This is a genomic window from Streptomyces sp. a15, from assembly GCF_059026085.1.
On sequence record NZ_JBWLKM010000036.1, the window covers coordinates 6,153 to 62,401 of the forward strand.

Below are 56,249 nucleotides of genomic sequence, written 5' to 3' on the forward strand. Positions count from 1 at the left end.
GGCGCGTTACCGAACAGCCGTCCTGCGGTCACGGCGCGCCGTCGGCCCACCCGCCCTCCCGGCCCAGCGCGCCGGCGACGAGAAAGCGCCCGACCTGTTCGCAGCGCAAGTGCCAGCCGCCTGCTGTTCGGTCCAGCCGCCAGCCCCCGCCCCGCGGCTCGGGCCGCAGGCGCAGGCGGGAGAAGTCGTGCGCCAGGCCGACGCCGAGTGCCTTCGTGTAGGCCTCCTTCAGCGTCCACAGGCGGACCAGTCTCGGGTTCCGCTCGGCCGGCGGCAGCCCGCTCAGTTCCGCCAGTTCCTCCGGATGACAGAACTTCTCGGCGAGTCCGGGTGCCAGCAAAGAGCGGTCCGACGCCTCCACGTCCACTCCGATCCGGCGACCGCGGGCCACCCCGACCACCAGCATCCCGGCCGTGTGACTGATGCCCACGTCCAGTCCGGCGGGCCGGTGCAGGACCGGCCGCCCGCGGCCGTCGCGGCCCACGGCCACCCGGCCCGGCTCGGTGCCGGCCACGGCCGCCACCACGTGCCGCAGCAGCAGCCGGGAGCCCAACAGCCGTGCTCGTACGAGTGGTTCGCGTGCGGTGCGGTAGCGCGGCCAGTCCGGGCCGAGCACCTCACGCGCTGCCGAGACCGTCTCCCCTCCCCCTTCTCCCCACTCGTCCAGGCGGCCGTGGCAGACCGCGTAACCGTGCCGCACCACGGCCTCACGGACCGCGCGCCGGCCCGCCGCGGGCCCGGGCCCCACAGGCAGGGACCTTCCGGGGACCGACTCCCCCTCGGTTCGGGCGTCCGGATCCACCATCGGTCTCCTTCACGTCTTCGCCAGGCACTGCGTGCCAGCACCGAATGTGCCGCTCCGTGTACCCACCGTTGTATCCGCTCGGGCGACGGCCGTCCGGGGAACCTCGAACCCGTGACGTGCGCACCAATTTTCGCTTTACGTCTCCTTTTCACGGCACCCCAAGGCTGAGGTCACCGGGTGGCACTCGGTGCCTCCCGAAAGGTTCCATGCCGCACCGGTCACCGACCGCGGAAAGGACAGCCTGTGCCGCACCAGCCTGACCCCCGAACGTTGACGGACGCCGTACGAACCGGCGTGGACCGCCATCCCGACCGTGCCGCCTTCGTGTACCTGCACGAGGACGGCCTGGGGATGCGGCCCGAGGAGCTCAGTTACGCCGAACTGGACCGGCGGGCCCGCGTCGTGGCCGCCCGGCTGCGCCACGCGACCAAGGGCGACCCTTCTCGCCCGGTCCTGCTGCTCTACCCACCGACGCTGGACTTCGTCACCGCCTTCCTGGGCTGCTTCTACGCCGGGCGTACGGCCATTCCGGCCCCGCTGCCCGACGAACCCGGCGAACGACTGGCCCGGGTCAGCAGCATCCTGCAGGACGCCAAGGTGGGCGCCGTACTGACCCTCCCCGCATACCGGCAGGCGATCGGCGCCTGGCTGGCCGCCTCCGGGGAGCAGGACGTGATGTGCCTGTCGACCGGCGCGGACGAGGACGGCGAGGCCGACGGGGCCGACGCCGACCTGTGGACCCCGCCCCGGGTGCGCGACACCGACGTGGCCTTCCTCCAGTACAGCTCCGGCTCCACCAGCGAACCCAAGGGCGTGATGATCACGCACGCCAACCTCGCCGCCAACCAGAAGGCCATCCGCTCCGCCATGAAGACGCCACAGGGTGTCGTGGCGGGCAGCTGGCTGCCGCTCTACCACGACATGGGGCTCATCGGCATGACGCTGCACCCGCTATGGGTGGGCGGCACCAGTGTGCAGATGTCACCGATCTCGTTCGTCAAACAGCCGGCCCGCTGGCTGCGCATGATCCACGACTACCGGGTGGAGGGCACCGCCTCGCCCAACTTCGGCTACGAGCTGTGCGTCCGGCGGGTCTCCGAGGAGCAGTCGGCCGGCCTGGACCTGTCCAGCCTGCGGGTGGCGCTCAACGGGGCCGAGCCGGTGCGCGCCGACACCCTGCGCGCCTTCGTCCGGCGCTTCGCCGGCAACGGACTGCGCCCCGAGGCCCTGCTGCCCTGCTACGGCCTGGCCGAGAACACCCTGCTGGTCTCCGGCAACAACCCCGACGCGCCGCCCGTGGAACTCACCGTCGACGCCCAGTCCCTGGAACAGGACGAGCTGCGGCCCGCCCGCACCGACCACCCGAGCCGCACCCTGGTCGGCTGCGGCCGCCCGAAGGACACCGAGGTCCTGATCGTGGACCCGATGACCCTGCGGGTACTGCCCGACGGGCAGGTCGGCGAGATCTGGCTGCGCGGACCGTCGGTGGCCGTCGGCTACTGGAACCGGCGCGAACTCACCGCCCGCACCTTCCAGGCGGCGACGGCGGACGGCCGGGCCGGATACTTCCGCACCGGCGACCTCGGGGCCCTGCTCGACGAAGAGCTCTATGTCACCGGGCGGATCAAGGAGATGCTCATCCAGCACGGCCGCAACCTCTACCCGCAGGACATCGAGCAGGCCGTCCAGGAGTCGGGGGACGCGTTCCGGCGCGGCGGCGGCGCGGTGTTCGGCGTCACCGACGAGGCGTCCGACCGCACCCACGTCGTCGTGGTGCAGGAGCTCAGGCCCCAGGCGACCGGTGACGAGGAGACCCTCGCTCCCCTTGCCGCCTCCGTGCAGGCGCTGCTCAGCCGCCAGTTCCAGCTGCCCGCGGTGAACGTGGTACTCGTCCGGCCCGGGGTGATCCGCAAGACCACCAGCGGCAAGACGCAGCGCACGCTCATGCGGCGGCTCTTCCTCGACGGCGGCCTGCCCGTGCTGCACCAGCGCCTGGAACCCGCGGTCGCCGCCCTGCTGCCCGCCACGGACGCGGCGCCCCGGCCCACCGCCGCTGTCGCGCCCCGCCACTGACAACTGCCGTCCGAGTCCGAGTCCGAGTTCGAGTTCGAGTTCGAGTTCGAGTTCCGAGAGAGAAGTAGGCCATGAGCATCGCCCCCACCACGCACACCGCCCCGGCCCGCCGGCCCGTGGAGCGTTCCGTGCCGCACGGGAACGCTCCCGACCTCGACCTGTGGCTGACCGAACGGGTGGCCTTCCACCTGCACCGGGCGCCCGACGAGGTCGACCCCGACACCCCGCTCGCCGACTACGGCATCGACTCGGTCGCGGCCATCAGCATCTGCGGCGAGATCGAGGAGCGCTACCGGCTCCCGGTCGCTCCCACCATCGCGTACGACTTCCCGACCGTCCACGCGATCACCGGTCACCTCGCCGAACGCCTGGCCGACAAGGCGAAGCACGATGAGGCCCCCTCATGACCGAGCGTGAACCCATCGCGGTCGTCGGCCTCGACTGCCGCTTCCCCGGCGCCCGCGACGCCCAGGAGTACTGGTCGCTCCTCATGGACGGACGCGACGGCACGGACCGCGTGCCCGAACAGCGCTGGGACGCCGACCGCTACCACGCCGTTTCACCGCACAACGCCCAGGAGGCCCGGCCGCCGGGCCGCAGCAACACGGTGCGCGGCGGCTTCATCGCCGACCCCGACGCCTTCGACCCCGGCTTCTTCGGGATCGCGCCGCGCGAGGCCGCCGCCATGGACCCGCAGCAACGGCTGCTGCTGCAGTGCGCGTGGCGGGCCGTCGAGGACGCCGCGCTCGCCCCGCAGGACCTGGCCGGCACCGACACCGGCGTGTTCGTGGGTGTGATGGCCAACGAGTGGGCGTTCCTGCAACTCGCCGACTACGACCGGATCACCGCCCGCCACGGCTTGGGCAACGGCTACTTCATGGGCGCCAACCGCGTCTCGTACCACCTCGACCTCAAGGGCCCCAGCCTCGCGGTGGACACGGCCTGCTCCTCCTCGCTCGTCGCCGTCCACCTCGCGGTGAACGCGCTGCGCGCCGGAGAGTGCGACCACGCCCTCGCGGCCGGCACGAACCTGATCATGACGCCGGTCATCAACATCTTCTACAACCAGGCCGGCCTGTCGGCGCCGGACGGCCGCTGCAAACCGTTCAGCGCCTCGGCCGACGGGATCGGCCGGGCCGAGGGCGTGGCGGTGCTGGTGCTGCGCAGGCTGAGCGACGCCCTGGCGGACCGTCAGCCGGTGTACGCCGTGCTGAAGGAGACCGGGATCAACCAGGACGGGCGCAGCAACGGCATCACGGCGCCCAACCGCTGGGCGCAGCAGCAGCTGATCGAGTCCGTGTGGGGGCGGGCCGGCGTCACCGCCGACGACGTCCGCTTCGTGGAGGCACACGGCACCGGGACCCTGCTCGGCGACTTCATCGAGGCCCAGGCGCTCGGTGAGCTGACCAGTGGCCGCAGCGGCGGCAGCGTCGCGCTGGGCTCGGTCAAGAGCAACTTCGGGCACGCGGAGGGCGCGGCCGGGATCGCCGGGCTCATCAAGGCCGTTCTCGCGCTGCACCACCGCACGGTGCCGCCGAGCCGGTTCGCGGACGACGAGAACCCGAGGCTGGACCTGTCCGGGCGGCGGCTGTCCCTGCTGAGGTCGCCGCTCAAGCTGCCGTCCGGGACCGTGCACGCCGCGGTGAGCAGTTTCGGCATGGGCGGCAGCAACGCGCACGCGGTACTGGCCTCCGCGCCCCGCGCGGTCCACCGCGGCAGGTCCGCGGCGCCGGGCGTGTTCACGGTCTCCGCCCGCACCCCGCAGCGGCTGCGGGCGAACCTGCTGGCGCAGGCCGATGCCCTGGCCCGCCGTCCCGGGAACCAGCTGGCGCAAGCGTGCTGGACCAGCAACCGCGTCAAGTCCCGGCTGCCGCACCGGGCGTCCGTGGCCGCGGGCGATCTGCCCACGCTGGTCGCCGGGTTGCGCAAGGCCGCGGAGCACGCCGAGGAGACCGCGCGGGAGGACGGCGGGCGGCGTGGCGTGCCGTCGGTGGCGTTCGCCTTCACGGGGCAGGGCGCCCAGCACCCTCGTATGACCGCGTCCTGGTACCGGTCGTGCCCGGCCTACGCGCGCCACCTCGACGAGATCGACCAGCTGATCGCCCGGCACACCGGAGTGTCCGTGCGCGACCTGGTACTGGACGGCGACGCGGAGGTCCAGCGTGCGCGGCTGGCGCAGCCGGCGCTGTTCGCCGTCGGGTACGCGATGGCCGCCACCCTGATCGAGGCCGGGATCAGGCCGTCGTACGTGATCGGGCACAGCATCGGCGAGTTCGCCGCCGCGTGTGCGGCCGGGGCGCTGGACGTGGCGGACGCGGCGCGGCTGGTCGCCCGGCGCGGGGCGCTGATGGAGAAGCTCCCCGAGGACGGCGGGATGCTCGCGGTGGGCCTGGCCGTGGCGGAGGTGGAGCCGCTGCTGGTGGGGCGGGAACGCCTCGGTGTGGCCGCGGTCAACGGCCCGCGCAGCACGGTGATCTCCGGGGACTTGGGCGAACTGACGGCAGTGGAAGCGGAGTTGGCCGAGCGCAAGGCGCCCGTGCGGCGGCTCACCGTCTCCCATGCCTTCCACTCGCCGCTGATGCGGCCCGTGGTCGAGGAGTTCCGCCGGGAGTGCGTGGACGTGTCCGACCGGCGGCCGGCCCTTCCGGTGTTCTCGACGGTCCACGGCCGTGAGCTGAGCGGCGAGGAGACCATGGACGCCGACTACTGGGCGCGGCAGATCACCGACCCGGTCCGGTTCGCCGAGGCCGCGGACGCGCTCCTCGCCGCGGGTGTCACCCATGTGGTGGAGATCGGTCCGCGCGCGGTGCTCACCCCGCTGCTGTCGCGGCTGCGGGCGGACGGGGACCATGCCGTGAGCCTGCACAGCGCGCACCCGGGCGAGCACGCCCCGGGACACCGCCCCCAGGAGTTGTTCGGGGAGCTGTGGTGCGCCGGTCTCACCCCGGACTGGGACCTGCTGTACGCCGATGCGGACCGGGTGCCCCGTCGGCTGCCGCCGTACCTGTTCGACGAGTCGTTCCGGTCCTGGCGCTCGGGCGCCGCCCCGAGGCTTGTGGAACCGTCCGCGTTGTCCGTCCCCCCTGGCGCGGACACCACGGCGGTACCGAGTGGCGCGGACCGCGGGGAATCGTCCCCGTCGGCAGCGGCGGGGGACCTGCCCGACTCCCTCGCCGCCCTGACCCGGCGTCTGGTGTGCCGGGTCGGCGGGCACGACCCGGCACAGGTGCACGACCACGACCGGCTCCACGAAGACCTGGGCTTCGACTCGATCCGGGTCATGGAGCTGAAGACCCGGATCGAGGACGCTCTGCCGCAGCTCGGACCGCTCCCGATCGAGGACCTGCTCGCCAGCCTGCGCACCGTGTCCGACCTCGTCGGCTACCTGCGCGGCCAACTCGACGACAGCTCCGCCACCCCCGTACCCGTGACTCCGGAAGGAACACGCTGATGGCGCCTCCCACCGCGTACCTGGCCTCGGTCGGCACCTGCCTGCCCGGCGACCCGGTGGACAACGCGACGCTGGCCAAGCTCGTCGGCGTCGACGAGACCTGGGCCGAGATGTTCATCGGCAACACCAGCCGGTACTTCGCCGTCGACCTGGCGACCGGCCAGGTCCGGCACAGCCTGGCCGACATCGCGACGACCGCCGCCGACCGGGCGCTGGCGGAGGCCGGCCTGGAGCCTGGCGACGTTGACGGCATCGTCATGGGCACCGCCACCCCGGACCATCTGATGCCCGCCACGGTGAACCTGGTCGCGGACCGGCTCGGCATCGACAACGTGCCCACGTACCAGCTCCAGTCCGGCTGCGCCGGTGCCGTACAGGCCCTGGACGTGGCCCGCACCCTGCTGCTGGCCGGGCGCTGCGCCACCGTGCTGGTGATCGGCGGCGACGTGTGCGCCAAGCATCTGGAGACGGACTTCGACCCGGGCAGCCGTACCTCCGCCGAACTCGTCAACTACGTGCTGTTCGGCGACGGGGCCGGCGCGGCCGTGCTCAGCACCGAGGCCATGGGCGAGGGCATCGAGATCCGGCAGGTGCTCAACCGGCTGGTGGGCCTGGGCCGGGCACCCGGCCAGGTCATCGACTGGTTCGGGCTCGGCGACCGGCACAGCGACCGCACGGCGGTCTTCGAGGACTACAAGGCGATCGAGGAGGCGGTGCCGGTCATGGCCGGGCAGATGTTCTGGGAGCTCCTGGACGACCTCGGCTGGGGCGCCGGCGCGGTGGACTTCCTGCTGCCCCCGCAGCTCTCCGGCCGGATGAGCGACCGCATCTCCGCGGGCATGCCCGCCCCGGACGCCCGCCGCGTCAACGTGGTGCGCACCGTCGGCAACAACGGCAACGCCCTGCCGTTCCTCCAGCTCGCCGAGCTGCTGCGGCAGTGGGACGGTCCCGGGCGCGCGATCGCGGTCGCCATCGAGTCCAGCAAGTGGATCAAGTCCGGTATCGCGCTGGAGCGGTCATGACCGACACCGAGAACCCCACCCTCGGCGCGTCCGGCGCCTGGCACGACCCGCAGGCTCTCGGCGCCCTGCGCGCCCTGCGCCGGGCGGGCACGCTCGCCGCCGAGTACGCGCGGGTACCGGCCCTGCTGGCGCGCATGCCCGCGGCCGACCTGCCGGCCGCCGGCCAGCTGCTGGCCCGGCTCGACCCCAAGGAGGTGTGCCGCCACGCCGACGTGCCGGTGGTCACCGTCGGCGTCACCGGCCACTCCACGGTGGCCCCGGTGGTCGCCCCCCTGACCGCAGAACTGGCCCGCCAGGGACTGCTGTTGGAGGCGAAGGTCGCGCCGTACGGCTCGTATCTGCAGGATCTGATGCGGCCCGCGGCGGCCGGCGACGACCAGCCCCAGCTCACGCTCTGCCTGCTCGACGCGCACATGGTGTTCGACGACGTCACCGTGCCCTGGCGGGTCGAGGACGTCGAGGCCGCGGCACGGGCCCGGCTCTCGCTCGTCGCCGGTGCCGTGCGCACCCACCAGGAGGCCCGGCGGGGCCTGCTCGTCCTCAACACCGTGCCGCTGCACCGCCGTCACACCCACCAGCTGGTCGACCTGCGTTCCCGCGCCCGGCTCGGCGCCGTGTGGCGGGACTTCAACCACGGGCTGCTGTCCCTCGCCGAGCAGTACCCCTCAGTGGTCACCGTGGACCTCGATCCGCTGCTGGCCGAAGGAGTTCCCGCGTGGGATCCCCGCACCGCGCAGTACGCCCGGGCCCGGCTGTCCGACGCGCTGCTGGCCGCCTACGCCCGGGAAGCCGCCCACGTCGTCCGCGCCCGCCTGGGACGCACCCGCAAGTGCCTGGTGCTGGATCTGGACGGGACGCTGTGGGGCGGGGTCCTCGGCGAGGACGGAGCCGGCGGCGTCGAACTCGGTGCCGGTCTCAGAGGCGATGCCTTCCAGGAGTTCCAGCGGGTGATCGGGCAACTCGGCGCGCAGGGCGTGCTGCTGGCGGTCAGCAGCAAGAACGACACGGACACGGTGCGCGAGACGCTGCGCACCCATCCGGCCATGATGCTGCGCGAGGACGACTTCGTCCGCGTCAACGCCAACTGGAAGGCCAAGCACGACAATCTCCGCGACATCGCCGAGCGGCTCGGGCTCGGCCTGGACAGCTTCGTCTTCGTCGACGACAGCCTCTTCGAGTGCGGGCTGGTCGCCGAGCAGTTGCCCGAGGTCGCCGTGGTGAGGGTGGACGAGGAGCCCGCCCTGCACCCCTCGGCGCTGCTCGCCGACGGCTGGTTCGACCTGTTCGAGCTCACCGAGGCCGACCTGGAGCGGGCCGGCCGCTACCGCACCGAGGCCCTGCGGCAGGAGTTCCGCGAGGACGTCGGCTCGTACCAGGACTATCTCGAAGGACTCGGACTCGAGGTCGTCCTGCGCCCGCCCGAGGAGTCGGAGCTCGCCCGGGTCTCCCAGCTGACGCTGCGCACCAACCAGTTCCACCTGGCCACCGAACGCCTGCAGGTCCCCCAGGTGGCGGAGCGGATGGAGCGTCCCGGAGAGTACGTGCTGGCGGTGCGGGCGCGCGACCGGTTCGGCGACCACGGCCTGGTCGGCGCCCTGTTCCTGCGGCGCGACAAAGAGGTGCTGCGCATCGACAACCTCGTCCTCAGCTGCCGGGTGTTCTCCCGGGGCATCGAGAGCGCCTGCGTCGCGGCGGTGCTGGAGTTCGCCCGGGACATCGGCGCGAGCGCCGTGACCGGCCGCTTCGTGCCCTCGCCCCGCAACTCCGCCTTCGCCTCGTTCTACGCCGAGCACGGCTTCGCCATCACCGGCACCGGCACCGACCATCCCGACGCCGTCGCCTTCCGGCACGACCTCGGCGACATCGCCCCCGCCCCCGCCCATCTGCGGCTGCAGGCCGCGTTCGGGCCGTTCGACGGAGACCTCACATGACCACCGCCCTCGCCGACGCCGAAGAGTTCCGCACCCTCCTGGAGGAGGAACTCGGCCTGCCCATCCGGGCCGAGGACCTCGACCGGCCCCTGGACGACTTCCCCGACTGGGACTCGGTGCTCCTGCTGCGGCTGGTGACCGTAGTGGAGAACCTCGTCGGCCGGCCCATCCCGGTGGTCGACCTGCTGGAGACCCGGACGTTCCGGCAGATGTACGACGTGGTGGTGGGCCGGTGACCACGCCCCAGGCCGATCCCGCATCCGTATCCGCCGAACCCGAGGCCTGCCTGCACTTCCACGCCCTGTTCCTCGACACCCGGCTGGACATCGTCCTCTCCCCCGGCCTCGGCAGGCGGATGCGGGCCGGGCTCGCCCGCCTCGTCACCGGCGGTGGGGACGGGCCGAAGGCCGACGGCGCATCCGTTGTCCCGGAAGAGGCCGCCGTCTTCGAAGAGAAGGGAACGGCCCGATGATCCCCATGACCGAGTTGCGGAGGTTCGCCCTCCCCCACGCGTACGCCCAGGGCATCCCCGGGGATGTCGTCCACCGGGTGCTGCGGAACGTCACTGAGGACGCCGAGGGCGAAGACCCCGGCGGCTGGACCCGCGAGTGGTCGTCGCTCGCCAAGGCGGCCGAGGCGCGCGGCCGCGATCTGGACGCGGTCCGCTACTACACGATGGCCCGCTTCCCGTACGTCGACGGGCCCGCCCGGCAGGCGGCACAGACCGGCGGTGTGGAGGCCTTCGACCGCTGGCGCAAACGAGTCCGCGGCATCTCCCGGCTCGATCTGCCCTTCGACGGGGCGGGCTTCGCCTGCTGGGCCGCCGGGCTGTCCCAGCGCAGCAGGCTCCCGCTCATCCTCGTCCTGGGCGGCGTCACCAGTACGAAGGAGCAGTGGGCCCCGGTGCTCGCCGGAGCCGACCGGCTCGGCGCGGCCGTCGTGGTCACGGAACTGCCCGGCGTCGGCGAGAACACCCTCACCTACGGAACGGACAGCACGCGCATGCTCATCCATCTCGTCGACCTGCTCGGCCGCGCCGCCGACGCCTCCCGCACCTGTGTCGTGGGCCTGAGCTTCGGCGGGCACCTCGCCCTGCGGCACGCGCTGGAGGACGACCGCATCCGCGGACTGGCCACCGCCGGGGCCCCGGTGCGCGACGTCTTCCTCCGCGCCGCCAACCACACGCCGCTGCCCCGCCTGCTGACGCTGGCCCTGTCGCATGTGATGCGGACGCCGGTGGACCGGCTCCCGGCCGCCCTCGCCGACTGGGGCATGGACGAGGCGGAGCTCGCCCGGCTGCGTACCCCGGTGGCATACGCCGCGAGCCGTGACGACGAGGTCGCGCCGCCGTCCGACGTCCGGTTGCTGGAGCGGACCGTGCCGCACCTGCGCCTGGTGGAGAACGACGCCCTCGGCACCCGGCCCGAGCAGGCGGCCGAGACCCGGCTGTGGCTGCTGTCGCAGGCGCTGCGCATGGCCGGCACGGCGAACGGCGTACGCCGGGCCGCCTCGGCCCGGGTACGGGTCCTGCGCGCCCGCCGCCGCCTCGCCGGTACGTCGGCCGGAGCCCCTGCATGACCACCACGGCCGCGGTGTCCTGCCTCGGCCGGGCGCCCCGCGAGGACGCCCGGCTCAGGCTGTTCTGCTTCCATCACGCGGGCGGCGGCGCCTCGTTCTACAACGCGTGGCCCGGGCGCCTGCCGTCGGATGTCGACGTGCTGCCGGTGCAGTTGCCGGGCCGCGAGGCACGCTACCGCGAGCCCCGCTTCCAGGACGCGGGCGAGGCCGTCCAGGCTCTCGGACGCGAGCTCGGGCCCCGGCTCGACGAGGGGCCCTGGGCCGCCTACGGCCACAGCATGGGCGCGATGGTGGCCTTCGCGCTGACGGCGGCCCGGCTGCGGGAGGGCGGCCGCCCTCCCGAGGCCTTGTTCCTCGGGGCGTACGCGGCGCCGCACGTGTCGTCGACGCTGCCGTCGGCCGACCGGTACGACGACCGTGAACTGGCGCGTCTGCTGGTGGACTTCGGCGGTCTGAGTCCGCAGTTCCTCGGACGGGACGACTGGCTGCGGGTGTTGCTGCCCATCCTCCGCGACGACCTGCGCATCTGCGCGACCCACCGGCGCGCCGGGCTGCCGGACCCGGACGACGAGGGGGCCCGGCTGCCGCTCCAGGTCGAGGCCTTCGCGGGCGTCGACGACCCGCTCGTCGCCCCGGACGCGATGCGGGCCTGGGGGCGGTACGCGCACAGCTTCCGCATGACGACCGTCCCCGGCGGTCACTTCTTTCCACGCCAGGAGCCCGACCCGTTCTTCGACCGGCTCAGCTCTTCGCTGGCCCGGCTTCTCGCGGAACGGGGCGCACCACCTTCGGCACCCGGCTGATGCGGCGTTGGATCTCGTCGGCGTTCTTCTCGTAGCGCGGGCGCTGCTCCTGGACTCCCGGCATGACCCACAGCGGCCGTGACGAGGCGTCGGCGAAGCGGAGTCCCCGGGTGTGGGGCCGCAGTCCGGTCAGGGTGAGCGCGAAGGGTTCCAGGTAGTCGATGTCGTCGTCCGAGGTGAGCCGGAACGGCCGGTCGTGGCCCGGGTAGATGACGTCGGACACGGTCAGGACCCGCTCGATGCTGCGGGCGGCCTGATCGGCGTCCCAGAAGACCAGGGGGTTGCGTTTGGTGCGGGCGACGTACGCGAAGTGCAGGGCGTCGCCGGTGATGGTGGCCCGTCCCGGCTCGGTCTGCACGATCACGCCGATGCTGCCGGGCGAGTGGCCGGGAAGTGCGATGACGTCCACTCCCGGGATGATCTCCTCCCCGTCCGTGACCTCGCGGACGGGGAGTTGTTCGAGGAGCAGCCCCGTCCAGGCGGGCGTGGCCCAGTCGTTGGCGTGCGGGGTGTGCGCGTACCGGCGCTCGTCGGGGTGGAGGACCAGGGTGGCCTGTGGGAACAGGTCGATGTTCTGGACGTGGTCCCAGTGGGCGTGGGTGAGGACGACGGTGTCGATGTCCTCGGCGTCGAGGCCGTGTACGGCGAGCGCGTTCCACAGGAAGGGGCGGCGGCCGACGTGGGCGGCGTCGACCAGGATGTTCCGGTCCCGTCCGGCGGCGTCCGGGCCGCGTACCAGGAACACCCCGCAGAAGGCGGGATAGCCCTGGTCGGTGTCGATGGCGAAGCCGGGCAGGAGGATGTCGATCGTCGGCATGGAACTCCCTTGGTCCGTGGGCGGGTTGCCCGCTGTCACTGGTCCTGCAGGGCGGTACGGATCGCGTCGAGGCACGCCGGGTTGACGAGCGTGGACAGGTCGCCGGGTGCCTCGCCGGTGACGAGGCTGCGGATGAGCCGCCGTATCACCTTGCCGTTGCGGGTCCTGGGCAGCTCCGGTACGGCGACCACCCGGCCGGGCCGGAACGCGGCGCCGAGCGCGTCGGCGACCCGTGCGCGGATCCGCTCGGCCTCCGGTGCGCCGAGGGTGCGTCCGGCGGCCGGGACCGCGAAGCACCACAGTGCCTCGCCCTTGACGGGGTGCGGTATGCCGACGGCGGCCGCCTCGGCGACGGCGGGGTCGCCGACGACGGCGTCCTCGGCCTCGGCGGGCCCGAGGCGTTTGCCGGCCACCTTGATGACGTCGTCGAGGCGGCCGTGGACGAACCACTCCTCGCCGGTCCGGGAGACGAGGTCGCCGTGGGACCAGCGGCCCGGCCTGCGGCCGAAGTAGGTGTGGGCGAAGCGTTCACGCGCCCGCCACAGCCCCCGGGTCATGCCCGGCCAGGAACGCCGTACGACGAGTTCGCCGACCTGTCCTTCGGGCGGCTCGGCGCCCTGGTCGTCCTCGATCGCCGCGTCGATGCCCAGGCAGGGGCCCGAGAAGCTGCACGGCGACTGGGGCAGGGTGGGCGCGGAGGCGAGCAGGGATCCGCCGACCTCGGTGCCACCGCAGATGTTGATCACCGGGCAGCGTTTGCCGCCGAAGTCGGCGAAGTACCAGCGCCATGCCTCCTCGGTCCACGGTTCGCCGGTGGAAGCGAGGAGGCGCAGCCGGGACGGCGCGGCCGGGTGTTCCGGGTCGCGGCCCATCAGCATGCGGGACAGGCTGGGCGAGCTGCCGAAGACGGTGACCCGATGGTCGTCGAGCAGCCGCCACAGGCGGGTGACGTCCGGGTGGTCGACGGCTCCCTCGTACGCCAGGACGCTCGCGCCGGCGAGGGTGGCGCCCACGGCGACGAGCGGGAACATGATCCAGCCGGGGTCGGTGACCCAGCAGGCCACGTCGTCCGGCCGCAGGTCGAGGTTGTACCTGGTCTCGCTGCCGACCTGGGCCGGGAAGCCGCCGTGGGTGTGGATCGCGCCCTTGGGGCGGCCGGTGGTGCCCGAGGTGTGCAGCAGGAGGAAGGGGGCGTCGGCGGGGAGGGAGACGGCCTCGGCGGGCTCGGCGTCGGCGAGCCGGTGCCAGGTCGTCGTCGTGGGACCCGACGGGGCGGCCGGCTCGTCCTGCGACACGTCGGCTGCCCGGGAGGGCCATGACTCCGAGGCGTCCCGTGGCGTGCCCTGCTCCTCGGGAACGACGACGAGTCGACGGACGCACGTGGCCTTCTCCAGGGCCGTACGGGCCAGCGTCTGCATGTCGTGCCGGCGTCCGTGCCGGGTGACGGCCGCCGCGGTGACCAGGACTTTCGCCCCGGCGTCGACGAGCCGTACGGCGATCGCCTCGGGGCCGAAGCCGGAGAACAGCGGCACCAGCACGGCGCCGATGTGCGCGCAGGCGAAGAGCAGGACGAAGGCCTCGGGGCCGGGCGGCAGGTACCCGGCCACCCGGTCGCCCTCCACGACCCCGAGGGCGCGCAGTCCGCCCGCCACCCGGGCGCTGCGGGCGGCGACCTCGTCGTAGGAGAGGACCCCCCTGCTGGCGTCCTCCCGTTCCCAGCGCAGTGCGGGAGCCTGCCCGCGCCCCTGCCGCCGATGGCGGTGGAGACAGGAGTCCACGAGGTTGGTGCGTCCGCCCGGGAACCAGCGGGTGAAGGCGATGCCTCCGGTGTCGTCGCACACGCGCGTCGGCAGTGTGTGCCAGACGATGCCGATGTCCGGCAGGGCGCGCTCCCAGAACCACGGGGGGTCGGCGGCGGACCTGGCCTGCAGCGCGCGGTAGCCGCCGTCGATGCCGTACCTGCGGCAGAAGGCGGCGATGTTGCCGTGTTCGGTGAACTCCGGCGTGGGGTCCCAGACGTACGGGTTCATGGGGTCCCGCCCGGGTTCTCGATCAGTGCGGCGATGCCCTGGCCGCCGCCGATGCACAGGGCGATCACGGCCAACCGGCCGCCGGTCCGGCGCAGTTCGTGGGCTGCCTTGAGCAACAGGACGGTGCCCGTGGCGCCGATGGGATGGCCCAGGGCGATCGCCCCGCCGTTCGGATTGACGCAGTCCGGATCGAGCTTGAGGCCGTCCATGACGGCCAGGACCTGGGCCGCGAACGCCTCGTTGAGTTCGATGACGTCGATCTCGTCGAGCGTGAGGCCGTTGCGACGCAGCAGGCGGTGGATCGCGTCGGCCGGTGCGACGCCCATGATCTCCGGCTCCAGCGCGGTGACGACCGCGTCGCGCAGCCGGCACAGCGGTGCGAAGCCGGGGCTGAGATCGGCCGAGCGCATGAGCAGCACGGCGGCGGCACCGTCGTTGATGCCGGCGGAGTTCCCCGCGGTGATGGTGCCGTTCTGCGAGAACACGGGAGCCAGCCCGGCCAGCTTCTCCGGCGTCGTGCCGGGCCGGGGATGCTCGTCCCGCTCGACGACACCGCCCGGGGTCGCCACGGGCACGATCTGCTCCTCGAAGCGTCCCTCGCCCATGGCGACGGCCGCCCGGCGCTGGCTCTCGGCGGCCCACCGGTCCTGGCGCTGCCGCGAGACGGTGTACCGGTCGGCCACCACCTCGCCGGTCATGCCCATCGGGTAGCGCCCGAAGGGATCGGTGACCAGGGAGACGGTGCCGTCGAGGGTCGGCTTGCCCGGTAGTTCGTCGGGGGCCCGCTCGCTGTAGTCGAGCAGCGGCTGACGGGTCATCGACTCGTTGCCACCCGCCACGACGACGTCGGCCTCGCCGAGGGCGAGGCTCTGCGCGGCCGACCAGACGGCCTGCAGGCCGGACCCGCACAGCCGGTTGACGTTGTACGCGGTGGTCGTCACCGGCAGTCCGGCGGCCAGGGCCGCGCGCCGGGCGTTGAACGCGTCCGGGCCCACCTGGCCCACGCAGCCGAGGACGACCTCGTTCACGGCGCCGAGGTCCAGCCCGCCGCGGACGACCGCCTCGCGGATCACGAGGGCGCCCAGCCGGTGCGCGGGAGCCGAACTCAGCGCGCCCTTGTACCGGCCGATCGGGGTACGCGCCCCGTGGACGACGGCGATGTCTACGGGCATCGGGGGTCACTCCTTCGCTGAGGGCTCCGCGTCCGGGCCGGACGCGCTGGACGCACCACGGGACACGCTGGGCGTGGCGGACGCGCTGGACGTCGCCGGGTGTGCGGTGAGCACGGTGAGGGCGTCCCGGTCGGGCCGGATCAGGAGCGCCGAGAGCACGGCACCGGCGATCAGCAGGCAGGCGGCCAGGTCGAAGGCCCGGCCGTAGCCGACGGCCTCGGTGGGCGCCGCGTCGATGATCCGTCCCGTGACATAGGGGGCGAGCAGGCTGGACAGGGCGGCGAGGGCGTACGACAGTCCCAGGGCGGCGCTGCGCCGGCCGGCCGGGCAGATGTCCGCGATCGCCGCGTTGGTCAGCGGGGTCTGTCCGTTGCCCGCGGAGAACGCCACGATCAGCAGCGGTAGGAGCAGAGCGGCGGGACCCGCCCGGGTCACGAGCAGCAGACACACGCCGGCTACGAGTGGCAGCAGCGCGCCGACCAGTCCCTGCGCGACCCGGGCGGACACCCCTTTCCGCAGCAGCCGGTGCGCGACGACTCCCGCGGTGAGAACGAGGACGGCCATGGACAGGGCGGGCAGCCCGACGATCCCGCTGATCTGCGCGTCGCTGAAGCCCGCCTGGTCCTCCAGGAAGAGCGGCAGCCAGGCGAAGCCCAAGGAGAGCGTCCACATGACGGCGAAGGTGGCGAAGGTCGCCCCGAGCCAGGTGCCCGTGGTGACGATGCGCCGGAAGGGCACGGCGGGGCGTTCTCCGTCGGCAGTGTCAGTCGGGACGTCCTGTACCGACGGTTCGTCGCCTGCCGGTTCGGGGCCCAGGTGTGCGGCGTACGGACCGCCGCCGCCGACCCGCAGCCAGACCAGCATCCACACCAGCCCGGCTGCTCCGAGCAGGCCGAACGCGGCCCGCCAGCCGAGGGTGTTGCTGACCAGGACGACCAGCGGGGCGGCCAGGACGGTGCCGCCCGCGCCGCCCGCGACCACGACGGCCGAGGGCAGGGCGCGCCGCTTCTCCGGATACCAGGTGAACGCCGTGTAGTTGGCCAGCGGGAAGCCCGGCCCCTCGCCCGCACCGAGCACCACCCGGGTGGCGACGAGCGCCCCGAACCCGGTGGCGGGGAGGAGGATCGGCAGTTGCGCCACCGCCCAGACCAGGGCGAGCACGGCGAGCAGGGGCCGGGGGCGGATGCGGTCGCCGAGGAAGCCGACCGACACGGCCGAGAGGCTGAACAGGAGGTAGAAGCTGCTGGCGATGGTGCCGAACTCGGTGGCGGAGAGCCCGAGGTCGTCCTTGATGGGGCCCGCGGTCAGGCCGAGTACAGCCTTGTCGGCGGCGTTGACGACGATGAAGAGCGCCAGCATGGCCAGGACGGTGCGGGCCCGGCGGCGGGTGCCGTCCGCCATGGCCGACCGGGTGTCCGTCCCGACGGTCATGCGCGGGCCAGACGTTCGTCGAGCCAGTCGAAGACCCGCTGGTGGAAGCGGAGCGCCGCGCCCTCCTGGCAGTGTTCGCCGGCCCCTTCGGCGGCGGTGAACACCATCAGTTCCTTCTCGCAGCGCAGGGCGTCATGCACGCGCCGGGGCTCGCCGCGGAAGGCCTCGTCGTTCTCCGCGTCGAGGACGAGCGTGGGGCATGTGCCGCGCTCGACCGCGGTGTCGAGGTGGTACGGCGCGCAGGCGCGCAGCGCCTCGGCGGGTGTCTTGGCGCCGAAGACCCACATACCGTGCCGCACGAACCAGCGCGCCCGGAGGCTCTCGGCCATGCGGACGGCCGGCGCGGGCCCGGCCACGTCGTCCCGGCCGTCCGTCACCCACTCGGCCAAGTGGGGCGGCAGGCCGCGGAGCGGCACTTGGTAGAAGTCGTACACGCCGTTGTGCAGCACGCACACGGCGAAGCGGCCTTCGAAGGCGGCGGCCCGAGCGGCCAGCAGTCCGCCGAAGCGGGTGCCGAACAGCACGAGCTTCTCAGGGTCCACCTCCCGACGGCTCAGGGCGTGGTCCACCACGGGGGTGACCACGTGTTCCCAGTCCGGCCGGAAGACCAGGCCCTGCTCCCGACGGACGGACTGCTGGCCTGGTCCTTCGAAGGCGAGGACGTGGTAGCCGCGGCGCAGCGCCCCGCCGGCCACCATGAAGTACAGCTCCTCGAGGGTGGAGTCGTAGCCGCCGTGGTGGATCCCGGTGGGCCGGCGGCGGCCCGTGTCGTCCGCGAGGAACAGGTATCCCGGGAGCGTGGTGTCCTCGTAGGGGATCCGCAGGGGCACCACCGGTGTTTCGAACACGTTCGCCGCCTGGGCGAAAGCCTGCCGCGAGGACCGGGCGAGGCAGGCCGACTCGGCGTCGGAGTCCCGGTCCACGACACGGAAGAAGTCCGCGGTCCGGTAGTAGTTCGAGGCCCGCAGGAGGGCCTCGCGGGCGCTGACCCGGTGGCCGGCCGCGAGCGCCTCGGCGCCCACCTGGTGGAGGCGTTCGCCGACGGCGGTCCACTCCCGGCACCAGGCCGCCTCGTCGCCATCGGGGATGTTGCGGCAGGCGGCCAGGACCTCGCCGAGATCGGCGCCCGCGTAGGCGGCGTGCCCGGCCGTGCGCAGCGCCTGGAAGGCGAACGCCGCGTCGTCGAAGAGGAACGTCACCGGGACCCCCATCCCCAAGGCGGAACGGAACAGGGCCGTTCCGTTTTGCGCGGAACGTACACCCGGCCCGGACGGAACGCAACCGTTCCGTCCGGTGCTAATCTCGCGCAGTGGAATCGACCAGCCGCGACGACGTCGAGCGCAGACCTACGGGCTCCGCGGTCCTGCGGGAGTCCGTGACCGAGACGATCAGACGGGCGGTGTTCGAGGAGCTGGCCGAGACCGGGTTCGCCCGGATGTCGATGGAGGCCGTGACCCGCCGGGCCCGCGTCGGCAAGGCGGCCCTCTACCGCCGCTGGCCCTCCAAGGAGGCGATGGTGGTGGAGGTGGTCTCCGAGGCCGCCGCCGAACACCTCCCCACGACAGCCGACTCCGGCTCCCTGCACGACGATGTCGAACGGTTCGTCCGGGACACCATGGCCGACCTCAGTCATCCGCTCGTCGGCCGGATCATCCCCGACCTGGTGGCCGAGTCGGCCCGCAACCCCTCGCTGAGCGCGGCGCTCCACGAGGCGGTCCTCGCTCCCCGGCGCGCCGCGGTGGCGACGCTGCTGCACCAGGCGATCGACCGCGGCGAGCTGCCGCCCGACATCGACATGGGCCTGGCCGTCGATCTGTTCGGCGCCCCGCTGTACTTCAGGATGCTCGCGGTCGGCGGACCCACCGACGACGCCTACGTCGCCCGCCTCACCCGGGCCGTCCTCGCGGCAGTGGCCGCCGGCCGCTGAGTGGCGGCCGCACACAGCCATACTGCATCACGAGACGGCATCTCGCCCATTGACCGAGACTCGGGCGTCTCCTATGGTTGAGGCACTTCTCGAAAGGACGGGATCAGCATGAGGCCAGTCGCTCTGATCGGCGTCCTGCTCGTGTCGTGCGCCGGCCGCCGGACGTACGACGAGCCGCTCAGCTACTTCCCGCCCCGGGAGGGGCTGCGCCCCGGCACGGCTGTCGGCGAGCCTCAGACCCCGTTCTGAGCCGTTCGTCGCCGCGCGACGAGCCCCCGCCAGACCGAAACGATCGTCGTCCGTCGACGTTCGTCATCCGTCGTGTCTTCGCCGACGGACCTTTCCACCACATTTTCGAGGAGTGCATCATCGTGACCACCACTGTCGGCCTTCAGCCGATCTCCGGACCGTCCGCCTGGCGCGGCGACGAGCTGTCGAAGTCCACCGACTGGATCCACGTACTCAGCGACGCCGAGCGCACCGAGCTGGAAGAGCTGGGACGGCGCTTCGTCGCCGACGACCCCGACCTGCGCACCGTCACCGCCGCGGACTACCCGCTCGACGCCTGTCGCGCCCTCAACGACAAGTGCGCCGACCAGATGGACGCCGGCCGGGGCTTCATCCTGGTGCGTGGCCTGCGCACCGAGGAGTACGGCGACCCCATGGCCGCGGCCATCTTCTTCATCATGGGCCTGCACCTGGGCCAGCCGATCGGGCAGAACCAGAGGGGCGACCTGCTCGACCACGTGATCGCCACGTCGAACATGACGCTGTCCGACGAGGGTGCGCTGCCCTCCCGCGTACGCGACCGACTGCCGTTCCACTCCGACAGCTCCGACGTCGTCGCCCTTATGTGCCTGCGCGGTGCCAAGGAGGGCGGAGCCTCCAGCCTGGTCAGCGGCACCACGATCTACAACGAGATGCTGCGCCGCCGGCCGGACCTCGCCGCGCGGCTCTTCGACACCTACCACTGGGACTGGCGGCGCCAGGACCCCGACTCCCCGGAACTCACGTACACCTCGCCGATCATCAGCCACGTCGACGGCATCTTCAGCACCTACGCGGGCAACTCGATGATCTTCAGTGCCCAGGAGTACCCCGGGGTTCCCCCACTGACGCCCGACCAGGCCGCGGCCATCACCCTCTTCGACGAGATCTCGCAGGAGCCCGGCCTGCCGATCGACATGGACTTCCAGCCGGGGGACGTGCAGTGGCTGCTCAACTACGCCGCACTGCACTCGCGTACCAGCTACAACGACCACCCGGAACCGGAGCGCCGCCGGCACCTGCTGCGTCTGTGGCTCAAGCGCGACGTCGGCCGACCGCTGGCGCCCCAGTTCGGCAAGCACGTCGTCGTGATGGGTGAGCCCACCAAGCCCCTGGTACCCGGCGGCCGGTTCCGGATCACCGACGCCGTCACCGTCAACGACGACTGGGGCGTGTGACGCCGTTCCCTCGCGGTGAAGAGAACTCCCGACCGCCGCAGCCAGGGTGCCCCTGGCTGCGGCGGTCGTCTGTCATGGCGAAGAAGTCCGCGAGCGCATCCGGGCAGCAGTGTCCCGCCGGCACCGAGGAGCCGCCGTGGTTGAGCGGCGAAGAGGCACTGGCCGTCGCGGGCGAGTTCGGCGCCGCCGGAGGCCGCGACCGATGCCTCGGCGACGGCGACCGCGTGTCCGGCCACGATCGCGGTCGCCGGGCCGGACACGCAAAAGCCGGTCGACGGTCGCGCAGGATGGCGGGCGTCGACCGGCCAACAGCATGGTCGTGCGGGCGGGCCACGTCTTGGTACTCGTCGCCGGTGCCGTGGGCGCAGGGCCCCCTTGTGGGCGGCGAGGTTGTCAGAGGATGAGCACCTTCGCCGCCGTATTCGCGGTGATCTCGTCGACGGTGACGCCGGGGGCGGTCTCGACGAGGACCAGGCCGTCGTCGGTGACGTCGAGGACGCCGAGGTCGGTGATGATGCGCTCCACGCAGCCCTTCCCGGTGAGCGGCAGGTCGCACTCCGGCACGATCTTCGGGGTGCCGTCCTTGGCGGTGTGGGTCATGGTGACGATCAACCGGCGTGCCCCGTGCACGAGGTCCATGGCTCCGCCGATGCCGGTCACCATCTTGCCGGGGATCGCCCAGTTGGCGAGGTCGCCCCGCTCGGAGACCTGCATGGCGCCGAGCACGGCCGCGTCGATGTGGCCGCCGCGGATCATGCCGAACGACAGCGCGGAGTCGAAGAAGGCCGCGCCGGGCAGGACGGTGACGGTCTCCTTGCCCGCATTGATCAGATCCGGGTCGACCTCGTCCTCGTAGGGGAAGCGGCCGGTGCCGAGGATGCCGTTCTCCGACTCCAGTACGACGTGGACGCCCTCGGGGAGGTGGTTGGGGATCAGGGTCGGCAGCCCGATACCGAGGTTGACGTACTCGCCGTCGCGCAGTTCGCGGGCCGCGCGGGCGGCCATCTCGTCCCGTGTCCAGGCCATCAGACCCGCACCTCCCTGGATGTCACCGTGAGGTTCTCGATCTTCTTGTCGGTGGCCTGCTCGGCGCTCAGGGCCACCACGCGCTGGACGAAGATGCCCGGCAGGTGGACCTGGTCGGGGTCGATGGCGCCCGGTTCGACCAGCTCCTCCACCTCGGCGATCGTGATGCGGCCCGCCATGGCGGCGAGGGGGTTGAAGTTGCGGGCGGACTTGTTGAACACGAGGTTGCCGTGCCGGTCGCCCTTCGCCGCCCGCACCAGGGCGAAGTCGGTGGTGATGCCGTGTTCCAGGACGTGTTCGACGCCGTCGAAGTCGCGGACCTCCTTGGCCGGTGAGGCGACGGCGACGCCGCCCGTGCCGTCGTACCGCCAGGGCAGCCCCCCGTCGGCGACCTGGGTGCCGACGCCGGCCGGGGTGTAGAAGGCCGGGATGCCGCAGCCCCCGGCGCGCAGGCGCTCGGCGAGGGTGCCCTGCGGGATCAGCTCCAGCTCGATCTCGCCACCCAGGTACTGGCGGGCGAACTCCTTGTTGCCGCCGATGTAGCTGCCGGTGACCCGGGATATCCGGCCCGCGGCGAGCAGCACGGCTAGGCCGGACTCCCCCGCCCCGCAGTTGTTGGAGACGACGTCGAGTCCCGTGACGCCGGTGTCGTACAGGGCCTGGATCAGGATCCCCGGAATTCCGCTGAGCCCGAAGCCGCCGACGGCGAGGGACGCCCCGTCAAGGACGTCCGCCACCGCCTCGGCCGCGGAGACGGCCACCTTGTCCATCCGCCCGCCCACTTTTCTGCAGGGCGAATGCGCCCTGCGCTGATTAGTTGTTCGCTGAGTCGTGTTCGCTGCGTGGTTGTTCGCTGAGTGAAACGAAAGGGCCGGGCAGCTCCGGGATCCGCGGCGCTACGCCGGCAGTTCGGTCAACAGCCGTCGGTAGATGCGCGCATAGGCGGTCAGCTGGCCCAACGACAGGGCGTCGCGCCGTGGATCGTCGGCGGCCGGCTTCGCCTGCGGGCCGAGGCGTACGGTATCGACGCCACGGGCGCGCAGTACGACGCCGTCGGTCGAGCCCGTCCAGCCGGTGATCGGCGGCGGCTGCGTACCGAACTCGTCGAGCCAGGCCGCGCGGGCGGCCTTCACCACGGGGGCGTCGGCCGGCGTCGCCGCGGCTGCCGCGACCGGCTCGGCCTCCACCTCGACCGCGCAGTCCCGCAGTTCTGACCGCGCGCACCGTTCCCGCAGCCGGTCGGCCAGCTCGTCCGCCACTACCTTCGGCTCCACCGGGTCACCGGTGACGACGTACAGATCGATCCGCAGTTGGGCCGGCAGCAGGTCCGGCTTGTCCGGCCATCCCCCGCTGATCGCGCCGATGCCGCACGCCCGGCCGGTCTGCCCCTCCCGCGGGTCGGCGGCCAGGTAGGCCGTGCGCCAGCGGGCCAGCTCGTCCAGGACGACGCCGGCGAAGGTGACGACTCCCCCGGGCGGCGTGGCCGACTCCGCCGCCATCGCGGCGCCGGAGCGGCCGGTCACTCGGACGGTCAGGTAGAGCGCGCCCGGCTCGTGCCACAGCAGGGTGGGCGGCCCGCACTTGGCGACGATCGCCGAGTGCGGCAGCGGGTACGCGTCGGCGTAGGCCTCCAGGCCGGTGATCCCGCCGGAGCGGCGGTGCGTGCCGGAGCCGGCGAGCAGCAGCCGCCCGGCGCCCGCCTCGGCGAACGCGACCAGCGCGGCCGCCGCGGGCCCGCGGGCGACCCCCAGGCCGAAGCCGGCCACCACGTCGCCGTCCACGCCGAGCGGAGCGACGGGTGCGGCATTGCCGGTGACGAGCTGGTTGTCCGCCCCGCCGTCGTCCAGCGACGTGTCGAGGTGGGAGTACAGCAGCGGCCCGGCCCCGTGCGTGGCGATCAGGCTGCCACCCGCGGGGCCGTGCTCCGCCACCTGCCACTCGACGTGCGGCCACCGATGCGCGCACCAGGCGCGCAGTCGGTGGGCCGCCGTCCGCTCCCTGCCGCGTGGAGCGGGGGTCGCGTCGAGCAGGTGCAGGACGTCGAGCAGGTGCTGTCTCAAGGGCAGCTGCCGGCTCAAAAACGTCCCCAGTCGTCGGACGCCGGACGCCATACGTCGATGTTGCGCGGGTCGGCCGGCATCCTGCGGGCCCGGTGCGTCTCGTGCTCCTCCGGCGTGAACACCCGGTGCCGGTCGCACAGTTCGAACCGCGGGCCGAAGCGCGTGTCGTGCAGGTAGAACGCGATCGACGTCGACGCCGAGTGGTTGACGATGTCGGAGGCGATCGGCGCGCCCTTGTACAGCGCGCGGGCACGCATCCGCATGACGTGGTCGAGGCTCTTCATCGCGAAGCACAGGTGTGCGACGTAGTGCTCCTTGTTGTTCTGCACCGCGAGGCTGTGGTGGTAGCGGTTCTCGCCCCGGTAGAACGTGGTCGAGCCGACGACGTAGTCCGAGGGCACGAACTTCAGGACGTTCTGGTAGAAGTCCTGCGTCTCCTGGTACTTCGCGGTGGCGATGAAGGGGTGCACCAGGTCGAGCGGCCGGATCTCGATGTGCGGCGCCTCGGCGTACTCCTGGAACTCGGTGAACAGCTCGATGATGAGGCCGTTGGGGTCCTTCACCGCGAAGCCGTTCTCGCACAGCGCCTGCTGCCGCTCCTGAAGCTGAAGGGCCTCCAGGCCGGCGTCGAGGACGCTCTTGTGCAGCTGTTCGAGGACCTCCTCGCTTTCCACGCTGTAGCCGACCGCGGTCGTCCACCCGTCGGTGCGCTCGGGCGCGTGGATCAGCTCGATCGCGTGGTGCTCGATGTCGGCGCGCAGGTAGGCGTACTCGTCCGTGCGCTGCTCCAGCTGGAGCCCGACGTGGTACTCGAGGAAGTCGATCGTGGCCTGCATGTCCGGAACCTCGATCCGGGCGTACTCCATGCCGTACGGGGCGTGCGGGCGGGTGCTCACTGGGGCTGTCCTTCCTGCAGCGAGCGACGGACGCTCGGCGTACTCGAACGAGGTGATGGCCTGCCGGTCGATGACCGGTCGCCAGCGCGTGTGCACGAAGCTCTCGTGGGTCTCGCTGCCGAGATAGGCGAGCAGATCGTCGCGGCTGTCGAAGTCGACGGCCATGGTGTGGGTGAAGGTCCGGTCGCGGGTGCTGATGTTCTCGCCGAGGACGAAGCCGCGCATGGCCGGGTACCGGTCCGGGAAGGTGCGCAGCTCGGCCAGCACGGACTCGCGTGTGGCCTGGTCGATTCCGTCGGCGAAGCGGAAGGACAGGGTGTGTCGGATCATCGGGTCACCGTCCGTCGCCGGCTAGAGGATGAAGCTGAGCCGGGCGCCTGCCGCCAGCGACTCATGGCCCAGGATCGAGCGCCGCAGGCGGAAACGCAGTCCGTCCTCGGTCGGGACCAGCACATGCTCGTACCAGCCGACGTAGGCGTTGAAGTGGCCGTCGCGGGCGCGGTGCACCACGAAGGACGCCGCCACACGGAAGGAGTCCTCCGTGTGCTCGGACAGCCGCACGTTGGACACCAGCCGGTGCGTGCGCGAGTGCGGGTTCTCGGCGTGCGCCTTGCGGGACTTGAGGCGCTTGACCCGGGCGAGGATCAGGTCCCAGTCGTCGTCGACGAAGGATCCGGTCTCGTGCGGCGACCAGCCGGGGCGGTAGTCGGTGGTCGGGATCTCGTAGCGGGCGCCGGGCTCGAAGAGGGCCAGCCAGCCGTCGTAGTCCCAGTGATCGAGGATGTCCGCCTCGGCGTAGAGGAAGTCCTCCACCTCCGGCCGGGTGATGGTGCGTCCCTGGCACTGCACGGTGTGGGTGTTGGTGATCGCGGTCATCGCACATCCCTGCCCTCGAGGAAGGACGCCGGGCGGTCGCCGTGGACGGCGAGGCCGTCATCGAGGCCGACGGCCTCGACCCAGTGCCGCCAGAAGCCCCGCATCGCGCCTTCGTCGGTCGATCTGCCCTGTACACCCTTGACCTCGTCGGCCATGCCGCGTGACATGTCGCTGTAGTCCAGCTCGGGCACAGCGGTGCCCGCCGTGGCCTGGATGCCGCGCTGGACCGCCTCGTACGCCTCGATGTCGTCCGGCGTGGCGAGCCCGCCCGGGCCGACGAAGCTGACGACCGTCTTCATGCGCAGGGCGCGCGCGGCCGGGTCCTCGTCACGGGGGACCAGCTGCCAGGCGCGTACGTCGGTCTGGTCGGGCGCCACCGGCTCCAGCTGCCGGATCGACAGCCCCTCGATGTCGAACAGCAGCAGGTTCGGGAACACGAACAGGATGTGGCTCTCGTCGGCCACGTAGTGCGCCCGCTTCTCTCCCAGCCGCTCCGTCATCTCGGCCCGGTGCTGCTCGGTGCGCTCGCGCTCGTCCTCGCCGAAGCGCGGTTCCCAGAGCATGCTGATCCGGCCGCCGTGCCCGGTCAGGACCAGCAGCCCGTGACCGTTGCCGAGGTTGTACGCGTACTGGTTGTCGTCGGTGACGGCGAAGCCGCTCTCGCGCAGGTAGCCCACGAACGTGTTGTGGGTCGGCGCGAAGTGGTAGCCGTCCATCGCGTTCTCGACGGCGAGTTTCCAGTTGCCCCGCACGCTGTACTGCTGCGTGCCGGGCAGCGTCGTCATGCCGCCGACGTGCTGCTGCTCGATCATCGTCATGTAGTCGGCCGCGTCGCCGAGGTGTTCGAGCAGCGGTGGGACGTCGGGGTCGAAGGCGACGAAGACGTACCCCTCGTGGATCTCCAGACGCGGGACACTGCGCAGCCCCATGGACGCCTTGAACTCGTCGGTCGACTCGTACGCGCCGGCGTCGGGGATGGCGGCGAGGTCACCGTTGTTGCGGAATGTCCAGGCGTGGTAGAAGCACTGGAAGAGCCTCGCCGAGCCCTCGCTCTCGCGGCACAACACGGTGCCGCGGTGCGGACAGGAGTTCAGGAACGCGTGCACCTCGCCGGCGGTGTCCCGGCAGAAGATCAGCGGCCGGCCGCCGAGGGTGCGGACCTTGAAGTCGTTGGGGTTGGGGATCTCGGTCTCATGGCCGAGGTAGAGCCAGGTGTGTGTCCATACCCAGCCGCGTTCCCGGGTGAAGATCTCCGCGCTGCGGTAGGCCTCGCGGTTGACCCGGAAGGTGAGCTGGTCCCAGTCCTCGACGATCATCGGCGCTGGGACGGTCCGGGGGTTGCTTCCCATTACGGCGTATGCCTCTCACAAGTCCCGACCCGAGTGGCGCGCTGTGAGACGCCATCTCGCATGTCGCATCAGCTTCTCCTAGCACACGCGGCGATGTCAAGCAATCACCTGATGGTTGACACCCTGGACGGACGCCGTCATCATGCATTCCACGTTCCGCATTAGAAGACGCCATCTCGCATACTGTGCGACCGTGTGAAGGGCAAGAAGCCCGTGCCGTACGTCATCACTCAGGCATGTCTCGACATCATGGACAAGTCATGCATGGAGGAGTGCCCGGCCGACTGCATCTACGAGGGCGACCGGATGCTCTACATCCAGCCCGACGAATGCGTCGAGTGCGGGCGGTGCGAACCCGTCTGCCCGCAGATCTCGATCTTCCACCACGAGGACCTGCCGGCCGAGGCCCAGCAGGCTGAGCGCATCAACGCCGAGTTCTTCACGCTCCCCATCGTCGAAGCGGAACCGCTCGGGTCGCCCGGCGGCGCACGCAAGGTCGGCCGGGTCGGCCACGACCACCCCGAGGCGGGAGCGTGAGCGGCTTCCCGACCGCCACGGGCACCGGCCCCGAGGTCTCCGTCGACCTGCTCGTCATCGGCGCCGGCCCGACCGGGCTGTACGGCGCGTACTACGCCGGCTTCCGCGGCCTGAGCGTCGCGGTCGCCGACGCGCTGCCCGAGGTGGGCGGCCAGATCGCCGCGCTGTACCCCGAGAAGCTCGTCTACGACGTGGCCGGCTTCCCCGCCGTCCGCGGCCAGGACCTGGTGGACCGGCTGGCCGAGCAGGCCGGGCAGTGGAACCCGACCTACCTGCTCGGACACGGAGTCACCCGCCTCGACGACGCGGACGAGGGCATCGTCGCCACCACCGACGCCGGCGCGCGGATCACCGCGGGGGCGGTGCTGGTCTGCGGCGGGATCGGCAACTTCGTCCCCCGCGAGCTACCGGTGGGCTCCGACTACCTGGGCCGGGGGCTGCGGTACTTCGTGCCCCGGCTGGACGAACTCGCCGGACAGGACGTCGTGGTGGTCGGCGGCGGGGACTCCGCGCTGGACTGGGCGCTGTCGCTGGAGCCGATCGCCTCGTCGGTGACGCTCGTGCACCGGCGTACGCGGTTCCGGGCCCACGAACGCACCGTCGAACAGGTGCACGCATCGTCCGTGCGGGTCCTGACGCCCTACGAGGTCGAGAAGATCTCCGGCGACGGGGCGGTCGACGCGTCGGTGTCGGAGGTCGTGGTCACGGGCCCGGACGGCGACCGGATCAGCCTGCCCGCCCAGTCGGTCGTCGCCGCACTCGGCTTCATCGCCGATCTCGGCCCGATCGAGCAGTGGGGACTGGAGCTGCGCCGTCGGCGCATCCTCGTCGACCGCACCATGCGTACGAACCGGCAGCGCGTCTTCGCGGCCGGCGACATCTCCGACCACGACGGCAAGGTCAGCCTCATCTCGATCGGCTTCGGCGAGGCGGCCCTCGCCGTCAACCACATCGCCGCCCTGCTCGACCCGGCACGCTCGCTCACGCCGGGGCACTCCTCCGATGCGTGAGGGCGTCGCACCGAGTTGGCGATCTGGCGCACATTTACCCAGCCCTCGCCGTTACGCTATTCAATACGACGTTCCATTCAACGTCTTACCACCTTACTAAGTACGGGACAGGAGCAAGAATCCATGGCCACCAAGGCCCAGCCCGGCACCGGCGAGCAAGGCGGTCCCGACACCACCGCGCCGACCATCCAGACGGTGCAGCGTGCGGCGCTGATCCTCGGCTCGTTCACGGTCGGCAAGCCGCACATGAGTCTCAACGAGATCACCGCGCGTCTGGGGGCGAGCAAGGCGACCGCGCACCGCTACACGAAGGCGCTGCGGGCGGCGAACCTGCTGCGCTACGACGAGCGCACCTCGCTCTACTCCCTCGGCCCCCAGGTGCTCACGCTCGCTGCCGCCGCGCGGGCCGGCCTGCCGATCGTCGCCGCCGCCGAGCCGTACATGGAGGAACTGGTCCGGCGCATCGACGAGACGATCGTGCTGTCGGTCTGGGACGGCGAGTCGCCGACCGTGGTGCGCTCGGTGGACAACACCGCCCACATGGTGCGCATCAGCGTCCGGGTCGGCTCGCGCCTCGACCTGACGTCCTCGGCGCAGGGACGGATCTTCCTCACGTTCCTGCCCCCGGACCAGGTGCCGACGCTGCCGCGTTCGGTCCGCAAGTCGGCCGAACTCACCGAGGAGCTCGCCGCCATCCGTCAGCACGGGTTGTCGGTCAACTCCCCCGCCGTCAACGGGGTCCGCACCATCGCGGCGCCGATCTTCGAGGGCGACACGATCAGCGGGACGCTCGCGGTCGTCGGCACGACCGCGACCGTCCCCGACGACGTCAAGTCGCCGATGGCCCAGGCGCTGCTGGAGACCACCCGCGCTCTGTCGCAGCGGCTGGGCACCTCGGACGGCACACCCACCGGGGGCTGACGCGCTCATTGGATCGACAGCCGGCCCGCCGCGGAGAGCGGCGGGCCGGCTGTCGTGATCTGACGGTTCTGACGGTTCTGATGGTTCTGACGGTGTGACAGATTGCGGGAGGCTTCGTTCAGGGAAGCAGGTCGGCCCGCGGAGGGACGAAGAAGTCGATGTTCACGCAGGGTGCCTCGGTCGGCTCCACGTAGTGCTCGCTGCCGCGGGGAACCAGCAGGAACGACCCCGCACGCATGTCGTGCGCGACACCGTCCACGTAGTAGTTCGCACGCCCCTCGGCGATATGGACCAGCTGGTCGAAGTCCTCGTGCCGGTGCGGGTTGAGGGTCATGCCGACGTCGAGTTCGTGGTGGCAGATCATCATCTCGTCCGTCGCGTAGACGCGACGGCGGACGCCCGGCCGCACCTGGGTCACCGGCAGCTCGTCCCAGTTGAGGACGGTGCTGAACAGGGCCGCGTTGCGTGTGGTCACTGGTTTTCCTCTCCGGCGGCCGTCCGCAGGGCGGTCGCCAACATCTGCAGGTCCGAGCCGACGACCAGGTAGTCGGCGTCACTCAGGCCCAGGTCCGGCGCGGCGCCCCGAGCCGGCGCCCAGCCGCCGAACGCCACCGCCGCCGAGCGGGCGGCCTCGCGCACCCGGTCCACCGCGGCGCGCAGCACCGCGGGGTCGGTCGGCAGGCCGAGGTCGACCGCGAGGTCGGTGCTGCCGACGAAGCACACGTCGAGAGGGGCGAGCAGATCCGGCAGAGGATCGGTGCGCGCGGTCTCGATCTGGCCCACCAGCACCGGCGGATCGTCCTGCTCGGCGCCCAGGAAGGCGGCCAGCGGGAGCGCACCGAACCGGGCGGCCCGGTTGGCCAGGCTGACCGAGCGGCGGCCGGCGCGTGCGAAACGGGTCGCCGCCACGAGTGCCTCGGCCTGCGCGACGCGGGTGAGCATGGACAGCTGGATCCCCGCCGCCCCGGCCTCCAGGAGCCGGTTGACGGCGGCGGCGTCCACCTCGGGTACACGAACCAGAGCCGGCAGGCCGCACGCGTGCGCGTGGCGCACCAGGTCGACGGCGTTCTGCTCGGTGAGGGTGGAGTGTTCGAGGTCGACGACCACGAACGCGAACCCGGCCGCCTCGGCCAGTTCCACCACGTCGGGCGACGCCAGCTTGACGAACGTGCCGACGGCGGGTTCCACCGTGGTCAGGGCCGCGCGCAGCCGGCGCCGCAGCAGGTGGACGTCAGCGACGCTCATCGCGTCCTCCCCGGGACGGGCGGGCGTCTCACGCCGCCGGCAGGCCGCGCCACGGCACGATGTCGACCTCGGCGCCCTTGTGCAGCACGACGCTCGGCTCCAGGCGCGGCGCGAGGATGGTGTTGCCCGCGGCGTCGGGCAGGGTGACCTCGTCGGTCCAGTCGACGACCGTGACGTCGGCCCGCCCGCCGACCACCAGGCGCCCGTAGCCCTCGGTGTCGAGCCCGAGCAGCTGTGCCGGGGCGACGGTGGCCCGCCGGATGCACTCCTCCAGCGGCGCGCCGAGCGCGACCAGCTTGGAGATGCTGGTGAGCAGGTCGAACACCGGGCCGCGCCAGTTGCGGGCGCTGGTGTCGGAGCTGAGGATGTCGGGCAGGAATCCGTCGGCTATCGCCCGGCGCGCCACCTCGAAGCTGAGGTTGCTCTTGCCGTGCGCGGAGTCGAACAGCACGCCGCGCTCCCGGGCCGCCATGACGGCGGGGTGGACCTGGTCGCCGTCGAGGATGCCGTTCGGCTTGCCGGTGTAGCAGTGCGCCACGATGTCGCCGGGGCGCAGGAAGTCCAGGACTACGGGCACCGGCTCCTCGGTCTCGCCGATGTGCACCATCAGCGGGAGGCGGGCCTGTTCGGCCAGCGCCACGGACTTCTTCAGCAGTGACTCCCAGTTCTCACCGACGACGTCCTCCGACAGCCGGATCTTGAAGCCGCGCACGATGTCCGGGTGGGCCTCGGCGGTCGCGAGCGCGTCCTCGGGGACCAGGGTGTCGGGGTTGAGCAGCTCGCCGAACCTGAAGTCGATCAGGCCGAGCACCGAGACGTTGAGGAAGTTGACGATGCGCAGCGGGTTCGCCTCGACCACCAGCTTGCGGAAGGCCGCGAACGTCGAGGCGCCGGCCGTGCCGGCGTCCGCCGCGGCGACGACGCCACGGCGCAGGTGCGCCTCCTCGGCGGGGGCGCCCACGGCGGAGACGTACTGGAAGATGTGGGTGTGGCCCTCGACGAGGCCCGGCAGCACGGTGGAGCCGGTGACGTCGATCGTGCGCGCCGCGCCCGCCGCCAGCCCTTCCCCGATCGCGGCGATACGGTCACCGGTGACCGCCACGTCGAGCCGGGCGTTGGTGCCCGACGCCGGATCGATGACGGTGCCGCCGGCCAGAACGAGGTCGTAGGACGACGGGGAGGAGATGGGCATCGGTTGTGCTCCAGTGTGAGGGGCGGTCAGCTGACGGGTTCGGTCAGCCGGTGGTCGTGCGGTGTGGCGTCCGCGGGACGCACGATGGGGGTGACAAGGGGCAGTACGCCGTCCACCTCGACCCGTACCTCGTCGCCGTCGACCAGGAAGCATCCGCGGTCCTGGCCGGTGCCGGCCGGGGTTCCGGTGAGGACGACGTCGCCGGGTTCGAGGGCGGCGAACCATGACAGCCGGCTGAGCAGGTCGGTGACCGGGAAGATCATCCCGGCGCTCGTGTCGTCCTGCATGAGTTCGCCGTTGACCCAGCTCCGTACGCGGATCGCGTCGCGGTCGGCGAGGTCGTCGGGAGTGCGGAGCGACGGACCGAGCGGCGTGAATCCCGGGTAGCTCTTGGCGAGGGCGGGCGTGGCGGTGGCGCGCATGACATCACGCGCCGTCATGTCGTTGGCCGCGGTGATGCCGGCGATCGCGGGCCAGACCTCCGACTCGGACGCCTGGTACAGCCGGCGTCCGACGACGACCGCGATCTCCCCCTCGTAGTCGGGTTCGGTCGCGGCCCGCGGGATCACCACCTGGGCGCCGGGTGCCAGGACGGCGGACGACGCGGCCAGGTACAGGATCGGCTGCTCGGGCAGGCCCCGGCCGGCCCGGGCAGCCTTCGAGACGTAGTTGAGCCCGACGCCCCACACCGCGCGGGGGCGGCCCAGCGGCGCCATGAGCGTGGCCTGGTCGAGCGGGATCCGCCGACGCACCGCACAGGACGCCAGACCCTGCAGCGAGCCGTCCTGTTCGAGGACCGCGCCGACGTGCGGAAAAGCCGTGTCCAAAAGGGCGATGGCCCCGTCCTCGATCCGGCCCAGGCCGGACTGTGTCGTCACCACTTGCATGACGGCATCTTTCAATGCGAGACGGCATCCTGTCAAGCAATGCGAGACGGCGTCATGCAGAGCGATACGCAGGTCAGGCGGCGGGAACACCGGCACCCCGTCCGCACGAGAGGCGGACGGGGTGTCAGGAAGCTGGTTCCGGGCTGCGGCCGGGGCGTCAGGCGAGCTGCCGCTGCACCTCGCCGCTGTCCCAGTAGTCCGTGCGGCGCGTGATGAGGCCGCCGACGACGGTGAACACGAAGACTCCGCGCACGCGTACGGGGCGGTCGCCCGGCGAGCGCATCCGGAACGTCATGACGTACGGCACCGCGGCCGACTCGCCGTCGACGAGGAAGGTCTCGGGCGCGTAGTGCAGGTCGCCGAAGTTCTCGAGGAACCCGGTCAGCGCGGCGCGGTACTCGGCGCGGCCCTTGCGGCTCTGTCCCGTCGACGACGTGTGCTCGTTGACGAAGTCCTCGGCCACGCAGGCGGCCACGGCGTCGGCGTCGTGCGCGTTCAGTGCCGCGAGGTACGCCTCGACGGCGGCGCGGGTGTCCTTCAGGACGAACCCCACTTCTTGCGGACCGAGTCGAAGACCCGCTGGTCGTGGGAGATCTCGACGACGTTGCCGTCGGGGTCCTTCAGGGCGCAGATGTAGCCGACGGGCTCGGGCATCTGCCTCGGCTCCCAGTGCAGGCAGCCGAGCTCGCGGGCCCGGTCCGCGAGCGCGTCGACGTCCTCCCGCGTCGGCACCTCGATGCCGAGGTGCGCGAACGGGTGCAGCAGGCCCAGCTGGCCGCCCTTGTCCTTGTTGAACGACACCAGGACGAGCACGAACGGTGTCTCGGCCTGCTGGTCGTTGGAGAGCCAGACGCTCTCGCCGTCGGCGTCCTTGAACCGCTCGACCACGACCAGCGGAGTCAGTGCGGTGTAGAACGCGATCGCCTTGTCGAGATCGCCGGTCGGCAGCGCGACGTGAGTCCAGCGTGCCGAGGTGAGGCCGGTGGCCACGGTACCTCCATGGTGAGTGGTTCGGATTTCTTTGAGCCTAGGTGCGCACGCACCCGTGGGTCGATGTGCTGCGGACACAACACGCAGGCCAGGGATGCTGGCCCCGCGCGACATCGGTTTGCGGCCTGCCGCTGTGCGAGCCTGCGAGAGGACAGCGACAGGGCGTCGGCTGGGAAGACGAGGGCAGGCATGCACTACCGGATTCTGGGTGGGACAGGCATAGAGGTGAGTCAGCTCTGTCTGGGGTCGATGATGTTCGGCGCCTGGGGCAACACCGACGAGGCGGAGTGCCACCGCATGGTGGCGACGGCGCTGGACGCCGGGGTCAACGTCGTCGACACCGCCGACGTGTACGCCTTCGGCGAGTCGGAGGAGATCATCGGCCGGGCGCTGAAGGGACGGCGCGACGACGTCGTCCTGGTGTCGAAGGTCGCGAGCCGGATGCCCTCCGGCCCGCTCGACCGCAACCGGGGCGGCACCTCCCGGCTGTGGATCAGGCGTGCCGTGGAGGACAGCCTGCGCCGGCTGGGGACGGACCACCTGGACGTGTATCTCGTCCACCGTCCCGATCCCCACACCGACGTCGAGGAGACCCTCGGCGCGCTCAGCGACCTGGTGCGGGCGGGCAAGGTGCGGGCGATCGGCTCGTCGAGCTTCCCGGCCGAGGAGATCGTGGAGGCCCAGTGGGCGGCACGGCGCGGTGGCCGCGAGCGGTACACCGTGGAGCAGTTGTCGTACTCGATCCTGGCCCGGCACGCGGAGGCCGCGGCCCTGCCCACCGCTGAGCGGCACCGTATGGGCGTCATGGTCTGGAGCCCGCTCAACGGCGGCTGGCTGACGGGCAAGTACCGGGCCGGGGACGAACCGGCGGCGGACTCGCGCGCGCTGAGAAACAGCGACCACTTCGACTTCGCCGACGAGCAGATGCGCACGCGCAAGCTCGCCGTCGTCGAGGAACTCGTGCACCTGGCCGCCGAGGAGGGCTGCACGCTGGTCGAGCTGGCGCTGCGGTTCGTGCTCGCCCATCCCGGCGTCAGCACGGCCGTGATGGGCGCGCGCACCCACGACCAGCTCCTGTCGCAACTCACCGCGGTGGACCGGCCGCTGTCGACCGAGGCCCTGGACCGGATCGACGCACTCGTCGCGCCGGGCAGCGTCCTCAACCCGGCCGACGTCGGTTACACCCCGCCGGCACTGGAGACCGCAGCACTGCGCCGCCGCTGACGGCGATGCCGCACACCCAGGGCGGATGCCGGCCCCACGCGTTCGCGCAGCCGACATCCGTCCTCGCCGCATCCCGGCCATCGAATGCACCCACCGCCGGACAGCACGCTCAACCCGCTCGACGTCAGCCACCAGCCACGGCTGCTGGAGACCTCGGCACTGCACCGCCCCTGACGGCGATGCTCCACACCCACGGCGGATGCCGGCCCCGTGCCTTCGCGGGGTCGGCATCCGCCGTCGCCTGGTTCCGGCCGTCACGTCGACCCGCGCTCGAAAGGCCGTCCGAGCGCGCCGGGTTCCCGGTGCTGGGTGGTGAAGAGGAGCATGGCCAGGAGCGCGAGCAGGTACGGGGCCGCTACGAGCAGTTGGGCGTTGAGGGTGACGCCGAGCGCCGGGAGCGCGAGGCGCATCGCGTCGGAGAGGCCGAAGACCAGGCAGCCGAGCATGGTCCGGCCCAGCCGCCACGCTCCGAAGATCACCGCGGCGATGACGATGTATCCGCGTCCGGCGGTCATGTTCTGGTTGAACGATCCGACCTCGCCGACCGCGAGGTACGCGCCGCCGAGTCCGGCCAGTGCGCCGCACCACAGCAGGGCCTGCCGGCGCCGCACGTTCACCTTGATGCCCGTGACGTCGGCGGCCTGGGGGTTCTCCCCCACCGCCCGCAGTTCCAGGCCCCATCGGCTGCGCTCGACCAGCCACCAGGTGAGCGGTATCAGCGCGAGCAGCAGGAAGGCGGGCCAGCGTTCGGAGAACAGTGGCTTGCCGATGAGCGGGATGTCCTGCAGCAGCGGGATCGACAGCATGTGGACCTGGTGCGAGACGAACTCGTTCGTCGTGATCAGGTAGCTCGTCAGCCCGAGCACCAGCGCGTTCAGCACCAGGCCGACGACGAAGGTGTTGATCTGCGCCCGGTGGGAGAAGTTGCCGTGCACGAAGCCGAGGACGAGGCCCGTGACGACGCCGGCGACGAGACCGACGCTGGCGCTGCCGGTCGCGCTCGCGGTGGCGATCGAGGTGAACGCGGCGCCGAGCATCATCGCCTCGACGGAGATGTTCATCGTGCCGGCGCGCTCGGCCACGTACTCACCGCAGGCGGCGAACGCCAGGGGCACGGTCAGCCGGACACCGCTGGCGAGAATGGTGGTGGTGCTGTCCAGAACGCTCACGCGGCTGCCTTCACCTTGGTCGGGACGACGGACAGGTCGGGCGCCGCCTGCGGGGTGGCACCGCGACGCCTCCTGAAGAGATCGATGAGGACGGGCGGCGCGACGAACGCGAGGACCAGCAGCGCCTTGACGACGTCGACGAGGAAGTACGGCACGCCCGTGGCCGAGAGGAAGTCACCGCCCGCACGCAGCACGGCGAACACCAGCGACACCGGGATCGCGACCAGGGGCCGGTTGCGTGCGACGAGCGCGACGAGCAGGCCGTCCCAGCCGAAGTTGTCCGAGAGCCCGGCCTGCAGCCGGTTGGTGCCGACCGGGCTGACCAGCAGCAGCCCGCCCGCCAGCCCTGCGAAGGCGCCGGACAGTGCCAGGGTGAAGCCGCCGAGCGCGGCCACCCGCACCCCGGTGTGCTTGGCCGTCAGCGGATTCAGTCCGAGCATGCGCACCCGGAAGCCCCACCGGCTGCGGGTGAGGACCACAGCGACGCCGACCGCGGCGACGAGGGCTATGAACAGGCCGATGTTCCACTGCACCGACGGGTACTGCCCGAAGCCGCCGAGCCGGGCGCCTGCCGGCAGTTGGTTGGACGCCGCGTCGGCGATGCCCGAGGAGCCCTGCGCGCTCTCCTGCAGGAACCACGGAGTGCTGACCGCGAAGGTGACGAGCTGGATGGCGAGGAACGTCATCAGCAGGGTGCTCACCGGGACGTTGACGCCGCGCAGGCGGAGCATCACCGCGCTGAACGCGGCCCAGACGCCACCGCCGACGGCCGCGGCGATCAGCACCACGACGACCAGCGTCGGGCCGGGCACGGCCAGCCGCAGTCCGACCCAGGCTCCGGCCAGGCCGCCGATGAGGACCTGCCCCTCCTGGCCGATGTTGAACGTGCCGGCCGCCGCGCAGATGCACGCACCGACCGCGACCAGCAGCAACGGCGCCGCGTTCAGCAGCGTCGTCGTCCATCCCGTCGCGTCGGCCAGGCTCCCGGTCCATATCGCGTCCGCCGAAGCACTCGGCGAACCACCGGTCAGCACGAGCAGCAGGGCGGACGCGGCCGCGGCGACGGCGACCAGTACGGCGGTCAGACCCGCCGTCAGCCAGCCACCGCGCCCGGGCCGAAGCCGGGCGAGAAAGCGCCTGGCGAGTTCGTCCCCGTTCGTCAGCGAGGCGGCGCTCATGCGGCCTCACCGCCGACCAGCATGCCCAGTCGCTCGGGGGTCGCCTCCGAGGCGGGGAGTGCTCCGGTGATGCGCCCGGACGAGATCACCGCGATCCAGGTTGCAAGGGCCATGACTTCCTCGAGTTCGGTGGAGATGAGCAGCACTCCGACGCCGTCCGCGGCCGCCTGGCGCAGCCGGGCGTACATGTCCTCGATGGCTCCGACGTCCAGCCCGTGGGTGGGCTGCGCGGCCACCAGCACGCTGGTGCGACCGGACAGTTCCCGGGCGAGCACGACGCGCTGCTGGTTGCCTCCGGACAGGCTGCGCACCGGTGCGTCGAGTGAGGGGGTGACGATGTTGAACTCGTCGGCGAGGCGACGGGCCTCGGCGTGCATCGCGCGCCGGCGCAGCAGGAACCGGCCGCTGAGCCTGTCGAGCGACTTCATCGTCAGGTTTTCGGTGACGCTCATGTCGAGGACGACGCCGCTCTGGTGGCGGTCCTCCGGCACGATGCCGAGGCCTGCCTTCCCGAGCGCGCCGGGCCGGCTCACGTCGACCCGGCGCCCGGCGACCTCGACAGTGCCGGCGGTCGGCGCGAGCAGCCCGGCCAGGACCTCGCCGAGCACCGCCTGGCCGCTGCCCTCGACGCCGTACAGAGCGCAGATCTCGCCCGCGCCCACGGTCAGGTCGAGTCCTTGAAGAACCTTCACGCCGCCTTTTTCGACGGTGATCCCGGCCAGGCTCAGGACGGGCGCGGGCCGGTCGTGTGCCCCGCCCTGGCCCGTGCGGGTCGTGTTGACCGGCAGCAGGCCGAGGGCGGCTCCCTCCTCGTGCAGTGACACGTCCCGGCCCACCATCTGGCGGGCCAGTTCCGGCGCGGTGGTCTCGGCGGTGACCGTCCGGAACGCGACGCGGCCCTTGCGCAGGACCGTCACCCGGTCGGTGGCCTGCACGATCTCGGCGAGCTTGTGGCTGATGAGGATGACCGCGCGCCCCTCCTCCTGCACCACCCGGCCGAGCACGGCGAACAGTTCCTGCGACTCGGCCTGGGTCAGCACCGAGGTGGGTTCGTCCAGGATCAGGATCTGCGGGTTGCGCCGCAGACACTTGACCACTTCGACGCGCTGCCGCTCGCCCGCCGAGAGCGCGTCGACGCGCGCCTCGGGGTCGACCGGCAGCCCGTACCGTGCGGCGACCTCGGCGATGTCGGCGCAGATGGCCTGCTTGTTCACCGCGCCGGTGTCGCCGAGCGCGACGTTCTCCCACACGGTGAGCCCGCTGATGAGGCTGAAGTGCTGGTGCACCATGCCGATGCCCAGCTCGGCCGCTTCCTGCGGGCTGTCCAGCGCGACCTGTTCGCCGCGCACCAGCACGGTGCCGGCGTCGCGCCGGATCAGCCCGAGCAGGACCTTCATGAGACTGGACTTGCCCGCACCGTTCTCGCCCAGGAGACCATGGATCTCGCCGGCGTCGACGGTGAGGTCCACGGCGTCGCAGGCCGTGACGGATCCGTAGGACTTGGTGATGCCACGCAGCTCGAGGATCCGGGCCGCTGAGGTCGTCGGTGTCATCGCGTGTGAATCTCCTGGGTCGGTGTCGGCACGGTCAGCCGAGGCGCTTGACCTCGGCCGCCGGGTCGATCTCCTTGCTGCCGATCTTCTTCATGAAGTCCGCCAGCTGCTGGTCCTCGTCGCCCTGGCCCTTGCAGATCTTCACGGTCGGGAAGGGGTCGACGCCCAGCTGCCACACGCGCGGCGTGCCCATCTTCAGCTCGTCCTTGGCGAAGTCCTCCAGGGCGGCGCGGAAGTAGTCACCCGGGCTGAAGATCACCGAGATGTCGAACTTCGGGCTGGTCGAGTCGCACCGGTCGGTGCCCGGGGTGAGGGTCAGCACGCCGTTGGCGTTCGCCACCTGCGCCGCGGCGTCGGTCGCGCCGCCGAGGTAGGGGTAGATGACCTTGGCGCCCTGGCTGATCTGGGCCTGGATGGCCTCCTTGGCCTTCGCCGAGTCGTTGAAGTCACCGGTGTAGGTGCTCACCAGGGTGGCCTTGGGGACGACCTCCCGGATGCCGGCCAGGAAGGCCTTGGCTCCCAGGACGCTGAAGTCGGCCTTGATGCCGGTGACGAACCCGGCCTTGGTGTAGCCGGCCGCCTTCATCTTCAGGCCCGCGGCGTAGCCGGCGGCGAGCATCGACTGGTTGGGGTTGTCGGAGGACAGCATGATCCGCGGGGTCTGGTCGATGTTCGCCGACGACGGCACGTACCAGGCGGTCTTGGCGCAGACCGGCTCTTCGGAGGCCGGGATGGCGGCCTTGAGCTCGCTGGCGGCGAGGGCGACCATGTCGACGTGCTGCTGGCACAGCGCGCGTGCGGCGCTGAGCGCGTCGCTCGCGGGCACGCTGCCGCGCTTGATGACCGTCCAGCTCTTTTCCTTGGCGAAGGCGTCCGCCGAGTCGACGAAGCTCTCGTAGTAGCCGTGGTCATTGATGTCGCCGGGGCTGAGGACGCCGATGACGACCTTGCCGTCACCGTTGACGTCGGGCTCGTTGAGGCCCGAGCCGCCGGTGCCGCTCGCCGCGGGTGTCGTCTTGGCTGCCGTCGCCTCGTTGCTGGCGCAGCCGGAGAGCGCGAGGGCTCCGGTGAGGGCGAGGGCGAGGCCGAGCGGGGCCCGACTATGACGAAGCGAGCTTCTTGCGGTCATGTGCGTTCCATTCGCTGGGTGGCACCGCCATGTAGAGGCGGTGGCGAAAACAGAGGGGGGTGGGGTCAGTTGGCGGACGGGGCGGCCCGGTCGAGGTCCGCGTAGGCGATCCGCTCCTGGTGGAAGATGGACTCCTCACCGGCGGTGACGAACCACGGGAAACCCATTCGCCCGACCGCTCGGACCTGGGTGGGGTCGATGCGGTCCGGGGCGCACATGATCGAGTCGTCGGTGGTGATGCAGACGACCTCGGCGAGCAGGATGTGCACGCCCGAGAAGCAGGACGTGTGGTCGCCGCGGTCGATGACCTCGTGCACGCGGCACTCCAGGTGCGCGGGGCTGTCGGCCAGCGACGGCGTGTCGAGGACCTGTGAGGGCACGGACCGCCACTCGGCGACGTCCATCTCGCTGACGCCGCGGGGGTATTCGCGGGCGACCGCCTCGATGTGCTCGGCGATCTCGGCGGTGGTGACGTTGACGACGAACTCACCCGTGCGCTCGATGTTGAGCCAGGTGTCCTTCGGCTCCGAAGTCGCCTCCCGCTGGGCGCCGATGGTGACCGCGATCAGCGGAGGTTCGCCGCTGACCGGCATGTAGTAGCTGTACGGCGCGACGTTGACCCCTCCGTCCGGGTCGAGCGTGGTGATCATCGCGATCGGGCGCGGTACCACCAGTTGCGAGAGCAGGCCCTGTTTGTGGGCCGGAGAGCGTCCGGACATGTGGATGACGTTCAACGGATGGTCTCCTTTACGGGGTGCCCGCCGGCCGTGTCGGCCAGGTCGGGCGGGGCGTGAGGCCGGCGCGCCGCAGCAGTGCGGCGGACCGCTCGGCGGCGGCCTCGGCGACGGCGGCGAGGTCGATGCCGGTCGGCTGCCGGTCGCGGACGACCACACGGCCGTCGACCAGCACGTCACGGACGGTGCGCGACACGTGGCCCCACACGAGCTGGCGTGCCAGGTCGCCGCGGGGCATCCAGGCGGGGTCGCGGGTGTCGAGTACGACGATGTCGGCGGCCTTGCCGACCTCGAGGGAGCCGGTCCGCCCGCCGAGACCGACCGCCTCGGCGCCGTCGACCGTCGCGAGGGCGAACGCCTGCTCGGCGCGGATCGGGTCGGGCAGGTCACGGTCGCGTTCGAGGCCGGCGAACAGGTAGGCGGCCAGCAGGACGTCCGGGGCGTCGCCGGCGTTGTGGGCGTCGCAGCCGAGGGCCACCCGGCCGCCCCGGCGCACCAGTTCGGCGTGGCGCGAGGCGCGGGTGTAGCCCTGGGCGAGACGCAGGTAGGCCCCCGGGCAGGCGGCGACCGCGGTACGGGTCTCGAGGATCGCGTCGACCTCGGTGTCGTCGAGCCAGACGGCGTGCCCAAGGAGCAGGCGCGGGCCGAGTACGCCCAGTTCGCCGAAGTGGACCACCGGCCGGCGCCCGCTGCGCTTGGCGTACGCCTCGGCGTCGGCGGGTCCCGGCGAGACGTGCCAGGTCAGTCCGACATCGAGGCGCTCGGCCAGGCTCGCCGCTCCGGCGAAGAGCTCGTCGCTCGCGAGGTCGTGACCGACGAGGGTCACCCATCCGGTGACCGGGCCGGTGGCCGGCAGGGACCGGACGATGTCCTCCTGCCTGGAGAGCACCTCGTCGGCGGGGGCGCCGAACGGCACGCCCTCGGCGTCCCAGCCCCAGCCGCCGACCCGCGCGCGGATACCCGCGGCGCCCAGCCCCGCGGCGACCCGTTCCGGGTAGGCCACCGTGCCCGGCTCCAGCACGGTGGTGATGCCCCGGGACAGGCATTCGACGGCGGTGATGGTCGCGGCCAGTTCGTCGTCGTCACCGTCGGCGTGGGCGTGCAGCGGGACGATCCAGTCGAAGATCGACTCCTGCGAGCTGATGTGATCCGGGATCGTGCTGCGCACAAGGGGGTCGACGGTCGTGTGCTGGTGAGCATCGACGAGACCCGGGATGACGACACAGCCCGACGCGTCGATCTCCCGTGCGCCCGGGAAGCGGGCGCGCAGGTCCTCGGTCGTGCCGAGCGCGGCGATACTGTCCCCGGACACGGCGAGCGTCGCGCCGGTGAGGACCCGCCGCGCGGAGTCCATGGTGACGATGTCGCCGCCCACGATCAGCAGATCGTTCATGGCGTGATCACGACCTTTCCAATGGTGTCGCGGGCGCCGAGTACGTCCCAGGCGTCGGCGAGATCCCCGAGCGGGAACCGGGCGGCCGTAGCCAGGTGCAGGCGGTCGGCGAAGCAGGCTGACGTGGCGGCGACGAAGTCGGCCGAGGTGTAGCCGCCGGCGCCCAGCAGTTTCAGGCCGCGATGGAATACCTCTTGGAGCGAGAACGACACCTGGTCGCCGCTCGTGTTGCCCAGCATCACCAGACGCCCGCGGATGCCGAGGCAGTCCAGTGAGGTGCGCCAGGTGTCGGTGCCGACGTGGTCCAGGACCAGGGCCGCGCCGGCGCCGTCGGTGAAGGCCGTCACCGCTTTCGCCGGGTCCGGTTCGTCGTTGCGCAGGGCCAGGTCCGCGCCGGCCGCGCGGGCGGCGGCCAGCTTCGCGTCGCTGCCCGCGAAGGCGACGACCGAGGCACCGGCCTGCTTGGCCAGCGCGATGGCCGCCAGGCTGACGGGACTCGCGGCCGCGTGCACCACGAAGGTCTCACCGGCGTCCAGTGCTCCGACCGTGTGCACCGCGTGCCAGGCCGTCGCGAAGGCGGTGGGCAGGGTGACGGCCTCGTCCAGCGGCAGGGACGTGGGGACCCGGACGATCGATTCGGCCGACGCCAGGACGTATTCGGCGAGCGCGCCGGGGGCATTGGCGCCGAGGATGCGCGAGTTGGCGCAGTACGCACGATCGCCCACCGAGCAGCGCGGGCAGCTGCCGCAGCCCTGGGTGGGATCGGCGATGACCCGGTCGCCCGGGACGATGGAGCTGACCGAGGATCCGGTCGCCACCACCGTTCCGGCGAAGTCCATGCCCGGCACGTGCGGAAGACGGAAGCCGGGGATCAGACCCGGCCCCTTGCGCTGCAGCAGGTCCAGACGGTTCAGCCCGCAGTACGCGACCTCGACGACGACGTCGCGGGCACCGCACACCGGCTCCGGGACCTCCTGCAGGGACACGACCTCGGTTCCCCCGAAGTCGGTCTGCACCATCGCTCGCACCGCGGCCCTCCTCACCTCAGCCGTCTCGCATTGCGAGGCGGTGGAACGTATTGTGAGGCCACTCTGCCCATGCCGACCAGTGCTGTCAACGCTTGTATGGAAAAACTGGGTTTCGTCGGCGTTGCGCCCGTTCGTAAAGCTCACAGCGCAGGCTGCGGCTCGGAATGAGCGGGTCCTGACACAGGCGCCGCGCCACCCCGGCCGCAGCGGAGGGGCGTTCAGCGACCGGCTGGAACCTGCTCGTCGGCGGCGAGCAGGTCGAGCGCCGCGAGCGCCAGGTGCAACTGCGCCGAGGCGGCCGGAAGGAGGGGGTCCGTGCCGAGGAGGGTCTTGATCTGGCGGACCCGGTAGCCCACCGAGTTGCGGTGGAGATGGAGTTGTTCGGAGACGCTCTGCCGGCTGCCCCGCTCGGCCAGCCAGGCACGCAGCGTCGCCATCAGCTCCGGACGCTCCCGGATCGGCCCGAGGTGCGCCTCGGCGTACGCCTCCAGCTCCGCGCGCGGGAGCGGCAACAGTACCTGGACCACCCCGCAGCCACCGAAGGTGAGCAGCGGGGCGTGCCGGCTCCTGGCCAGCCCGAGCAGCCGTTTGGCCTCGGTGAAGGACCGGGCCAGACCGATCGGTGAGTCGGGGCGGGAGCCGCTCGCCGCGACGACGTGGTCACCGGCGGACTCGTCGCCGGTCATGAGGCGCAGCCGGCTCTGCAGACGGGCGAGTTCCGCCTCGCCCGGCACCACCGTCCACGCCGTGCGCGCCTCCTGCTGCACAGGGTGCTCCAGCCAGGCGAGGGCGGTGGACCAGGCGCGCAGTCGGGAGCCGCTGTAGTGGAGTACGGCACCGGCCGGCGGTCGTTGCAGATCGATCCCCAGTCCCGCGGCCGCCGCCCACACCGAGGGGCTCACCGTCCCGGACCGCAGCGCGGCGACAACGTCGGCCGGTGTGTGCTGTGGCGAGACCTCGGCGGAGCCGTCCCCTCCGCGCAGGGCGTCGATGAGAAGGGGGGTGACGGCGGCAGCGGCCAGCGCCTGCGCCCGTGGGTCACCGGGACCCACGGTCAGCAGCACGCCGCCCACGGTCGCCCCCGCACGCACGGGCAGCGCCGTGGCACGCAGCCCGTCGAGCGTGTCGACCACCGGTCCGGCCACACCGGCGAGCACGCTGTCCGCCACCGTGGCCGACACCCCTGTGCCGCCGTCGGTGCTCGCCAGCGGCGCGCCCTCGGCGGACAGCAGGCGCACCTGTCGGCCGGTCGCCCGCGACAGCGCGCGGAGTACGTCCGAGCGCGCGGCGCCGGCGAGGACGGCCTCGGTCAGTTCCCGCTCCAGCCCGGCAGTTTCGGCGTCCGGCCCCCATCCGTCCCGGGCCGGTCCGGACCGTGCCTCGGCGATGGTTCCCATGGTGTCCCGTCTCAGCGGTCCAGCAGCCGGATGGCCACGCCCTTCTCCTGCGTGTACTCGCGCAGCGCCGCGTACCCGCCGCCCCGGCTGAAGCCGCTGTCCTTCTGCATGTTGAAGGGGAAGCCGATCACTCCGGCGTCGTGGAACTGGTTGACCGCCACCTGCCCGGAGCGGACGTCCTTCGCCAGCCGCAGGGCCCGGGAGACGTCGTTGGTCCAGATGCAGGCCAGCAGGCCGAAGTCCGTCGCGTTCATCAGCTCGGTCGCCTCGGCCGTGTCGCGGAACGACTGCACGGCGAGGACCGGGCCGAAGACCTCCTCGCGGGCGACGCGCATGCCCGCGTCCACCCGGTCGTACACGGTCGGCTGGACGAACCACCCCTCGCCGGTGGGCGCGCCACCGGCGACCAGCCGCGCGCCCTCGCGGGGCGCGTCCTCTAGGAAGCCGCTGACGCGCGCGAACTGCGCGGCGCTGACCAGCGGCCCCATGTCCAGGTCGGCGTCCCAGGGCCCCGTCTTGACCGCGGCCATGGCGGCGGCGACCCGCTCCACGACCTCGTCGTGCACCGAGGCCTCAACGAGCAGCCGGGAACCGGCGTAGCAGTTCTGCCCGGCGTTCTCGGTGATCGAGGCGACGACCGCCTCGATCGCCGTGTCGAGGTCGGCGTCGGCGAACAGCACGTTCGGCGACTTGCCGCCGAGTTCGAGCTTCACCGGGACGAGGTTCTGCGCGGCGGCCGTCATGATCGCCCGCCCGGTGGCGGTGGAGCCGACGAAGCTGATGTGGTCGACGCCCGGGTGCGAGGTCAGCGCGGCGCCCGCCTCGGGGCCGCCCGCGACGACGTTGATCACCCCCGGCGGGAAGCCGGCGCGGCGGGCGAGTTCGACGAGCGCGAACGGGGCCAGCGGCGCGATCTCGGACGGCTTGAGGACGACCGTGTTGCCCGCGGCGAGCGCCGGCGCGACGTTCGCGGCGGTGAGCACGGCCGGCACGTTCCACGGGATGACGACGGCGCAGACGCCGTACGGCTCGGGAACCGTGTAGCCCAGGTAGTCGGGGCTGCGGGTCGGCAGCGTGACGCCGGTGAGCTTGTCGGCCGCGCCCGCGAAGTAGTTGATGATGTCGTGGGCGATGTAGATGTTCGTCCGGCCCCCGGACAGCGGCTTGCCCACGTCCCTCGCCTCGACGGCGGCCAGCGCCTCGACGTCGGCGAGGATCAGGTCGGCCCAGCGCCGGATCAGTGCCCCGCGCTCGGTGGGGTTGGTCGCCGCCCAGCCAGGGGAGGCGCGGCGCGCCGCGGCGACCGCGTCGTCGACATCGGCTCCGCCCGACAGCGCCACCTTGGTGATCACCTGCTGGGTGGCCGGATCGACGATGTCCAGCGTGCCGCCGTCGCGGGCCGCGACCCACTCGCCGTCGATGAATTGCTGGGAGGAAGGGAAGTCAACAGCAGCCATGCGTGAACCTTGACCGACCTTGTCACGCATGTCAATATGCGATCTCGCTATGTGAGTCACTGAGGAGGCCTGGTGCGCGCCACCGCCGCTCTGCTGGAGCAAGCCGGACAGCCGTTCGTCCTGACCGAGGTGGACCTGGAGGAGCCCCGTCCCGACGAGGTACTCGTCCGCGTCGCCGGCGTCGGCATCTGCGGCACCGACCTCGAGTTCGCCACCTTCTTCCCCACCCCGGCGCTGCTCGGGCACGAGGGGTCGGGCGTCGTCGAGAAGGTCGGCGCGCATGTCACCTCCCTGCGCCCGGGCGACAGCGTCACCATGTCCTTCGCGTCGTGCGGCACGTGCGCGCTGTGCCGCACCGGCTCGCCGGCCTACTGCCGCGGCTTCGACGCGGTGAACTTCTCCGGCCGCCGCCCCGACGGCTCCACCGCGGTGACCCATGAGGGCCGCGAGGTCAACGCCCACTTCCTGGGCCAGTCGTCGTTCGCCAGCCACGTCGTCGCACCGGAGCGGGCGGTCGTAAAGATCGACCCGTCGTTGGACCTGCTGCGGGCCGGACCCTTCGGCTGCGGCTTCCAGACCGGCGCCGGCGGCGTGCTCAATGTGCTGCAGCCGCGCCCCGGCTCGTCGATCGCGGTCTTCGGGGCGGGGGCTGTCGGCGTGGCCGCCATCATCGCCGCCTCGCTGAGCGGCTGCGCGGTCGTCGCCGCCGTCGACGTGAACCCGGCCAAGCTGGAGGCGGCCCGCGGCTTCGGCGCCACGCACACCGTCGACTCCGCGGCCGCGCCCGTCGCCGAGCAGTTGGCGGCCCTCGTCCCCGAGGGGTTCGACTTCGTGATCGACACGACCGGGCGCGAGGACGTCCTGCGCGTCGCGGTGGAGGCTCTCGGGCCGCTCGGCCGTGCCGGAGTCATCGGCGTCGGCCCGAGCGAGTCGATGAGCTTCGACTGGCGCAGCATCCTCAACGGGCGCAGCGTCACCGGCATCATCGGCGGGTCCAGCCTGCCGCAGGTGTTCCTGCCCCAGCTGCTGGAGCTCAACGCCAAGGGCCGGTTCCCGGTCGAGAAGATGATCACCTACTTCCCGTTCGAGCAGATCAACGAGGCCGTCGCGGCGGTCCGGTCCGGCTCGGTCGGCAAAGCTGTGCTGACCTTCTGAGACGTCGCCCACCCGGCGTTGTCGCGCACCGCGGCAGCACCTTAGGGTGGCGACGCCGATGAGGCACCAGACATCCGGTGGCGCGGCCGGACAACACCGCGCAGAAGGCCGAGCACGTGGAGCGTGCCCACCATGTCCGCCGACATCGACTTCGACTTCGACTTCGACCACCACTCAGACGAGGCCAACGCCGATCCGGTCGCCTACTACGCGCGCATGCGCGAGAGCTGCCCGGTAGGCCGTTCCACCGCCTACGGCGGCTTCACCTACACGACGCGGTATGCCGATGTGGCCCGCATCGCCCGCGACGACGAGACGTTCTCCTCGGCCCGCAGCGACCACGGCGGCCAGGGCGTCGGCATCGTCATCCCCAAAGGCCCGGGCCTCGACCAGTATCCGATCGAGCTCGACCCGCCGCGGTCGACCGAGTACCGGCACCTGATCAACCCGCTGCTCACCCCGGAGGCGATCGAGCGGCTGGTGCCCATGATCGAGCGCCACGCCGCCCGCATCGTGGACGACTTCGTCGAGCTCGGCTCCTGCGACTTCGTCCGTGACCTCACCAACCCGCTGCCGGCCGCGGTGACCCTCGACTGGCTCGGTTTCCCCGAGGAGGACTGGGCCAAGCTGGCCGGGCCGATCCACGACATCTTCGCCGCGGCAGCCGGCAGCGAGCGCGCCGTGCGCGGGGCCGCCGGGCTGGCCTACATGGATCAGCGCATCCGCGAGCTGATCGCCGAACGCCGCTCCGCGCCGCGGGCCGACGCGGTCAGCGCGCTGGTCGCCGGTCGGCGCGACGACGGCAGCGAGTTCGGCGAGGACGAGCTGGTGTCGGTGATCGGCCTGCTCATCGCCGGCGGCGTCGACACCACCACCTCCCTGACCGGATCGACGCTCGTCCACCTCGCTCGCCACCCCGAGCAGCGCCAGCGGCTCGTCGACTCCCCCGATCTGCTGGACACCGCGACCGAGGAGTTCCTCCGCGCGTTCGCCCCCTCGCAGTCGATGGCGCGCACGGTCACCCAGGACGTCGAGGTCGGCGGCTGCCCGATGCGCGCGGGTGACCGCGTGCTGATCCCGTGGGTCGCCGCGAACCACGACCCGGCGGTGTTCCCCGACCCCGAGCAGGTGCGACTGGACCGCGACGCCAGCCGGCATCTCAGCTTCGGGATCGGCTCGCACCGCTGCGCCGGCGCACACCTCGCCCGAGCCATGTTCCGCGTGATGATGACCCAGGTCCTGACCCGGCTGCCCGACTACCGGGTGATCGAGGACGGGCTCGTCGCCTACCCGACGCGCGGCAACCAGTCCGGCTGGGACGCGGTCCCGGCGCTCTTCACGCCCGGTCCCCGGGCGACGGCAGGGGCAGGCTCGATCCGCGCGCTGACCACGCCCACTCCGCTGCGGGCCACCGCGGTGCACGCCACGGCCGAGGACGTCGTCGCCGTCGACCTCGCCCTGCCGGACGGAGGCGAACTCCCCGCGTGGCGGCCCGGCGCGCACGTCGAGCTGCGGCTGCCCTCGGGCAGGCTGCGTCAGTACTCGCTGTGCGGAGACCCCGCCGACGCCACGGCCTGGCGCATCGGCGTCCTGCGCGAGCCCCGGGGCCGGGGCGGGTCGACCGAACTCCACGAACTGGCCCGCCCGGGAGCCGTGTTCGCGGTACGCGGGCCGCGCAACCACTTCCCGCTCGTACCGGCGGCGTCCTACCTGTTCCTCGCCGGCGGCATCGGTGTCACCCCGATCCTCGCCATGGTCCGCGAGGCCGCCGGACGCGGCACGCCCTTCACCGTCGTGTACGGCGGACGCACCCGCTCCACGATGGCGTTCGCCGACGAACTCGCCGCCGTCGCCGGCGACGCGCTCACCCTGCTCCCCCAGGACGAGGCCGGAATGCCGGACCTTCCCCGGCTGCTGGGCGACCTGGACGCGGACACCGCCGTCTACGCCTGCGGGCCGGGCCCGATGCTGGCGGCCGTCGAGCGCGAGTGCGCCCGCCTGGACCTCACCGACCGGCTGCACCTGGAGCGCTTCACCGCCGGCGACGGCCTTGAGACGGCGTACGACGCCGCCGAGAACCGGGACTTCGAGGTCCAGCTCGCGCGCGCGGGAGTCGCCCTCACCGTGCCGGCCGGCCGCCGCCTCATCGAGGTCCTGCGCGACGCCGTACCCGGCCTGTCCTACGACTGCGAGAAGGGATACTGCGGCGCCTGCGAGACCCGTGTGCTCGCCGGGACACCGGAGCACCGGGACTCCGTACTCACCGACGAGGAACGCCTCGCCGGGCGCACCATGATGGTCTGCGTCGGCCGGTGTCAGGGCGACCGGCTCGTCCTCGACCTCTGAGCCGTGGTCGGCTGGTGGGCGGCGTTCAAGGACCGAGCGCCGCCCACCAGCCGGCTACCGACCCGCGCGGTGGCCGGTCCGGCGCGGCCTGACGATCCCCCTCCAGGAACGGTCAGCCGAAGGCGCGGACACCCAGCCAGACGCCCGCCAGCACGCCGAAGCCGACCACGGCGGCGCGCAGCACCGGCTCGCTCAGCCTCGTCGACAGCCGGCCGCCGAGCACTCCCCCGGCGAGGGACGCCGGCGCGACCACGAGCGCGATCATCCAGTGCACAGGGCCGAACAACGCGAACACGACGAGCGACACGGTGGCCACGACCAGCTGCAACGTCCCCTTGAGGACGCTCACCTCGGCCAGCGGAGCGGACAGTGTGAGGCCGAGCAGGGCCATCAGGATGACTCCCAGCCCGCCTCCGAAGTAACCGCCGTAGACCGCGCCGGCGAACGTCCCGGCGTACAGCTGGACGCGGTGGTCGTCGTCAGAGGCGCCGAGCAGCGCCCGCAACTTGGGCTGGAAGGCGAGGAGGGCACTGGCCCCGAGGACGAGGAACGGCACCGCGACCGAGAAGACCCGTGTCGGAGTGAGCAGCAGCACTGCGCATCCGGCGGCGGCACCCACTGCGGACACGACCGTCAGTGACCTCACGCACGACGGGCGGGCAGACCCCCGCAGTGCCGCCACATTGCCCAGGTAACCGGGCCAGAGCGCCACGGAGTTGGTGACGTTGGCGGCCACCGTACCCAGCCCGCCGGCGACCAGGGCGGGGAAGAGAAGCAGCGACCCACCGCCTGCGATGGAGTTGACGAATCCGCCGACAAGGCCGGCACCGCCGATGAGAACAACGTCGCCGACGTCCATCCGGGTCTCCTCCACTGCAACTTATGCGAGATGCCATGTTGCCATACGAGACAGCGTTACGGCACGGACCTCAACCGGAAACACCGGGGCAACGGGACGTTCCTAGCGTCGGGCCAGCCCTTCCCCTCCATGAAAGGTCGGCCATGACTGCGATCGACTCGCCCCTTCTCGACGTCGCCGCGACCGGCTTCCCGATTCTCCAGCCAGGCCACGGAGCGATCGCGTCGACGACCTACGTCCCGGCCACGCCCGGGAACACCCTGTGGGGGCGCCTTCCATGCGAGGCGGACGCACCGTGCGCGGTCGTGCGACCGGGCGCCGTCGTCACGGTCGACACGCTCAGCCACGAGGGAGTCCTCGAGGACCAGGGCCGCAACCCCGGTGAGTTCTTCGGCCGATACGGCGTCGGCGGCGGCCATGTGCTGGACGACGCCCAGCAGGTGGCGGACTCCGGTATGCCGCACGACTTCGACGACGACGGGCCGCACCTCGTCACCGGGCCGATAGCCGTGGCCGGCGCCCGGCCCGGTGATCTGCTCGCCATCACGGTCCTCGGCCTCACCCCGCGGGTTCCGTACGGCATGGTCTCCGCACGCCACGGCTTCGGCGCGCTCCCCGGCGAGATGCCCTCGCTGGCCGGTCCCGCGTTCACCTTCGCCACGGCACACGCCGATCGCCACGGCGCGTGGGGCCGGATGGCGGTGGATCCGACGGACCCCTCCCGCGGCTCCCTGCGCTTTCCGCTGCGGCCGTTCCTCGGCGTGATGGGCGTGGCGGTGCCCGGCGACGAGCGGCCGCACTCGGTGCCGCCGGGGCGCCACGGGGGCAACATCGACATCTCCCTGCTCGGCGAGGGCGCCACGCTGTACCTGCCGGTGCAGGCCGACGACGCGCTGGTCTACTTCGGGGACCCCCACTTCGCCCAGGGCGACGGCGAGGTCGCCCTCACCGCGTTCGAGGCGTCGTTGCGCGCCACCGTGAAGCTCGACGTGGTGCCGGGCGGTGCCGCTCTGCGGCCCGGCCACGGCCGCGTCACCCCGTTCGCCGAGACGGACGACTACCTGGTGCCGATCGGCCTGGACAAGGACCTCAACGAGGCGATGCGCGACTGCGTGCGCTGCGCGCTGGACCTGCTCACGACCGACTACGGCATCGACCGCCATCTGGCGATGGCATACCTCAGCGCGGCAGGCGACTTCGCGGTCTCCCAGGTCGTCGACGACGTGAAGGGCGTCCACGCGAAGATCCGCAAGTCCGACTTCCACGAGGTCCGCCGACCGGACTGACGGGTGGATGCCCGCTTGTGCGCGCCGACGCTCAGGACCCCGAGAAGGACCCGGGCGGCACTGCAACCGTCTGATCGCCCTGCGGATGACGCCGTCCGCGCTGACGGCGACAACCCGCTGGGAGCGCTTCGCTGCGGGGCCGTCAGGTCACGGCTGCGCGCTGGTTGAGATGTGCCGTCAGGAGGTGGGCGTCGAGCAGGGCGACGTCGGCCGTGCGGTCGGCTCGTGCGTAGCCGGCGAGCATGCGTTTGGTCAGGACGAGGGCCTCGGGCGAGCGTCGGACGAGCGGTCTCGTCCATGCGTCGACGGCATGGTCCAACTGGTCGAGGGGCGCGACCTTGTGGAGGAGACCGAGCCGGTGGGCGGTGGTTGCGTCGAACACGTTGCAGGTGAGCATGAGTTCGCGGATCCTGGCGACGCCGGCTTCGGAGATGAGGCGACCCATGGCTCCGCCCCAGGCCGGCGGGAGGCCTACCCCGACCTCCGGCATACGGAACCGGCAGGTGTCCGCGCCCGCGCGCAGGTCGCAGTAGGCGGCGAGCGCGAGGCCCGCGCCGATGACCTTGCCGTGGAGCCGGGCGATGGTGACGGCGTGCGTGCTCTCCAGGGCCTGGCACAGGCGGTGGGCCTTGTCCGCGATGCGCCGCAGGGTGGCACCCGTCGGATCCAGGGCGAGGGCATCCACGTATTCATGGCGGTCGGCCCCCAGACAGAAGTCCTCGCCCATGGACGACAGCAACACGATGCGGATGTCGGGCCGTTCGTGGAGGCCGTCGAACAGGGCGATGAGGTCGTCGAGAACGGCCACGCTCAGCGTGTCGTCCTGTTCGAAGGGGTTGAGGCGGACATGGAGGACGGGGCCGTCCTGCTCGGCGAGTACGGCCTTGGCGGTGGGGGCAGTGACGGTGACGGTGGAGGTTTCGTTCATGCGAGGGCGACGTCCAGCTTCAGCAGGCGGCGGAAGGCCACCCGGGGCGCCCTCGGCGGGCGGCGCACGAGGGTGAGGCGGGGCAGGCGTGTGACCAGTTGACGGAGCAGGGTCTGGGCCTCCAGGCGAGCCAGCGGCGCGCCGAGGCAGTAGTGGATGCCACCGCTGAAGGCGAGGTGGGCGGACTTGCGGTGGAGGTCGAATCGCTCGGGATCGCTGTGTCTGGCCGGGTCCCGGTGGGCTGCCCCCACCATGAGGTGGACCATTTCGTCCCTGCGGACCTCAAAGCCCCCCAGGGTGCAGTCCTTGGCGGCGACCCGGCTGATGACGTGCGTCGGAGAGTCGTAGCGCAGCGTCTCCTCCACGAAGGCGGGCACCAGGTCCGGACTGGTGGCGACCAGGTCCCACCGCTCCGGGTCCTCGACGAGCAGGAGCGTCATGGTCGACAGCAGGGTGGAGGTGGTCTCCAGGGCTGCGAGGAGGACGAACAGGGCCAAGAAGTAGACCTCTTGGTCTGCCTTGTCCTGGTCCGGTTCGATGGCGTCCCAGGCCTCTATCCATCGGGACACGGGGTCCTCGCCGAGGTGGGTACGCCGGTCGCGTACTAAGTCGACGAAGTAGTCGCGGAGTTCGGCCATGGCGACGTCGGACGTGGCCAACTGGCTGGCCGAGGGCAGCAGTTCCTGGGTGAAGACCTGGTCGTGGGTCAGTTCGCGCAGGCGCGGCCAGTCGGCGCTCGGCAGGCCGAGCCAGTCGCCGATCGTGGCGACCGGCAGCTCCTCGCTCACCAGGGCGGCGAAGTCGGCCTCCCCGGCGTGCAGGTGGTCGGCCAGGGAGTCCAGGAGGCCGTCGGTCACCCGGCTCACCGTCCGGCCGATCCGCTCGATGGTGCCGCGGTCGAAGGTGCCGGCCGCCCGGCGCACCCTGGTGTGCTGCGGGGGGTTGAGAGCAGGCATGGTGCTGCCTATCTCGCGTGAGGAGGGGGCGCTCCAGCGGGTGCGCGGGCCCTGGCGCTCCCGCCAGCTCTGGTCCGGCTCCAGCCAGTCGCTGCTGCGGAGTATCTGGTCGCACATGCTGAAGCTGGTCACGAGGGAGCCGCCCCAGGGGGCTGGGCTGACTCCGCCCCTCGACCGGAGTTCCGTGTAGATCGGAAAGGGATTGGCTTGCCCCTCCGCCGTCCGTAGACGGGAGAAGAGGGCGACGGTGGCCCGGCGGTCGGATGACGGAGTCGCGACACTTTCCACGATGACGGCTCCTTTCTGAGCAATCAGCCGCCATACGTACCCGTGGGGTGCTTGAAGCATCCAATAACACTGTGTTCTCGTAGAGTTACTTACGTCACTCCCCCCTGGTCCATGCCAGGAAGCGGCTGAACATCCCTCCCTTGTGCTGCGGCGCGGCATGGGCCGCCTTCCGGGACGCGGACGCGGCGGAAGGCGGCTGCGCGGCGGACGCGGGCGACTGTCCCGCCCGGGCGTCCACGGGCGCGGCGGCGGCCGACGTCACCGTGCGCGGGGTGAAGCGGACCGGAATGGTCACCAGAGACCGGCTCCACGGCGCCGGTACCCAGGCGAGTTCCTTGAAGGCGACGCGCATCTCGACGTCGGGAAGCCGGTTGAGCAGAGTCTCGACCGCGGTGACCGCGATCATGAACGCCGGGTCCTTGGCGGGGCACCCGTGGGGGCCGGCGCCGAAGGCCAAGTGCGCCTTGGCACTGAGCTGTTCACGGTGCCTGGTCAGCTTGGGATCGTTGTTGGCCGCCGCGAAGGAGATCATGACCGGCTCGTCGGCCGCGAGCGTCCTGCCGCCCAGTTCGACATCCTGAGTCGGGTAATGCGCCGCGTAGTTGGCGATCGGCGCGTATTTCCACAGCGTCTGGGACACGGCATCCTCGACCGGCAGGCCGACCTGCCAGTCCTCGCTGAGGTACAGCGCGCTGCTCGTGCCGATGGTGGCCGCCAGGGGTGCCGTGCCGCCGGAGAGCAGGGTCACGAGCTGGTGCAGCACCTCCTCGTCGGTCAGCTCCGCGGAGTGCTCCATCAGGCGCGTGGTCAGGTCCTCACCGGGCTGGCGCCGTTTGAGAGCGATCAGTTCGGCGAGTGCCCCGCCCAGCACCTCGTCCGCCCCGGCGGTGCCTTCGAAGATGCCGCTGATGCCGACGATGACGCGGTCGCCGATCTCGGGCGGACAGCCGAACAGGTCGCTGAACACCAACAGCGGGAGCGGCTGGGCGTAGTCGGCCATCAGCTCCGCCTGGCCGCGGGGCTCGGCGCTGAACTGGCTGATCAGGTAGTCGGCCGACTGCTGGGTCTGCCTGACGAGTTGGAGTTCGTCGACGGTCGCCAGACTGTCGGTGACCGCCTGCCGCAACCGGGCGTGTGCCGCGCCGTCGCTGAACAGTGCGTTGGGGCGGTAGCCCATCATGGGCAGGGCCGGGCTGTCCTCGGGGACGCGTCCTTCGTTCAGCGCCTTCCAGCGGCGTGAGTCCCGGACGAACCAGGCGGGGTTCTGCAGGATGTACAGGGCCGCGTCGTAGCTGGTGACCAGCTCGACCTGGACGCCCGGTGCGATGTCGACGGGGGCACTGGGACCGGTGGAGCGCAGGTGAGCGTAGTGACGCTCGGGGTCGGCGCCGAACTCGGGCCCGTACAGCTGGACGTTCTGGTGCGCGGGGCAACCGGCCGGTATGCCGGATGTGTTGAACTGCTGCATGCCATGGCTCCTAGCCGAGTATGGACATAAGGTGCTTCACCAAGGTGACGAGCGCCTTTGCCGAAGACTGCTGACTGCGGACGTCGCAATTCACGATGGGTGTCTCGTCGGAGAGGTTCAGCGCCTCGCGCACTTCGTCGAGCGGGTAGTCGGTGGTGCCGTCGAAGCGGTTGACACCGATGGCATACGTCAGGCCGAAGCTCTCGACCCGGTCCAGGACAGGAAAACTCTCGTGCAGACGCTCGGGGTCGACGAGGACCAGGGCACCCAGCGCACCCCGGGACAACCCCTCCCACACTTCCTTGAAACGTTCCTGTCCCGGCGTTCCGAAGAGATACAGGACCAGCGTGTCGCTGAGGGTCAGCCGGCCGAAGTCCATCGCCACGGTCGTCTTCGTCTTGTCCGGCGTCCCCGTCAGGTCGTCGAAGCCCTCGCTGGCCTCGGTGATCTCTTCTTCGGTCTGCAGCGGTTCGATTTCGGAGATGCTTCCGATGCAGGTGGTCTTCCCGACTCCGAAGTGGCCCACTATGAGGATCTTCACCGCGTGGGAGACGTCTGGATCCAGGTACACGAGTTACGCTCCGAATCGGGTGTGCAAGCCATCGAGCACGGCGCTGAGCAGTTCGCGGTCGGGACGTTCGGCGTGCGGTATGGGCTTCCGCACGAGGATGAGGCCGTCCTCCTCCATCTGCGCCAACAGAATGCGCACGATGCCCAACGGCAGGTGTGTGTGGCCCGACACCTCGGCCACGGACAAGAAACCATCGGTCACCAGGTCCATGACCTCGCGCGCTTCCGGCGGAAGCGTGCGCGCCGCGGCCGACGCACCCGGTTGCGCGGTCACCAGCGTGGTGTGCTCGTACTCGTGGTCCGCGGGAAGCGCACGCCCCATCGAGATCACGAAGAGAGGGACTAAGGCGGAGGTCAGCTCCAGCTCCTGCTGGTCCGGATCGTCATGCATCGCCGCCCCTCTCTCCCCGAGGCGCCCCGCCCGCGCTCAACGTAGGCACCACGTCGTGCAGCCGCGTGGTGAACTCCTCGATATCGCAGTCGTGTTCGGCGGCCGCAGCCAGGAAGGCACCGTCGCCGGCCGCGATCAGGAAGATCCACCCGTGCTGGAACTCGATGACCGTCTGCCGCCACTCGGCGTCCTCCAGACCGCCCGCGAACTGCGACGTGACACGGCTGTAGGAGTGGATGCCCGTCATGGCCGCCGCGATCGTGTCC

General features: G+C 71.6%; 53 protein-coding genes (1 of these 53 only partly in view). 19 read left to right on the forward strand and 34 right to left on the reverse strand.

Annotated elements, in window-relative coordinates:
* Positions 1-28: 28 nt before the first annotated feature.
* A complete protein-coding gene (locus tag AC5P09_RS29965) occupies positions 29-748 on the reverse strand; it encodes a 4'-phosphopantetheinyl transferase family protein (RefSeq protein ID WP_493876871.1) in 720 nt (239 codons plus the stop codon).
* A gap of 300 nt (positions 749-1,048) precedes the next feature.
* On the opposite strand from AC5P09_RS29965, the gene AC5P09_RS29970 reads away from it, so the two are divergent.
* The 9 genes from AC5P09_RS29970 to AC5P09_RS30010 all read left to right on the forward strand — a co-directional run bounded on the left by AC5P09_RS29970 (position 1,049) and on the right by AC5P09_RS30010 (position 11,663).
* Positions 1,049-2,878: a fatty acyl-AMP ligase gene (locus AC5P09_RS29970; RefSeq protein WP_493876872.1), complete on the forward strand. Its 1,830-nt coding sequence runs from the start codon at positions 1,049-1,051 to the stop codon at positions 2,876-2,878.
* A gap of 71 nt (positions 2,879-2,949) precedes the next feature.
* Positions 2,950-3,285, forward strand: a complete 336-nt coding sequence (locus AC5P09_RS29975) for an acyl carrier protein (RefSeq protein ID WP_307679291.1) — start codon at positions 2,950-2,952, stop codon at positions 3,283-3,285.
* Positions 3,282-6,329, forward strand: coding sequence for a type I polyketide synthase (locus tag AC5P09_RS29980; protein ID WP_493876873.1), 3,048 nt, complete (start codon positions 3,282-3,284; stop codon positions 6,327-6,329). The genes AC5P09_RS29975 and AC5P09_RS29980 overlap by 4 nt, the downstream gene beginning before the upstream one ends.
* The gene (locus tag AC5P09_RS29985) at positions 6,329-7,351 is read left to right on the forward strand and encodes a 3-oxoacyl-ACP synthase III family protein (protein ID WP_266451672.1); all 1,023 of its coding nucleotides are present in this window, start codon (positions 6,329-6,331) and stop codon (positions 7,349-7,351) included. Before AC5P09_RS29980 ends, AC5P09_RS29985 begins: the two co-directional genes overlap by 1 nt.
* On the forward strand, positions 7,348-9,282 hold the full coding sequence (locus AC5P09_RS29990; protein WP_493876874.1) for an HAD-IIIC family phosphatase: 1,935 nt from the start codon (positions 7,348-7,350) through the stop codon (positions 9,280-9,282). Before AC5P09_RS29985 ends, AC5P09_RS29990 begins: the two co-directional genes overlap by 4 nt.
* Positions 9,279-9,518 carry a phosphopantetheine-binding protein gene (locus tag AC5P09_RS29995; protein WP_493876875.1) on the forward strand — a complete coding sequence of 80 codons (240 nt, stop codon included), beginning with the start codon at positions 9,279-9,281 and terminating at the stop codon, positions 9,516-9,518. The genes AC5P09_RS29990 and AC5P09_RS29995 overlap by 4 nt, the downstream gene beginning before the upstream one ends.
* The gene (locus AC5P09_RS30000) at positions 9,515-9,754 is read left to right on the forward strand and encodes a hypothetical protein (protein WP_493876876.1); all 240 of its coding nucleotides are present in this window, start codon (positions 9,515-9,517) and stop codon (positions 9,752-9,754) included. The genes AC5P09_RS29995 and AC5P09_RS30000 overlap by 4 nt, the downstream gene beginning before the upstream one ends.
* Positions 9,751-10,860, forward strand: a complete 1,110-nt coding sequence (locus tag AC5P09_RS30005) for an alpha/beta fold hydrolase (RefSeq protein WP_493876877.1) — start codon at positions 9,751-9,753, stop codon at positions 10,858-10,860. The genes AC5P09_RS30000 and AC5P09_RS30005 overlap by 4 nt, the downstream gene beginning before the upstream one ends.
* Positions 10,857-11,663 (forward strand): thioesterase II family protein, encoded by an 807-nt coding sequence (locus AC5P09_RS30010; RefSeq protein ID WP_493876878.1) that lies wholly within the window; start codon positions 10,857-10,859, stop codon positions 11,661-11,663. Before AC5P09_RS30005 ends, AC5P09_RS30010 begins: the two co-directional genes overlap by 4 nt.
* Here the strand turns inward: AC5P09_RS30010 and AC5P09_RS30015 are convergent.
* From AC5P09_RS30015 to AC5P09_RS30035, 5 genes are read right to left on the reverse strand one after another with little or no spacing between them, the layout of a single operon-like run.
* Entirely contained in the window at positions 11,602-12,480 is an 879-nt protein-coding gene (locus AC5P09_RS30015; protein WP_493876879.1) for an MBL fold metallo-hydrolase, read from the reverse strand. The genes AC5P09_RS30010 and AC5P09_RS30015 overlap by 62 nt on opposite strands.
* Positions 12,481-12,515: 35 nt before the next feature.
* Positions 12,516-14,510, reverse strand: a complete 1,995-nt coding sequence (locus AC5P09_RS30020) for an AMP-binding protein (RefSeq protein WP_493876880.1) — start codon at positions 14,508-14,510, stop codon at positions 12,516-12,518.
* Positions 14,507-15,682 (reverse strand): thiolase family protein, encoded by a 1,176-nt coding sequence (locus tag AC5P09_RS30025; protein WP_493876881.1) that lies wholly within the window; start codon positions 15,680-15,682, stop codon positions 14,507-14,509. Before AC5P09_RS30025 ends, AC5P09_RS30020 begins: the two co-directional genes overlap by 4 nt.
* A gap of 6 nt (positions 15,683-15,688) precedes the next feature.
* Positions 15,689-17,113 carry an MFS transporter gene (locus tag AC5P09_RS30030; RefSeq protein WP_493876882.1) on the reverse strand — a complete coding sequence of 475 codons (1,425 nt, stop codon included), beginning with the start codon at positions 17,111-17,113 and terminating at the stop codon, positions 15,689-15,691.
* Positions 17,110-18,312, reverse strand: coding sequence for an alpha/beta hydrolase family protein (locus AC5P09_RS30035; protein WP_493876883.1), 1,203 nt, complete (start codon positions 18,310-18,312; stop codon positions 17,110-17,112). Before AC5P09_RS30035 ends, AC5P09_RS30030 begins: the two co-directional genes overlap by 4 nt.
* 110 nt (positions 18,313-18,422) lie before the next feature.
* Between AC5P09_RS30035 and AC5P09_RS30040 the strand changes: the two genes are divergently transcribed.
* The 3 genes from AC5P09_RS30040 (at position 18,423) to AC5P09_RS30050 (ending at position 20,485) form a co-directional block, all read left to right on the forward strand.
* Complete coding sequence (locus tag AC5P09_RS30040) at positions 18,423-19,040, forward strand: TetR/AcrR family transcriptional regulator (RefSeq protein WP_493876884.1); 618 nt, start codon at positions 18,423-18,425, stop codon at positions 19,038-19,040.
* Positions 19,041-19,148: 108 nt separating this feature from the next.
* Positions 19,149-19,289, forward strand: coding sequence for a hypothetical protein (locus tag AC5P09_RS30045; RefSeq protein WP_157857388.1), 141 nt, complete (start codon positions 19,149-19,151; stop codon positions 19,287-19,289).
* Positions 19,290-19,411: 122 nt separating this feature from the next.
* Positions 19,412-20,485, forward strand: a complete 1,074-nt coding sequence (locus AC5P09_RS30050; protein WP_493876885.1) for a TauD/TfdA family dioxygenase — start codon at positions 19,412-19,414, stop codon at positions 20,483-20,485.
* Between the two features lie 393 nt (positions 20,486-20,878).
* Here the strand turns inward: AC5P09_RS30050 and AC5P09_RS30055 are convergent, their stop codons facing one another.
* From AC5P09_RS30055 to AC5P09_RS30080, 6 genes are all read right to left on the reverse strand, one after another.
* The gene (locus AC5P09_RS30055; RefSeq protein WP_493876886.1) at positions 20,879-21,511 is read right to left on the reverse strand and encodes a CoA transferase subunit B; all 633 of its coding nucleotides are present in this window, start codon (positions 21,509-21,511) and stop codon (positions 20,879-20,881) included.
* Complete coding sequence (locus tag AC5P09_RS30060) at positions 21,511-22,281, reverse strand: CoA transferase subunit A (RefSeq protein ID WP_493876887.1); 771 nt, start codon at positions 22,279-22,281, stop codon at positions 21,511-21,513. The genes AC5P09_RS30055 and AC5P09_RS30060 overlap by 1 nt, the downstream gene beginning before the upstream one ends.
* Positions 22,282-22,407: 126 nt before the next feature.
* Positions 22,408-23,622, reverse strand: coding sequence for a hypothetical protein (locus tag AC5P09_RS30065; protein ID WP_493876888.1), 1,215 nt, complete (start codon positions 23,620-23,622; stop codon positions 22,408-22,410).
* Positions 23,586-24,797, reverse strand: coding sequence for a Dabb family protein (locus tag AC5P09_RS30070; protein ID WP_493876889.1), 1,212 nt, complete (start codon positions 24,795-24,797; stop codon positions 23,586-23,588). The genes AC5P09_RS30065 and AC5P09_RS30070 overlap by 37 nt, the downstream gene beginning before the upstream one ends.
* Before the next feature lie 21 nt (positions 24,798-24,818).
* Positions 24,819-25,343 (reverse strand): aromatic-ring-hydroxylating dioxygenase subunit beta, encoded by a 525-nt coding sequence (locus AC5P09_RS30075; RefSeq protein ID WP_493876890.1) that lies wholly within the window; start codon positions 25,341-25,343, stop codon positions 24,819-24,821.
* Positions 25,340-26,692, reverse strand: a complete 1,353-nt coding sequence (locus AC5P09_RS30080; protein ID WP_493876891.1) for an aromatic ring-hydroxylating oxygenase subunit alpha — start codon at positions 26,690-26,692, stop codon at positions 25,340-25,342. Before AC5P09_RS30080 ends, AC5P09_RS30075 begins: the two co-directional genes overlap by 4 nt.
* 195 nt (positions 26,693-26,887) lie before the next feature.
* Here AC5P09_RS30080 and fdxA point away from each other — a divergent pair, with 195 nt between their 5' ends.
* The 3 genes from fdxA (at position 26,888) to AC5P09_RS30095 (ending at position 29,160) form a co-directional block, all read left to right on the forward strand.
* Positions 26,888-27,229: a ferredoxin gene (gene fdxA / locus AC5P09_RS30085; protein ID WP_493876892.1), complete on the forward strand. Its 342-nt coding sequence runs from the start codon at positions 26,888-26,890 to the stop codon at positions 27,227-27,229.
* A complete protein-coding gene (locus AC5P09_RS30090) occupies positions 27,226-28,239 on the forward strand; it encodes an NAD(P)/FAD-dependent oxidoreductase (protein ID WP_493876893.1) in 1,014 nt (337 codons plus the stop codon). Before fdxA ends, AC5P09_RS30090 begins: the two co-directional genes overlap by 4 nt.
* Before the next feature lie 123 nt (positions 28,240-28,362).
* Complete coding sequence (locus AC5P09_RS30095; RefSeq protein ID WP_493876894.1) at positions 28,363-29,160, forward strand: IclR family transcriptional regulator; 798 nt, start codon at positions 28,363-28,365, stop codon at positions 29,158-29,160.
* 118 nt (positions 29,161-29,278) lie between these two features.
* On the opposite strand, the gene AC5P09_RS30100 is transcribed toward AC5P09_RS30095, so the two are convergent.
* The 6 genes from AC5P09_RS30100 to AC5P09_RS30125 form a co-directional block, all read right to left on the reverse strand.
* Positions 29,279-29,635: a cupin domain-containing protein gene (locus AC5P09_RS30100; protein WP_124442829.1), complete on the reverse strand. Its 357-nt coding sequence runs from the start codon at positions 29,633-29,635 to the stop codon at positions 29,279-29,281.
* Positions 29,632-30,405 (reverse strand): HpcH/HpaI aldolase family protein, encoded by a 774-nt coding sequence (locus AC5P09_RS30105; protein ID WP_493876895.1) that lies wholly within the window; start codon positions 30,403-30,405, stop codon positions 29,632-29,634. The genes AC5P09_RS30100 and AC5P09_RS30105 overlap by 4 nt, the downstream gene beginning before the upstream one ends.
* A gap of 28 nt (positions 30,406-30,433) precedes the next feature.
* Positions 30,434-31,597, reverse strand: coding sequence for an amidohydrolase family protein (locus AC5P09_RS30110; RefSeq protein WP_493876896.1), 1,164 nt, complete (start codon positions 31,595-31,597; stop codon positions 30,434-30,436).
* A gap of 26 nt (positions 31,598-31,623) precedes the next feature.
* Positions 31,624-32,484, reverse strand: a complete 861-nt coding sequence (locus AC5P09_RS30115; protein WP_493876897.1) for a fumarylacetoacetate hydrolase family protein — start codon at positions 32,482-32,484, stop codon at positions 31,624-31,626.
* Between the two features lie 157 nt (positions 32,485-32,641).
* The gene (locus AC5P09_RS30120; RefSeq protein WP_493876898.1) at positions 32,642-33,037 is read right to left on the reverse strand and encodes a nuclear transport factor 2 family protein; all 396 of its coding nucleotides are present in this window, start codon (positions 33,035-33,037) and stop codon (positions 32,642-32,644) included.
* Entirely contained in the window at positions 33,022-33,474 is a 453-nt protein-coding gene (locus AC5P09_RS30125; RefSeq protein ID WP_493876899.1) for a VOC family protein, read from the reverse strand. The genes AC5P09_RS30120 and AC5P09_RS30125 overlap by 16 nt, the downstream gene beginning before the upstream one ends.
* Before the next feature lie 189 nt (positions 33,475-33,663).
* On the opposite strand from AC5P09_RS30125, the gene AC5P09_RS30130 reads away from it, so the two are divergent.
* Positions 33,664-34,698: an aldo/keto reductase gene (locus tag AC5P09_RS30130; RefSeq protein ID WP_493876900.1), complete on the forward strand. Its 1,035-nt coding sequence runs from the start codon at positions 33,664-33,666 to the stop codon at positions 34,696-34,698.
* 254 nt (positions 34,699-34,952) lie between these two features.
* On the opposite strand, the gene AC5P09_RS30135 is transcribed toward AC5P09_RS30130, so the two are convergent.
* From AC5P09_RS30135 to AC5P09_RS30175, 9 genes are all read right to left on the reverse strand, one after another.
* Complete coding sequence (locus AC5P09_RS30135; RefSeq protein ID WP_493876901.1) at positions 34,953-35,867, reverse strand: ABC transporter permease; 915 nt, start codon at positions 35,865-35,867, stop codon at positions 34,953-34,955.
* Entirely contained in the window at positions 35,864-37,045 is a 1,182-nt protein-coding gene (locus AC5P09_RS30140) for an ABC transporter permease (RefSeq protein ID WP_493876902.1), read from the reverse strand. The genes AC5P09_RS30135 and AC5P09_RS30140 overlap by 4 nt, the downstream gene beginning before the upstream one ends.
* Positions 37,042-38,598, reverse strand: a complete 1,557-nt coding sequence (locus AC5P09_RS30145) for an ABC transporter ATP-binding protein (RefSeq protein WP_493876903.1) — start codon at positions 38,596-38,598, stop codon at positions 37,042-37,044. The genes AC5P09_RS30140 and AC5P09_RS30145 overlap by 4 nt, the downstream gene beginning before the upstream one ends.
* Positions 38,599-38,632: 34 nt before the next feature.
* Positions 38,633-39,727 (reverse strand): BMP family ABC transporter substrate-binding protein, encoded by a 1,095-nt coding sequence (locus AC5P09_RS30150; RefSeq protein ID WP_493876904.1) that lies wholly within the window; start codon positions 39,725-39,727, stop codon positions 38,633-38,635.
* A 65-nt stretch (positions 39,728-39,792) separates the two neighbouring features.
* Entirely contained in the window at positions 39,793-40,461 is a 669-nt protein-coding gene (locus AC5P09_RS30155) for a flavin reductase family protein (protein WP_493876905.1), read from the reverse strand.
* 13 nt (positions 40,462-40,474) lie between these two features.
* Positions 40,475-41,854 carry an amidohydrolase family protein gene (locus AC5P09_RS30160; protein ID WP_493876906.1) on the reverse strand — a complete coding sequence of 460 codons (1,380 nt, stop codon included), beginning with the start codon at positions 41,852-41,854 and terminating at the stop codon, positions 40,475-40,477.
* Positions 41,851-42,873, reverse strand: coding sequence for an alcohol dehydrogenase catalytic domain-containing protein (locus AC5P09_RS30165; RefSeq protein WP_493876930.1), 1,023 nt, complete (start codon positions 42,871-42,873; stop codon positions 41,851-41,853). The genes AC5P09_RS30160 and AC5P09_RS30165 overlap by 4 nt, the downstream gene beginning before the upstream one ends.
* Positions 42,874-43,100: 227 nt before the next feature.
* A complete protein-coding gene (locus tag AC5P09_RS30170; protein ID WP_493876907.1) occupies positions 43,101-44,279 on the reverse strand; it encodes a PucR family transcriptional regulator in 1,179 nt (392 codons plus the stop codon).
* Between the two features lie 11 nt (positions 44,280-44,290).
* Positions 44,291-45,736 carry an aldehyde dehydrogenase family protein gene (locus AC5P09_RS30175; RefSeq protein WP_493876908.1) on the reverse strand — a complete coding sequence of 482 codons (1,446 nt, stop codon included), beginning with the start codon at positions 45,734-45,736 and terminating at the stop codon, positions 44,291-44,293.
* Positions 45,737-45,808: 72 nt separating this feature from the next.
* Here AC5P09_RS30175 and AC5P09_RS30180 point away from each other — a divergent pair, with 72 nt between their 5' ends.
* Together AC5P09_RS30180 and AC5P09_RS30185 are read left to right on the forward strand one after the other, a co-directional pair.
* Positions 45,809-46,891 carry an NAD(P)-dependent alcohol dehydrogenase gene (locus AC5P09_RS30180; protein ID WP_493876909.1) on the forward strand — a complete coding sequence of 361 codons (1,083 nt, stop codon included), beginning with the start codon at positions 45,809-45,811 and terminating at the stop codon, positions 46,889-46,891.
* Positions 46,892-47,023: 132 nt separating this feature from the next.
* On the forward strand, positions 47,024-49,237 hold the full coding sequence (locus AC5P09_RS30185; RefSeq protein WP_493876910.1) for a cytochrome P450/oxidoreductase: 2,214 nt from the start codon (positions 47,024-47,026) through the stop codon (positions 49,235-49,237).
* A 112-nt stretch (positions 49,238-49,349) separates the two neighbouring features.
* Here AC5P09_RS30185 and AC5P09_RS30190 read toward each other — a convergent pair whose 3' ends face one another.
* Positions 49,350-50,096 carry a sulfite exporter TauE/SafE family protein gene (locus AC5P09_RS30190; protein ID WP_493876911.1) on the reverse strand — a complete coding sequence of 249 codons (747 nt, stop codon included), beginning with the start codon at positions 50,094-50,096 and terminating at the stop codon, positions 49,350-49,352.
* A 143-nt stretch (positions 50,097-50,239) separates the two neighbouring features.
* Between AC5P09_RS30190 and AC5P09_RS30195 the strand changes: the two genes are divergently transcribed.
* Complete coding sequence (locus tag AC5P09_RS30195; protein WP_493876912.1) at positions 50,240-51,382, forward strand: acetamidase/formamidase family protein; 1,143 nt, start codon at positions 50,240-50,242, stop codon at positions 51,380-51,382.
* A 142-nt stretch (positions 51,383-51,524) separates the two neighbouring features.
* Here AC5P09_RS30195 and AC5P09_RS30200 read toward each other — a convergent pair whose 3' ends face one another.
* From AC5P09_RS30200 to AC5P09_RS30225, 6 genes are all read right to left on the reverse strand, one after another.
* Positions 51,525-52,310, reverse strand: a complete 786-nt coding sequence (locus AC5P09_RS30200; RefSeq protein ID WP_493876913.1) for an enoyl-CoA hydratase/isomerase family protein — start codon at positions 52,308-52,310, stop codon at positions 51,525-51,527.
* Positions 52,307-53,554 carry a cytochrome P450 gene (locus AC5P09_RS30205; protein WP_493876914.1) on the reverse strand — a complete coding sequence of 416 codons (1,248 nt, stop codon included), beginning with the start codon at positions 53,552-53,554 and terminating at the stop codon, positions 52,307-52,309. Before AC5P09_RS30205 ends, AC5P09_RS30200 begins: the two co-directional genes overlap by 4 nt.
* A gap of 94 nt (positions 53,555-53,648) precedes the next feature.
* Positions 53,649-55,022, reverse strand: coding sequence for a cytochrome P450 family protein (locus AC5P09_RS30210; RefSeq protein WP_493876915.1), 1,374 nt, complete (start codon positions 55,020-55,022; stop codon positions 53,649-53,651).
* Between the two features lie 10 nt (positions 55,023-55,032).
* Positions 55,033-55,593, reverse strand: coding sequence for a GTP-binding protein (locus AC5P09_RS30215; protein WP_266451626.1), 561 nt, complete (start codon positions 55,591-55,593; stop codon positions 55,033-55,035).
* 3 nt (positions 55,594-55,596) lie between these two features.
* A complete protein-coding gene (locus AC5P09_RS30220; RefSeq protein WP_266451625.1) occupies positions 55,597-55,983 on the reverse strand; it encodes a DUF742 domain-containing protein in 387 nt (128 codons plus the stop codon).
* Positions 55,976-56,249, reverse strand: the end of a protein-coding gene (locus AC5P09_RS30225; protein WP_493876916.1) for a roadblock/LC7 domain-containing protein. 572 nt of this gene lie beyond the right edge of the window; only the last 274 of its 846 coding nucleotides appear in the window; its start codon lies beyond the right edge, outside the window — the gene reads right to left on this strand; its stop codon occupies positions 55,976-55,978. The genes AC5P09_RS30220 and AC5P09_RS30225 overlap by 8 nt, the downstream gene beginning before the upstream one ends.

What these genes read in the sequence shown, in the direction of transcription:
- AC5P09_RS30070 (WP_493876889.1), bottom strand. Translation starts at nt 24,797, where the DNA reads ATGATCCGACACACCCTGTCCTTCCGCTTCGCCGACGGAATCGACCAG.
- AC5P09_RS30170 (WP_493876907.1), bottom strand. Translation starts at nt 44,279, where the DNA reads ATGGGAACCATCGCCGAGGCACGGTCCGGACCGGCCCGGGACGGATGG.
- AC5P09_RS30005 (WP_493876877.1), top strand. Translation starts at nt 9,751, where the DNA reads ATGATCCCCATGACCGAGTTGCGGAGGTTCGCCCTCCCCCACGCGTAC.
- AC5P09_RS30065 (WP_493876888.1), bottom strand. Translation starts at nt 23,622, where the DNA reads ATGGCGTCCGGCGTCCGACGACTGGGGACGTTTTTGAGCCGGCAGCTG.
- AC5P09_RS30175 (WP_493876908.1), bottom strand. Translation starts at nt 45,736, where the DNA reads ATGGCTGCTGTTGACTTCCCTTCCTCCCAGCAATTCATCGACGGCGAG.
- AC5P09_RS30220 (WP_266451625.1), bottom strand. Translation starts at nt 55,983, where the DNA reads ATGCATGACGATCCGGACCAGCAGGAGCTGGAGCTGACCTCCGCCTTA.
- AC5P09_RS30105 (WP_493876895.1), bottom strand. Translation starts at nt 30,405, where the DNA reads ATGAGCGTCGCTGACGTCCACCTGCTGCGGCGCCGGCTGCGCGCGGCC.
- AC5P09_RS30075 (WP_493876890.1), bottom strand. Translation starts at nt 25,343, where the DNA reads ATGACCGCGATCACCAACACCCACACCGTGCAGTGCCAGGGACGCACC.
- AC5P09_RS30095 (WP_493876894.1), top strand. Translation starts at nt 28,363, where the DNA reads ATGGCCACCAAGGCCCAGCCCGGCACCGGCGAGCAAGGCGGTCCCGAC.
- AC5P09_RS30025 (WP_493876881.1), bottom strand. Translation starts at nt 15,682, where the DNA reads ATGCCCGTAGACATCGCCGTCGTCCACGGGGCGCGTACCCCGATCGGC.
- AC5P09_RS29995 (WP_493876875.1), top strand. Translation starts at nt 9,279, where the DNA reads ATGACCACCGCCCTCGCCGACGCCGAAGAGTTCCGCACCCTCCTGGAG.
- AC5P09_RS30015 (WP_493876879.1), bottom strand. Translation starts at nt 12,480, where the DNA reads ATGCCGACGATCGACATCCTCCTGCCCGGCTTCGCCATCGACACCGAC.
- AC5P09_RS29985 (WP_266451672.1), top strand. Translation starts at nt 6,329, where the DNA reads ATGGCGCCTCCCACCGCGTACCTGGCCTCGGTCGGCACCTGCCTGCCC.
- AC5P09_RS30140 (WP_493876902.1), bottom strand. Translation starts at nt 37,045, where the DNA reads ATGAGCGCCGCCTCGCTGACGAACGGGGACGAACTCGCCAGGCGCTTT.
- AC5P09_RS30160 (WP_493876906.1), bottom strand. Translation starts at nt 41,854, where the DNA reads ATGAACGATCTGCTGATCGTGGGCGGCGACATCGTCACCATGGACTCC.
- AC5P09_RS30195 (WP_493876912.1), top strand. Translation starts at nt 50,240, where the DNA reads ATGACTGCGATCGACTCGCCCCTTCTCGACGTCGCCGCGACCGGCTTC.
- AC5P09_RS30010 (WP_493876878.1), top strand. Translation starts at nt 10,857, where the DNA reads ATGACCACCACGGCCGCGGTGTCCTGCCTCGGCCGGGCGCCCCGCGAG.
- AC5P09_RS29975 (WP_307679291.1), top strand. Translation starts at nt 2,950, where the DNA reads ATGAGCATCGCCCCCACCACGCACACCGCCCCGGCCCGCCGGCCCGTG.
- AC5P09_RS30030 (WP_493876882.1), bottom strand. Translation starts at nt 17,113, where the DNA reads ATGACCGTCGGGACGGACACCCGGTCGGCCATGGCGGACGGCACCCGC.
- AC5P09_RS30080 (WP_493876891.1), bottom strand. Translation starts at nt 26,692, where the DNA reads ATGGGAAGCAACCCCCGGACCGTCCCAGCGCCGATGATCGTCGAGGAC.
- AC5P09_RS30060 (WP_493876887.1), bottom strand. Translation starts at nt 22,281, where the DNA reads ATGGACAAGGTGGCCGTCTCCGCGGCCGAGGCGGTGGCGGACGTCCTT.
- AC5P09_RS30045 (WP_157857388.1), top strand. Translation starts at nt 19,149, where the DNA reads ATGAGGCCAGTCGCTCTGATCGGCGTCCTGCTCGTGTCGTGCGCCGGC.
- AC5P09_RS30185 (WP_493876910.1), top strand. Translation starts at nt 47,024, where the DNA reads ATGTCCGCCGACATCGACTTCGACTTCGACTTCGACCACCACTCAGAC.
- AC5P09_RS30165 (WP_493876930.1), bottom strand. Translation starts at nt 42,873, where the DNA reads ATGGTGCAGACCGACTTCGGGGGAACCGAGGTCGTGTCCCTGCAGGAG.
- AC5P09_RS30055 (WP_493876886.1), bottom strand. Translation starts at nt 21,511, where the DNA reads ATGGCCTGGACACGGGACGAGATGGCCGCCCGCGCGGCCCGCGAACTG.
- AC5P09_RS30130 (WP_493876900.1), top strand. Translation starts at nt 33,664, where the DNA reads ATGCACTACCGGATTCTGGGTGGGACAGGCATAGAGGTGAGTCAGCTC.
- AC5P09_RS30200 (WP_493876913.1), bottom strand. Translation starts at nt 52,310, where the DNA reads ATGAACGAAACCTCCACCGTCACCGTCACTGCCCCCACCGCCAAGGCC.
- AC5P09_RS30145 (WP_493876903.1), bottom strand. Translation starts at nt 38,598, where the DNA reads ATGACACCGACGACCTCAGCGGCCCGGATCCTCGAGCTGCGTGGCATC.
- AC5P09_RS30210 (WP_493876915.1), bottom strand. Translation starts at nt 55,022, where the DNA reads ATGCAGCAGTTCAACACATCCGGCATACCGGCCGGTTGCCCCGCGCAC.
- AC5P09_RS30020 (WP_493876880.1), bottom strand. Translation starts at nt 14,510, where the DNA reads ATGAACCCGTACGTCTGGGACCCCACGCCGGAGTTCACCGAACACGGC.
- AC5P09_RS29990 (WP_493876874.1), top strand. Translation starts at nt 7,348, where the DNA reads ATGACCGACACCGAGAACCCCACCCTCGGCGCGTCCGGCGCCTGGCAC.
- AC5P09_RS30115 (WP_493876897.1), bottom strand. Translation starts at nt 32,484, where the DNA reads ATGCAAGTGGTGACGACACAGTCCGGCCTGGGCCGGATCGAGGACGGG.
- AC5P09_RS30190 (WP_493876911.1), bottom strand. Translation starts at nt 50,096, where the DNA reads ATGGACGTCGGCGACGTTGTTCTCATCGGCGGTGCCGGCCTTGTCGGC.
- AC5P09_RS29980 (WP_493876873.1), top strand. Translation starts at nt 3,282, where the DNA reads ATGACCGAGCGTGAACCCATCGCGGTCGTCGGCCTCGACTGCCGCTTC.
- AC5P09_RS30150 (WP_493876904.1), bottom strand. Translation starts at nt 39,727, where the DNA reads ATGACCGCAAGAAGCTCGCTTCGTCATAGTCGGGCCCCGCTCGGCCTC.
- AC5P09_RS30110 (WP_493876896.1), bottom strand. Translation starts at nt 31,597, where the DNA reads ATGCCCATCTCCTCCCCGTCGTCCTACGACCTCGTTCTGGCCGGCGGC.